Here is a 57,671-nt window from a genome sequence, read left to right as displayed (position 1 = left end):
CAGGGTTTCCGCCGTTTCCGTGGAATAAACGGGGATGCCGTTTTTCAGGCATTCCGCCACACGGTTACGGACCTGTTCCGCGAGAAGCACCTCCGGGGGCGCCGTCAGAAAACCGCGCTCCAGCCTGCCCCATGTCCACCCGCCCCGCCGGGCGTCGGACATCACGAAAGCCTCATCATCATGAATGCCCAGGCCGTTCCAGGAGCTGAACGCCGCCACGCGGGAGCCGTGCACCAGGGAAAGGCCGTCCGCCACGGCAAGCGCCACGCGGATTCCGCCGTAGGCGCCCGGACCAGCCCCCACCGCTATTTCCTTCAAAAGCCGGCCTTCCAGGGAATCCAGAACCTGCCGGACCGCCTCAAAAATGGCGGAGGAATGGTTGCGCTCAGCTCTCCATTCCACGCGGCGCAGCAGTTCCCCTCCGCTCCAAGCCGCGGCGGAAGACTGCGCACAGGAAGTTTCCAGAACCAGCAGAGCATCTTGCATGCGGCGGATTATACAGAAAGTTCCGGCGCGCATAAAACATTTTTTCCTCCGGTTCCCGGAAGGAGCAAATTTGGTTCGCATTTCTCCAAAAGCCCCCTTATGCTGGTCCCGCACCTCCCCACCGCATGCCCAAGGCACCCAAACACACACCGCCGCGCCAGGACTGGCGCCGGTATGCAGAAACCGCCCGGAAGCCGCGCTCCGCGGCAAGCCTGGGCGACATGATGAGGCAATGCAACCGCGACGCCTGGGACAAGACCTACCGCGCCCAGGTTTCCTCCGAATGCTGGGAGGATGAATGCCAGGAATTCACCTTCATGGACCTTCCGCGCAAGACCCGGTTCATCAGGCATGCGGTGGCCACCTTCCTTCTCCTTCCTCTGGCCCTGATTACGGCCATGTCCCTGTGCGACCAGCTGGCCCACGCCTCCGGCAGCCTCAACATCCTGTTCTCCATCCCTGTCTGGTATGCCCTGCTGGGAGCGTCCGTATGGGTGGTGCTTGGCAGCAGCAGGCTGTTCACCTCCTCCCTGCTGTACCTGTATGTGCTGGGCCATGAACTGACGCACGTGCTGGCGGTCCTTTGCAGCCGCGGCTCCGTCCATCACTTCAAGGCGGACCTGGACGGGGGCTACATCCAGACGGATAAAAACAACCTGTTCATCTCCCTTTCCCCGTATTTCCTGCCTCTCTGGGCAATGCTGTGGGGCCTGGCATGGGGGCTGGCGTACATCTTCTGGCCCACGGTTACCTGCCAGGCCCTGCTTTACTCCGGCCTGGGCTTCTGGTGGTGCTTCCACCTGTTCTGGACGGCATGGATCATCCCCAAGGACCAGCCGGACCTGGCGGACAATGGAACCTTCTTCTCCCTTATCCTGGTTTACTTTGCCAACCTGCTTCTGTTCCTGGTGCTGCTGCGCCTGTTCAACGCCGTAAGCCTTCACCGCTTTCTGGCGGACTGCGTCCAGAACGCGGAAAGGCTTTGGGATGCGCTCAGGGACCTGGTCATGCTGGCTGCCGGGCTGTTCCTGTGAAAAATATTCTTTTCCTTACCGGGAATGATGAACGGCAGAAGGTGGAAAGGAATCCAACCTTTCAGCAAAAAGGAGTTCCCATGCACACCGCACATTTGATTACCCTGACCATAGCAGCAATTTCCCTGATGGGCTGCAACCCCAAGGAAACCGTGAACGCTCTAACCTCCGATCAAAACGTCACCCAGCAAATGGCCGTGAGATTTGCGGAGAACATGGTCGGCCTGCCGCGGGCCCTCGTCGTTTCAGACGCCAGAAAAGCGGCCCCGGGGGACAAAGTCACCGTCAAGGGGGCGGTGATTGGCGACGAGCCGGTTTTCTCAAAAAATATTGCCTCCTTCACCATCGGGGATCCGGCCCAGCTCCTGACCAACATGAAGGAGCGGGGAGTTTGGTCCACAGGTACGGTACCGGTGGAAATACGGAAAAACAATACGATGACCGTCCAGTTTGTGGATGACCAGGGACAGCCCATCAAACACTCCGCCAAAGGCGTGAACGGGCTGAAGGAACGTGACGCCGTCATCATTACCGGGACCATTGACCCCCATTCCACCCCGGAAAACCCGGTGCTGAACATTGAAAGCATCGTGGTGGAATAATACCTCTTCTGTGCCAAACCCTGATTCATGTCAAACGGTTCAGGCGTTTTGCGCCTGAACCGTTTTTCATACCAGGATGCGCGCATGGGATTTGATCCAGCATCTTTGGGAATGATAGCGCTGGCCGCCACGTCGGCGGCAGCGGGCGCTGCCTCCGCCTCCGCCCAGAAAAAAAGCGCGGACGCTACCGGAAAAGCAGCGGAGGCCAATGCGGCCACCCTCAGGAATGAGGCGGAACTCCAGAAACAGGCGGGCATGGAAAACGCCAGGCGCATGCAGCAGGACGCCGCCCGGCAGATGGGGGACGCCCGTCTGGACGCCGCCCGGTCTTCCCTGCTGAGGGAGGGATCCGTGCCCGTCACGGAACAGGCACTGGCCACGCGCCTGCAAACCCGGATTCAGGATGAAGCCGCGGAAGCCATGAGAAACGCGCAATCCCTGCACAACCGCGCAAACATGGAGCAGTACCTGGGCCGCGCCAACGCAAGAGCCCAGAAAACCGCGGCGGCAGGCACCCTGCTTTCCGGCTTTGCCCAGGGAGCCAATACCCTGCTGAAATGGTAATGCGGCCCTACCGCAGCCGGAGACAAATCAGCGGGAACTGGAATCCTGCCGGGGTTCCCCCTGCGGAGCCGGAAGGGCCGCGGGCATCACGCCGCCCACCCCTATTTTAATATCCACGGGAACCGGCCTGATGCGGGAAGGCCCCTGATACAGGACAGCCACCTCCATGAACCTGGGCGCTCCCTTGAACAGAAAAGACTTCCCCCTGTCTTCATTATGGGCGTAGTCGCAGGTAAGAAGGGGCTTCACCCTGTTGCCCTTCATATCGTGAAACACAAAATCCTGCGCGCGGAACATATTCTCCGCATACACCTCGGAATAAACCATGAACTTCCATTCCTCCCCCGGTTCGTTCGCCGGGGCATGGCGCTTGCGCCCTTCCAGCCTGGTCACTTTCAGCGTCACCGTCTCCATCTGGGCCATGTCCGCTATCTCCACCCGGTTATTTTCCAGAGCCCTCCGCACGGCAATGGGGTCCGGCGCAGGAATGGACACGCCGCTCTCCTTCAGCTCCACTCTTCCGAAATCCAGGGACTCCAGTCCACGACACAGGGGAAGAAAAAGAGTACCGCTCACCTGAATCCAGCGGGCGCCGCGGGACGGAACGTCCTTTAAATTAATGTGGATGGCCGCCTTCCTCAAGCGCTTGTCCCTGATCCGCTTCTCCTCCAGCCGGACGGAACGGATTCTCAGGCGGACGCCATTGGAATCAGTAACTGTCAATTCCTGTTCAGGCTGCTCCGGCACCAGCATCTCCGGACCGGGAAACACGCAGTACAGGTCAATATGCGTCTTGAGAAAATTAAAAGGCTCCCCCATCACCAGAGACATGGAAGACAACCCGATAATCGGCTCCTTCAAACCGGTTCCGGCATAAGGGACATTCTTCACGGGAATATCCGCCCCCATCAGCACTCCCGCACAGCAGCAGGAGGTTATAACAAACCTTTTCATCAACTTATTCCGGATTAGCAGCCGGGAAAGGCAGAACCTCCCAGGCCGATTTTCATATCCACAGGCACTTTGCGGAACATGCGTTTATTCCAGTAGGAGACCACCACGCGCACGGAACGGCTGCGGGGGGAGACACGGTAGCTCCTCCCCCACAGCCGCATCTTCCTGCCCCGGCGGCTCAACGTGCCCTGGCCCTTCAGGGCCTGTCCGTTTTCATCCCTGACATGGAAGGAATTGAAATAGAAATCACTCCTCCCCTCCACCTGCAACTTCCAAAGTTCATAGGACTTTTTCAGGGTAAGGGCCACCTTGTCCTTACGCGGCTTTTCAAGAGGCAGTTCCACCGTAGCCTCTTTCTCCCGCAACGGAAGAACCACGGGGGACAGCTCCACCAGGTCATCCGCAAAAGCGCACAGCAAAAATCCCCGGATGCGGACCCACTCCGCACCGGGATTGGGACGCTGGATGGCCATAGTGATCCAGACGGGATCACCATGCCCCACGTCAAACGCCCTGTCTGCATCAGCAGAAACCCTGTATATTTTCAGAACCTTTCCCGTTGAATCCGTACAGAAAAGCTCCTTCGGAACCTCTTCATAAAAAACGGGGCCTCCCAACTGATCCTCATACGAGCACGAAAGCCCCACCAGCAACTGGGGAATAACACTGTCCACAGAATCCTCAATCAGGACTCTCAGGAAGGACAAATTCAACACCGCCTCACGGAGCAACGGAACATCCGTTGACGCAGCAACGGGCTGAATGGCTGCACACGCAAGCAGGAAACAGGCAGAAAAACAATTCATGGAGTTAGTTACGGAGAAAATCTAACAAATAATTCCATTCATACAAGAAAAATAATCATGATTGCCATGGAATCTCTTCAATGAATTATTTTATTACGTTTCCATATACACAAAAACCCATATTATTATAAAATAACTTATAGGACACCCCATATGTTCCACCTTGGCGTTTTCAAAAACTCCCGCTCTTTTCCTTGCCTCTCTTCCTGTCTCTCCACTCCCATGGTGAAATGGGATACGGTTCAGCCCATAAGCCCTTTTTTCCGGCTTTGGCTTCTGATTCATAAGCGGCCAGCTTTTTACTGGTTGAATATTTATAACGCCATGCCCACCCTTCCTTCACCATCTCATCATTCACGCGCGATGCTCCACACAGGACCAGCCCCAGGATGCGGCCATACTGGTCAACCCCGGCATATTGGACCGTAACCGTTTCTCCCCAAACAAGCTTTTCCAGATAAGCCTTTGCCTCTTCCCCTCCGGCCTGTCCGTATTCCGGAGCGTCAATCCCTTTAAGCTGCACCCGGTGCGTGCGCTTTCCCTCCGGCCCCTTCTCCAAAAGAATGACCGTGTCACCGTCAACAACATTGATGACAATTCCCCGGAGGGTTTCCGCATACGTGACGCCCATGCCTAGCAGAAAAAGAAGGAGCAATCTCATGAGCATGAATGGTAACATAATAACTTTCGGTCCACAATAACAAAGGAGCATCCACTTTTCCGTAAAATCAAAACTTTCCCTGTTCAGGCGATAAAATCCCACCTTGAGTTTCGAGAAACAGCCTCATTCCAGCGTTCCTGGACTGTTGAATCTTTCAGATAAAGGTCAACATTCCCGATCGCCCTTTTTGGCAGCAACCAAAATCGTTGATATGAGGCATTCTCCATCCAAATGAACTAAAAAATTTATAAAAACTTGCTAATTCCAGACAGTAATCTATTTTCTGTTGCATAGCAGTTATAAGACTCCGGTCATTACAGGCAAATGTAGCTCCGAAACAAAGTTCAGCATAGCCACGGTTGATGCTATGGGTTTGAGTTTCATAATTCACTTACTATCTGAATTTTAGAATATTTAAGCAACAACCAGACGCAAAACCAATGGGAAGGGGAAAATATTTTATATTTATTTTTGCATGCGCCATGATGAATGTCACAGATGCTCATGCGGAGAACAGAATGTTGGAAATCACATCCCAAACAGAAAACCCATCAGCTGATTGTATCATTAAAAAATTAAATAAAAAAAAGGATAAGGCACGAAAAGAAATCGGAATAGGAGAAATCGTAACACTGACATTAACCCGCAAAGGAGGCAAGCCCTTAAATAAAAATACGAAGGTTACCTGGACTAAAAAAGGTAATGGCGCAACGTTAAAGGGCCGAGGAACTACTGCAACCTTGACGGCTGACTTGATCATGGAAAATAATAATGTTACCGTCAAAGCAGAAGCTGATGATTTTCCTCCAGCAGAAATCACTTTTAACATTAAAAAACCTACTCACTTAACAGGAAAAAAGGGAGAAGAATCCGGCAAGCAATCAAATATTGGCTTTGGCATTATTGGAAGCATTATTATTACTGTGCATCCAACTTCGGTCAGTTTTGCCAGGTGTGGCATCATCGAAAAAGATGGCGGTACCGTCATTGATCCGAAAGCTCGTCCACCATTTGACGTTAACGATCATGATCCGGGCAATAACGGCAATCCGCCCAATGCGCGCAACGAAATCTTTGATAAAGTAACTTTGGTTATGTTCTTTAACACCATTTCTAAATTAAACGGAACGTGCAGATGGACATGGTTATGCAATTATGAAGCAACTCAAATCAAGAAACGCATTGAACAAATCCAGCAGACATTTGCCGTCACACGGACAAATGATCCTAAATTCCCAAAACAGAAAAATTGTTCCGGCACCATTACAAAATTCAAAGTTCTTTTTTCGGTAAAAGCTACAGAACAAACATTATAAATTTTTATCATAAGATGATGAAGCTATTAATATCGGTTGGATTCCTCATTTTTTCCATCTATCCCGCCATGGCAAAAATACAATTATTTGACTCCAGCCTCGTCAAACCCGATTATCCCGATGTTTTAAAAAACATTCAAGCACCTGCGTCAACATTAAAAAAACTTCTTGATGACGGTCAATCAGGAAAATTTTTCAAGGAAGCAGCTGTAGAACTCGAACGCATCAGGGAGCTTGCGGCAGAGAATGAATTCCCAAGTGAAGAAACCCGTAAAAACACTCCCTGGATTTTTTATTTCATCGCCAATACTCCTCTTGTTGTCATAGATTCAGCCGAGCAGGCAAGGAGCGCCATCAACAACCATGACGTAGATCTTTATCTTAAGGAGGAAGCCCTGGAAATGCTCACCATTTCAACTTATCGTGACCTTTTTCCCGATGGTAAAGCATCAAGAGAATTGATGGCATCCTACGGAGCTGCCATCATGCGCAGCTTCCTCAACGGCACCAAATCAAAATCCTACTCGGACAAGCCGATATTCGTTTCCGATGAAGAAGTAAAAGCCATGCTGAAGAGAGACATCAAGATCATGGAAAACACATTTTCTGAAATTGCTCAAATCCAAAAAAAAGGAACGGGGGCGGAAACAGACAAAAAGATAAATGACGTCTCTGGAGACATGAACAAACGGATTAACGACAACGGCCAACAATTCCAAGATCACACCGTTATGGTCAACACGCAAACCTCCCGAAACCTTCTGCTAAAGAATATTATTGAACGCTCGGAGAAGAATTTCATGATTCTTCTTACTGATTTATTTCCCGGCAAAAAAACAGAGATTCGAAAATATATTAAGATGGCAGGATATTCGGACCAAGAGATTCGTAAATTTATCGAGCGCACCTTGGAAAAAGATTGAAAGGCCAAATTGCTCAATAGAACACTTGGCACTCGAAACTAAAATCAATCCGGAGTTAGCATCAACTTACTTTCCTAAATCAATTCATTACGAAAGCTTTCGTTTTTCGGATGGGCCACCATTGAGAATAGCGGGTATTCTCTCCGTTTTTACCTGCTGTTCCCTGCAACGTACAACGAGACAAGCCAAGCATGGTTTGTCTTCTTCCACTCAGCCGTCAACGGGCATACCTTGTGAAAAGTACAAAATGTACCCTTGAATGTAGCTCAACCTAGCAGATCATGATGATGCATTAGGGGAATGCAATAAATAGAAAATCCTCACAAGCATTTAACTTGTAAGGCTTTATAAGTGGCGTCCCCGGTAGGAATCGAACCTACATCTAGTCTTTAGGAGAGACCCGTTCTATCCATTGAACTACGGGGACCGGACATTGTCCGTGCAGGACAATAAACGGGAAGATTCCTCCGCTCAAGCAAAAAGCGGGGCGATTGCGCCATGGACCTTGATTTTAAAGCGTTTTTTCCTAGGATGTTTTTTGTGAGATTCTTTCCCGCTGCCTGCCTTCTTTCTCTTCTCCACCCTTCCCTGGCCGCATGCGGCCAGGGAAGGGACAGCCTGCCGGATGCAAGGCCGGCCATACGTGCCATTTACCAGCCCGCTCCTACCCCGGATCAAATAGAATTAGGTCCGGAAAAAGTGAAGTATTACCCACTCCGCCTTTACTGGGAATGGGAACGGCATACTCCCCGGATCCTGTCCCTGCTTTTGCCGGAAGCGGCCCAGAATTATGAAATGGCCGCTGTGGACTGTCCTTCATGGGAGCCGGAACGCGCAGTCGCCCTCATAGGAAACGAACTCCACTGGGCGGTAGCGGCAGAAGGCAACAAAACGGATTATTTTATCAGCAGCACTCCCCTCTGGAAGAGCTGGTGGGCCTCCCTTCTTGAAAAGTATCTTCCGGATTATTTTCCGGAAAATACATTCCCTGCATGGCTGCACCACTCTGCCGCTCTGCTGAATGCATGGAAGGATCAAAAAATCCGCCGTCTGCATTGGCAGGAGTATAGCAGGAATTACGTTCGCCGCGGCGTTGCCATCCTGCCGCATGCTCTGGCGCAGGAACTTAAAACCACCTGGAAGAAGTGCCTGGAAACCGCCGTGCTGGACATTCCTGCGGAGATGTTTGCGTGCTGTGACCAGGGATATTCCTTTTACTCCACAACTCCCGGCCTGATTGCCACGGAATTGCATTATTACCGCGGTCCTTTACCCCTGAAACGCCGAATGTTCCACATTTTCCATCTTCTTGTGGACGCGGCGAGCATGAATGATTTTACGCCCGAAACTCAATTCATGATTAATGAGTTATGTTCCGATACCCGCAGAATAGCCGGAGAAATGAAAATAGTTCCCCCACGCAGTTTTTACTGGCGAGAGTTGAACGCGAAATTTTATTCTTCACTTCCCGACTCGGCAAATAACTTTTGGGAAGGGAAAAAGCCCTCTTTACGCCCGGACAAGTCCGTTGAAGCATACCTTCGGAAAGAATGCATGATGCTGCCCCTTTCAACAAATCCGGTCTGGAAGGATTTGTTCCCCAACGCTCCGGAACACGCCACAGCCTGGATGAACATTTATTCGGACGGCCAGTGCGGGGGCGCCTATATCCACCAGGGATTCCTCCACACGGCCACCACGTATCTGGGACGGCATTCCCGCCTCCTGTACGATTTCAGCCGGATGGACCATCCGCCCGCCATGACGCCCTATGACTTGTGGTGGGACGGGGAAGAGATGAGAGTCCGGCGTTCCTTTTTGAAACTGGAACCTGCCGCGGAACGGGAATTAAAGGAATATCTCCATTTGCTTTCCCGCTTCCGGGGCGGCACGAATCATCAGGAAGCCTTCTCCGGCCTGCTGTTCAGCACGGACCTGGGCCACAAAGACCTGATTTTGCAAGCTCTTAGAGAAGAATTCATGGAAGATGAGGATTCCTGTCCCCCCGTTCAGTCATCCGTGCTCGACCACGTTTATTCGTTCTGGACTTCGGGAGACGTCAACTATCTTCAGGAAGGCTCCGACCAATTGAATCAGCTCCGGAAAGACAGGGAGGAATTGGAACGGTATATGGAAAAACATCCTGCGGAACAGTAAATCCGCTCTTCCGTAAGCGGAACTGGGCGCACAAAAGCCTTGAGCCGGGAACGGAAGGGCCGTAGCGTTAAAGGCACCATCCCCGTCTTCCAGCCATGCTCAATTTCGTTTACGACAACAAGACCACGCTCATTTTCGGAAAAGGCACCCAGCATGAAGCGGGCGCCCTTCTCAAACCGTTCGGCAAAAAAGTCCTGCTCCACTACGGGGGCGGCAGCATCAAGCGTTCCGGCCTTTATGACGCCGTCACAGCTTCCCTGAAAGCCGCCGGGGTGGAGTATGAGGAACTGGGCGGCGTCCAGCCGAACCCCACGCTTCCCCTGGTGTATGAAGGCATCCGCCTCTGCCGGGAACACGGCTTGGGCCTCGTGCTGGCCGTGGGGGGAGGAAGCGTGATTGATTCCGCCAAGGCGATTGCCCTGGGCGTTCCTCATGAAGGAGACGTATGGGATCTTTATCTTTCCAAGAAACAGCCGCAGGCGGACCCACTTCCCGTCGCCACCGTGCTGACCATTCCCGCCGCAGGCAGCGAGAGCAGCCCGAATACCGTCATTACCAATGAAGAGACCAGGCGCAAACTGGGGTACGGCGCCCCCCAGCTGCGCCCCGTATTCAGCATCATCAATCCGGAATTGTTTTTCACGCTCCCGCACCGCCAGATGGCCAACGGCGTCAGCGATATGATGAGCCATATTTTTGAGCGCTATTTCACCAGAACCCTGCATACGGACCTGTCCGACGGCCTGTGTGAAGCCACCCTGCGCACCATCATGAGAAACGCCCGCATCCTGAACGGGAACCTGCATGATTACGACGCCTGGGCGGAGATCGCCTTTTCCGGCAACATCGCCCATAACAACCTGCTGGGCGTGGGCCGTGAACAGGATTGGGGATGCCATGCCATGGAGCACGAATTGAGCGCCCTGTATCATGTGGACCACGGCGCGGGCCTGGCCGTCGTCACCCCGGCATGGATGAAGTATGTTTCCCCCAAGCACCGGGAGATGTTCGTGCAGTTCTCCGTGAATGTGATGGGCGCGGAAGGCTCCTTCCGGGAACCGGATGCCCTCATCCGGGAAGGCATTTCCCGCCTGGAACGTTTTTACCGGGAGCTGGGGCTTCCAACAGCCATGGAAGAGCTGGGCATCCGGCCCGAAGACTTCCCCCTGATGGCGGAACAGGCCATCAGCGTGCGCGGCCCCATCGGCGGGTTGGAAAAGCTGGACGCCCGGGATGTAGAAGCCATTTACCGCCTGGCGTGTAAAGACAGGCTGCCTGAGTGACGGAAGCCCCGTCCATTTACAGGCATTAAGACAATTTCCCGCATTTTGTAACCTACTTGTAACTTGCCAAATATTTTCCGGGGAAGTATTCTGGCTGAATGAACAGAATCTTTTCCGCGCTTTTTCTGGCGGCGGGCATGCTGGCTTCCGGAATGGCTTCCGCAGCATCCTCCGGCACCTCCCCGCAGGAACAGGAGGGACAAGCCGCCAGGGATGCGGACAAGGCTTCCTCCCCTGCCGGACAACAGAGGAAGCAGTCCACGGAGGCGATCGAAAAGCTTTTGGAGAAAAGGCTGTTCAAACAGGCTGCCGAACAGTCCTTAAAACAGCTTAACGAATACGATGACCAGTACAGCGGAGCGGATTTACTTCTCTACTACCAGGCGCTCAAGCGACTGAACGCCCTGGACGATTCCCTGAACCTGGATACCATCCTGCAAGAGCAGATGAAGCGCCACGGGAATAATCCGCAGTTCCTGATGGATGCCGCCCTCCTGTATCAGGACGCCTTCCATACGTTCAAGCTGGTGGACGGGGCCTATATCCGCGGCAGTGAGCCATGGGACGGGGAATATTCCGGAGAGGCGCGGGACCGGGTGCAGGCCCTCCGGTGCCTTTTCAAGGCCATGCAGCTGGCGCAGAAGGGCGGGGATATGAAGCTTCTGGGGCAACTGCGCTTCCTGACGGCGCAGGCTTTATTGATCAGAAGCAGCCGCTACAATTCCCCTTCCCCCTTCCAGGCTTACGCCGCCCTGGGCAACCTGACCAGCCTGAAGGAACTGCCGGATTACGTTTCCAGGGAGGAAGCCTCCCCCTTCCGGAACGTCGGAACGGTGCCCGTCACGGTTAATCCGGAGACGGGAAAACCGGAGGTGGTTTTCTACCATGCCTCTTCCTCCTGGGAGACAGCGAAGAATGACGGGGAGCGCATGCGCTGGCTGCTGGATGCCGCCATTCAGGCAGACCCGGAAATGGCCAACCAGATCAACTGTTATACGGCGTCCTGGTGCCAGCAGCTGTTTTCCTATTCCAATACGGCTCCCGACCAGGAATTCGTGTACGGCCCCGGCAACGCGGGCGCCGTGGCGGGCATCAATCCGGCGGAATTGAAGACGAACCAGACCGTGGTTAAAACGGACCGCACAGGCAAGGGTAAATTCATGCTCGTCACCCTTCCCCCGGATTACGATTTCATCAGGATTGCCTCCACCGTCACGCCCGCCCCCTATCCGAAGTATTACATTACCGCTTCCAATCTGGCCGCCGATGAATTCCTGTCACGCAACCAGAGGCCGCACGCAGCGGAAACACTGGCAACGGCCTTGAAAAACTGGAACGCGCAGTCCTGGGATCAACAGGACAAGGAAGGATTCCTGCGCATGGCTGATAACCTGAAGAAACGCATTGCCGCCATCACGGAACCCAACGGAACTTTTGACGCGGACAAGAGAATCCTGTTATCCGGAGAACCCGTTACGGTTTCCTTCTCCTACCGTAACGCCGCCCGTGCCCGCGTTACGGCCCGTTCCGTGGATATGCGGCGGTGGCAGCAGGAACGGATGAACAAGGTGCAGTCCTCCAGTACGCTGGGCAAGGCGTACAGGAAGAAGTATTCCAGTATGGGGACTCTTCTTTTCAATTTATTGCATGACAAGTCATACGCGGACTACCTGGGGGAAGAAATCAAGGGGCCGGATGCAGCTCTGGACCCGGGAGACCGGCACCTGAACCGGATCGCCCAGATTCCCGTTCCTACGGAGCAGCCCGGCTGGTACCTGCTTACCGTTACGCTGGACAACGGTTACCGCTTCCACCGCTTCCTCACCCTGTCGGACATGGTGCTGGTGCGCCGTTCCGTTCCGGAAGGCAACCTCTGGTTCCTGGCGGACGCCAAAACAGGAACGCCCGTGGAAGGGGCTGACCTGCGCCTGCTGCGCTACCGGGAAGATAAAACGCTTAAAAAGCATCAGGTGAAAGGGACCACGGACAAGGACGGAGCCCTGATTGAAACCATTCTGTCCCCGGACAGGCAAAATCCCTTTTATTCCATGTTCCTGGGCATCGCCTCCAGGGGGAACAGCTACGTGATCGCGGGGCTGGAGGGTTATGGCTGGGAATCCGGCAACCAGCTCATGGGCACTGACAACAAAGCCTCCGATCCCTATTCCTGCTTTTTCCTGGAAAGCCAGCCCGTGTACCGCCCCGGGCAGACGGCCCGCTTTAAGGGCGTTCTCTTCCGTCCGGACATCGCGAATCCCGGAACGCAGGATTGCGCCGGGAAAAAACTGACGCTGACCATCACGGACCCCACGGGAGACAAGAGTGTTTTTCCGCCAAAAACTGTCACTACGGATTCCACGGGCTGCTTTGAACTGGAACTGCTCATCCCGGCAGGAGCCCAGCTGGGACAGTATTCCGCCAGCCTGCAGCTGCAAGATTCCGCCGACCCTGATTTCAGGCTGTACGCCCCGCTTTTCCGGATGGAAGAGTACAAGAAACCGGAATTTTCCGTCAAGATGGACGCGCCCTCCAAGCCCATCCGCCTGGGACAGTCCATCCCCGTCTCCATCCAGGCGGATTATTATGCGGGCGGCCCCGTGAGTGAAGGGAAGGCCACCATCACCATTACCCGGACGCTGGGAGCGGACGTCTGGACGCCTTATTGGAAATGGGGCTGGCTGTATGACCGCTCCTTCAGCCCGTATTACATCCCCTTCTCCCTTGACGCACCCCTCACCGTCCTGGAAAAAACAGTGCCGCTGGACAAGGATGGAAAAGCATCCGTGGAACTTTCCACGGCGCAGGATGCACGGGATTTCGCCTCCCGGAACATCACTTACCGCGTCTCCGCCAGTGTTACGGACGCTTCCCTGCGGGAAATTTCCGCTTCCGGCCAGGTAATCGCCACTTCCCGCCCGTTCAACATCTTCACCTCCCTGAACCGCGGCTACGCGCCTACCGGAACGTCGGTGCAGGCCACCATCACCGCGGCCACGGCGGACGGAGTCAAGATAAACGCCGCCACGGGAACGACGGTGTTGCAGCATATCAAGGCGGACGGCAGCCGCCAGGCTCTGGAAACCTGGAACATCACCACCGGAAAGGAAGGGGAGGCCTCCCTTTCCTTCCAGACCAGGGAATCAGGGCTGTACGCCCTCTCCACCACGCTGGAGGACGGGCAAGGGAACAAGGTGCAGGAATCCTTCCAGTTCCTTTCCTACGGAAAAGGAAAACATAATCCATTTAAAATCAACCCTCTTGACATCACTCCGGATAAGAGGGAATACGCTCCGGGAGATACGGCCAAATTGCTCGTTACGTCGGACTACCCGGACGCCCGCGTCTGGACCTTCCTGCGCAACTCCTGGAAAAACGAGTCCCGCCGCCTGGTTTCCCTGGACAGGCAGACTGCCCTGGTGGAGTGCCCGCTCTCCCGTGAAGACATGCCCAACATAGGCGTGAACGCCTTCACCGTCAGGAACGGGGAACTTCACCAGGCCTCTGCGGAGCTGCTGCTGCCTCCGGACAGCCAGATACTTTCTCCTTCCGTCACGCCGGGCAAACCCCAATACCAGCCCGCGGAACAGGGAAGCGTAACGGTCCAGGTGAAAGGCCCGGACGGCAAGCCCGTGAAAAACGGCATCGTGACCCTGGCCGTTTATGACAAGGCGCTGGAATACATCGCCCGCCCCAACATCACGGATATAGCCAAAACCGTTTGGGGCAGACTGAATGGAACCACCTTCCTCAACCTGAAAAAAATGACGGCCTCGGGAACCTCACAGGACAGGGGGCCGGACCAGCCTTATTTCCAATCCCTGCTGTTTTACGGCAGATATGGATATATGACGCAGACTAGCGCGTTCGCTTGGGGAGGCCCTCCGTCCGGAAATTCTGCCATCCTCAGCAAGTCGAAGAGCCGCGTCCTGGCTGAAGGAGCAGCCCCGGCCGCAGCGCCGGCTCCGGTAATGCAGTCCAAGGCCGCAGACGAAGAAAGCATGGAGAATGATTCCTTTGCCGCCGGACAAGGGAACACGGATGCACCGGAAAACGCCTCCCCTGCCATTCAACTGCGCACCAACTTTGCGGACTGCATCAAGTGGTGCGGCACGCTCAAGACAGATGGGGAGGGGAACGTCACCGTACCCGTGGAAATGCCGGACAACCTGACCACCTGGAAGGCCGCCGCCTGGGTCATCACTTCCAGCCTGCAGGTGGGGCAGGCCTCTGCTGAATTCCTGACGACGAAGGATTTCATGGTCAGCATGCAGGCCCCGCGCTTCTTTGTGGAAAAAGACGTGGTCATGCTCAGCGCCCTGGTCCGCAACCGGACGGACAAAGCCGTCCGCGCCCGTGTTTCCATTTCCCTGAAAGACGGCTGCCTGGAACTTCTCCCGGCTGACGCTCCGGCGGTGAAGGGGCTTGCCGCGGACACGGACAACTCCGCGGTGCGGGAAGTGGATGTGCCCGCCCAGGGCCAGGCAGTCGTCAACTGGTGGACCGCCGCCATCCGGGAGGGAACCGCTACCGTCGCCATGGAAGCGGCGGCGGGTTCCGCCGGGGACGCCATGCAGATGAACTTCCCCGTGCTGGTGCACGGCATGAAGCAGCTCCACGCGGACAGCGCCGTGGTGCTGCCCGGAGAACAGGAACAGCAGCTCTCCATCACCCTGCCGCAGCAGCGGCGCAGGGAAGAAAGCGAACTGGTCGTCAAGGTCTCCCCCAGCATCGCCCTGAGCATGGTGGAGGCCCTGCCCTACCTGGCGGAATATCCCTATGGCTGCGTGGAGCAGACGCTCAACCGCTTCCTGCCCGCCCTCGTGGTGACGAACACGCTCAAGCAGCTGGGGCTGAACCCCGGCGCGGCGCTGGAAAGCCACCGCAACCTGAATCCCCAGACAATCCGGGACAAGGCCTTTTATGACGGCGTCATGAAGAGGCTGGAACGCAACCCCGTGTATGATGAAGCCGCTCTGAAGAAGCTGGCCGCCAAGGGAATTGCCTCCCTCCGGGAGAAACAGCTCTCCAACGGTTCCTGGGGATGGTTTGGAGGAGCCAATGAGGGAGACCCCGTCATGACGGCCCATGTGGCCCATGGCCTCAAGCTGGCCTCAAACACGGTCAAGGTACCGGAGGGCATGCTTTCCGGCGCCGTCCGCTGGCTGGAAAACTACCAAGCGGCCCAGGCAAGCCTTCTGGCGAAGGGAGACGAGTACCGGAAGCTGGAACAACTGCCGGACGGCCCCGGGAAGAAGGAGGCCATCCGCAAACTGGGGGATTACCGCCTGACGGCTTCAGCAACGGACGCCCTGGTTTATTCCGTGCTGGTGGAAGGAGGCGTCATCAACCTTCCCATGGAACGCTACCTCTTCCGTGACAGGCTGGAGCTCCCCGTCATCAGCCAGATCCAACTGGCGGAAATCCTGCTGGACGCCCACCGCATGGACGATTTCAAAAAGGTGATGCCCATCATCTCCCAGTTCCTTCAGCAGGACGACTCCCTGCAAACCGCCTGGCTGCGCCTCCCGAACGAAGGTTACTGGTGGCGCTGGTACGGAAGCGACGTAGCCACGCAGGCGGCCTACCTGAAGCTGATGGCCAAAAGCGACCCCAACAATCCCGTCACGGCGCGCCTGGCCAAATGGCTGCTCAACAACCGCTCCAACGGCTCCTACTGGAACTCCACCAAGGACACGGCGGACTGCCTGGAAGCCCTGTCAGCCTATCTTTTCCAAACCAGGGAAGGCATGGAGGACATGGAAGCGGAAATCCTTTACGACGGCGTCCCGGTCAAAACGATTGCAAGCACTAAGGAAACCCTGTTCACCTTTGACAACGTCTTCCGCATGAGCGGAAAAGACCTGGCGGACGGCAAACACGCCATCACCATCCGCAGGAAGCAAGGCAAGGGCAACATTTACGCCAACTCCACGCTCACCTACTTTTCCCTGGAAGACCCCATCCCCGCCGCCGGGAATGCCGTTACCGTGGAGCGCGCCTACTACCGCATCCAAAAGGAAACCGTGAAGGACGGCGCGGTCAGGGATACCCAGACGGACAGCGGGGAACTCGTCTCCCAGGGGAAGGACGTGACCCGCCGCACCCTGCTGCAACATGGAGACGTCATCGCCAGCGGCGACATCATTGAAGTGGTGATGACCGTGAAGACGAAGAACGACGTGGAATACCTCATGCTCCTGGACCCCAAGCCCGCAGGGTGCGAATCACAGGAAACCGCCAGCGGATACGCCTGGATGGGAACCGTCTCCGGCTACAAGGAAATAGGGGATGAGGAAATACGCATCTTCCTCTCCTCCCTGCCGATGGGGAGCTACCAAATCAGCCACCGCCTCCGCGCGGAACGCCCGGGGCGTTTCAGCGCCCTTCCCGCGGTGATTGAAGCCATGTACGCTCCGGAACTCCGCGGCAACAGCCGGGAACACAAGATAGGCATCTCCATGCCTGCCGAATAGCAATCCCGTCCGTCCCGCCTTTTACCCCGGCGCCCGGAACGAACTGTTCCGGGCGTTTTTTAATTCCTCCGGATTACGGCATTCCCGGGAACCCTTCCTGAAAAATATTCCCTGGCTCCTCATTTCCACCCCCCGTCCGCACATGAAAAACGCTTGCAATCCGTTTGCGGAAGCGGAGAATGCGTTGCCCGCCGCGCAGCGGGCCATGCCATGGAATCCGGAACCTTGAAGGGACATATTGCCATGGGGACGGCGGCCGTCATCTGGGGCCTCATGTCTCCCGTCAGCAAACTGGTGATGCAGCTGGGGGAAGTAAGCTCCGCCTCACTGGCTACATTCCGCCTGCTGGGCGCGGCCATCCTGTTCTGGCTGGCTTCCGCCTTCGTGCCCGCGGAAACCATTGAACGGAAGGACCGGATCACCCTGTTTTACGCCTCCCTGTTCGGCATCATCTTCAACCAAATGGCCTTCACGGTGGGCGTGGGCTTCACCTCCCCGGCGGATGCGGCCATCATCACCACCATCACCCCGGTGCTGACCATGATTCTGGCGGCCTTCGTCCTCCGGGAAATGATCACCGGGAAAAAAATCATCGGCGTCTGCGCCAGCGCCGTCGGAGCCATTCTGCTGATTTCCGGCAGCGGGGCGCGGGCGGCGGCCTTTCCGGGAGACAACAACCTGCTGGGGGACATTCTTTGCCTGGCCTCCCAATGCAGTGTGGCCGTGTACTTCGTCTTCTTTAAAAACCTGATTGGCAAGTACTCTCCCGTCACCCTGATGAAATGGATGTTCACGTATGCCGTGGCCGTCTGCCTCCCTTTCACTTTCCGGGAGGTGGCGTCCATCCATTATTCCGCCCTGCCCGCGCAGACGTGGCTGGGCATCGCCTATGTGGTGGCGCTGGCTACGTTCGTCAGTTACATCTGCCTGTCCTTCGCCCAGCAGCGGCTGAAACCCACCGCCGTCAGCATGTATAACTACTGCCAGCCGGTGATTGCCTCCTCCGTGGCGGTGCTGTGGGGCATGGACCACTTCGGGTGGATGAAGGCCCTCTCCGTCCTGCTCGTATTCACGGGCGTGCTTCTGGTTACCAGAACCGGGAAAAAAGCCGCCGTTCAGGAACCGTAATGATCGGGAAGGCCGGAAAACAGCCTTCCGCAACCGTCCGCCAGCACACAGAAATGAATGCGCTTGTTTTGGGAGGAACGGGATTTCTGGGAACCCGTCTGGTGAACGCCCTGCTGAAAAACGGCCACCGGGTTTCCATCGCCGCACGGGGGATTACCCGTGACGCCTTTGGGAACCGCGTGCACCGTATACGGGTTGACCGGACGGCCCCATGTTCCATGGCTGCGGCACTCCGGGAAACAAGCTATGATGTGGTTTACGACAACTTGGCTTATGGTGCCCGGGACGTTTCCACAGTTCTGGATGCTGTCTCCTGCGGCCTTTACGTGATGGCGTCTTCCGCCGCCGTTTACACGCTCCGCCCCGGTCTCCGGGAAGAGGATTTCCGTGCAGAAACATACTCACCCTCCCGGACCGGGCATGAAAACATCTCTTACGCGGAGGGGAAACGCGCCGCAGAAAGCGTCCTGGCGCGGGAATACGCCTCCCGGAAAACCCTCGCCGTGCGCTTCCCGGTCATCATGGGACCGGAAGACAACACCCGCAGGCTGCAATTTTATGTGGAGCACCTGCTGGCGGAACGTCCCATGATGATTGACAACCCGGACAGCCGAATGAGCTTCATTCCCGTGGAGGAAGCAGCGCGCCTGCTGGCCTTTGCGGCGGAAAACCAGGCGCAGGGAACCCTCAATGCCGCCAGTGAAGGAACCGTTTCCCTGAGGGAAATGCTGGCTTATATGGAGGCGCGGACGGGAAAGGCGCCTGTTCTTGACGAGAGAGGAGACCCGGCGCCCTACAATGGAATAGGAGATTACAGCCTCTGCCTGGACCGTGCAGAAAAATCCGGATTCCGGTTCTCCCACGTCAGGGACTGGATGTTCAGATTGCTGGATTCCGCTCTTTCCGGGAAATAAGTTACAGGCATAAGAGCATGAGGAGAAAGAGCTGTTCCCCGTATGCCGCCGCTTCCATCGTGCTGAATCCGGATGCCGCCATGCCCCATCCCCGGCAGTCATGAAAAAATGTATGGGAAAATCCGTCCCGGTGATGTAGCATGCTCCCGTATTCTCCGCTCTTTCCCCGGTCTCCGGGGAGTTCAGCTTTTATACCATGAACCGACTTTTCTTATCCTGGGACAAACCGGCCTGCCGGAGCGTAGCGGAGCGCCTGCTTTCCCTGGGAGAGCATTTTCACCGGCATCTGGTGCTGGTTCCCACGCGGGAATCCGGCAGGCAGTTGAGGGAATACCTTGCCTCCATTTCCGACGGCCAGGCCGTTTTCTCCCCCCAGGTGATTCCGGCGGACCAGTTTCCCCGGATGGAGGAAAAGGAGGAAACGGCCTCCGGCCTGGAAGAACTGGCCGCGTACCTTCAAGCGCTCGGTACTTCTCCCCACCGCCTTTATCCGCGCCTGTTCCCCCGGAACATGCCGGAGGATTTCTCCAGCATGCTGGAAATGGCCGGCAGCCTGCAATGCCTGAAACACGCCATGGCGAACCAGGGCATTTCCTGCGGCATGGCGCAGGAATCCTGCGCGGGCCGCGACGAACGCTGGACGGACATGGACCGCCTGTCGGAATACTGCGCGGAACAGTTGAAAGGCTGGCAGCTTGCGGACAGAACCGCCGTGGAAGCCCGGGCTCCGGCCCATCTCGTGGCCGCACTGCGTGAAACGGGGGGCCGCATCATCCTGGCATGCGTGGCGGACGTTCCGCGCCCCCTGCGCCAGGCCCTCCAGCACGCGGAACAAAACGGAGTTCCCGTAGAGATATGGATCCACGCGCCGGAGGAGGAAGCCGCCTCCTTTGATTCATGGGGCTCCCCCATTCCGGAATTCTGGAGCCACTGCCCCATTCCCATCCTTGACGCCCAGATCAGAATCACGGCCAATCCCTCCCGGCTGGCCGGAGAAACGTGCCGGATCATCGCCGGCACGGCGGCAGGAGGAACGCCGGACGTGGCCCTGGGCGTGTGCGATCCGGACATGAACGTGGCACTGGACGCCAGCCTGCGGGAGTACGGCTGGGGGCTCCACAATCCGGAAGGAAAGCCCTTCGCCGGAACCGGCGTCATGGACCTGCTCCGCCATCTCCGGCAGGCCCTGGAAGAAAAGGGGGCGGCCCGCCCCGTCTTCAGCCTGGCGCGTTCCTCCCTGCTGTGCGCCTCCCTGGGCATCCATAACCAGCAGTACTGCTGCGCCGCGCTGGATAAAATCCAGCAGAAGTTTCTTCCGGAATCGGAAGAGTACCTGCTTTCCAGGCTGAAGGAATTTTATCCCGCCGCCCTCCCCTCCATCCGGGCTGTTCTGGCATGGAGGGACCGGATGACGGAGCCCGGCATGCTGGGAGAACGGCTGCTGGAATGGTTCCCGGCCCTGGCGGAGGCCTACGGGCCGGAAACGGAGGCCATGGAAATGCTTCATTCCTGCCTTTCCGGCCTCGTGCGGCTGCAGCAGCGCTCAACCGCCTTTTCCAGGCCGGAAACGGCCCTCCAGCTGCTGATGAAGTGCCTTCAGCCCCTGCGCGTCAAAAACAGGAGGAAGGCGCACGCCGTGCTGGATTCCCTGGGGTGGATGGAAGTCCACTTCCGCCCGGAAAAACACCTCATCCTGACGGGCCTGAATGAAGGGACCGTGCCGGAAGGCGGCGTTTCCGACCAGTTCATGCCGGAGGAGCTCCGGGAAGCCCTGGGCATTGATTCCTTCAACCGGAAAAAGGCCAGGGACAGCTTCCTGCTGACCGCCCTGCTCCATTCCCGCAAACGGGAGGGAAGCCTCACCATCGTCCTCTCCCGCACCAGCAGCAGAAATGATCCGCTGACGCCCTCCTCCCTGCTCATGCGCTGCCCGGAGGCGGAACTGCCGCGCCGCGTGGAACAGCTTTTCCGGGAAATCAGCGAGGCCCCCGCGCCGCTCCCCTACCGCCGCGGCAACTGGCACCTCCAGCCCGCGGAAGGGTGGAAAGCCGCCACGGACATAGGCACAATGGCGCCCGGTTACAAAAATCCCTGGAAGGAGAAGGGCCTGCCCTTCTCCCCCTCCGTCCTTAAAAGGTTCCTGGCCTGTCCCATGCGCTTCTGGATGAGGGAAGCCCTGCACATGAATGAGGAGGAGTTCCTGCCGGACAAGGAGGACATGGCCGTCAACGAACTGGGCACCATGCTTCACGACGTGCTGGAATGCTTCTGTCGGGAGCACGCCTCCCTGAAAGACGGCATGAGCGCCGCCGCCCTTCAGGACGCCATCACGGAGGTACTGGAAGAAACCTTCCGGAAGCAATACGGTTCCAATCCCCTCATGCCCCTGCTTCTGCAAAAGCGCTCCATGGAGCAGAGGCTTTCCGTTTACGCGGTCCAGCACCTGCAGGACCTTCAGGACGGCTGGTGCTGCGCCGCCTTTGAACACCAGGTGGAAGACTGGTCCCTGGGCGGCTTCCCCATGAAGTTCCGCATTGACCGCATTGACCGCCACGCGGACGGCCGCGTGCGCGTCATTGACTACAAGACGGGGGCGGCCGCCTCCTGTGAAAGAAAGCATCTGGAAACCATCGGACGCCCGGATGCCCTGTCCCTGCTTTCCCCCGCCCTGCGCCCTTATACCAGACGCCAGAAAAACGGCAGGCTGGTGCACGCGCGCTGGAAGGACCTCCAACTGCCCGTCTACGTGCTGTGGGCCACGGAAGCCTATGGCGGACATCCTTCCGCGGCGTATTACGCCCTTCCCGCCAACCCTCTGGACATCGGCCTTTCCGCCTGGGACACGCTTCACGACCCCATGCCCGGCTATGAAGAATGCGCGCTGGACAGCGCCCGCGCCTGGACGGCGGAGCTGATGAAGCTTCTTCATGAAGGCCGCGGCCTCATCACTGCGGAGGAGCTGGGCTGGAACCCGCCCTCCTATGACGTGTTTAAGGACCTGATGGCCTCCCGGCGGGAAACCCTTCAGGACCTGCTGGGCCTTAACTTCACCCCCCACCTTCCCTTCTGAAATGTCCTCCCTGACCAACATGCTGATCTCCGCATCCGCCGGAACGGGAAAAACCTACCAGCTTTCCCTGCGCTTTCTGGGGCTGCTGGCCCTGAACCACGGGAACCATCCGGAACGGCTCATCGCCATCACCTTCACCCGGAAGGCGGCGGGAGAATTCAAGGACCGCATCCTGACGGACCTGGCGGCGGGCGCCACGGATGAGGCGGGAGCGGCACGGCTGAAAGAACAGCTATGGACGGTCATCAAGGGAACGCCCGGGGAACCCGGCATCTGGCCCGGAGCGCCGGATTCATGGCGGGCAGAGAACCTTCACCGCGAGCGTTTCCGCCACCTGCTCCGCATCCTGGTGCAGAATCTGGCGCGCCTCAACCTCTGCACCATTGACAGCCTGTTCGCCCAGATCGCCTCCGCCAGCACCTTTGAACTGGGCGTCAGCGGATTCAGCATGATTGACCCCACGGCGGAAAAACTGGCGCGCCGCGAAGCCCTGCTCTCCCTGTACCGGGAATGTTCCGGGGACCGGGAACGGAGGCAGAACTTTGAAGACGCCTTCCTCTCCGGAGCGGATTCCGATGCGGAAGCCGCGGATGCGGAGGATTCCATGATGCGGCGTCTCCATACCTACCACGAACTTTTTCTGGATGAACCGGACGCCGGAACCTGGGGAAACCCCGCCGCGCTGGGCTTTACGCCGGAAGAACTGGCCCCCCCCGTTCCCCTGGAACAGTTTGACGCCCTCCTGCATGCCCTGGCCTTCAGGGCGCAGGAAGCCCCCGCGCCGGAAGGAAAAAACGGAGCCAAAAGCAAGGAGATGTTCCTGCGCTTCCTGAACGGCTTCTCCCGGTACGCCAGGCTGGGCCGCGTGCGCTTCCGCACGGAGGGAGGTTCCGCCTGGAACATCACCATGGAAGAGGCGCGTGAGAAATTCCGGGATTTCTGGTCCCCCCCATTGGAAGAGCTCATCCAGAGCTGGCTGCGCATGGAGGTGCTGCAGGCGCTGCACCGCACCCGCGCCACGCACGGGCTGATAAGCCTCTTTGAAGGCAAATATTCCTCCCTGGTCCGCAGCAAGGGGAGATTCCTGTTCCACGACGTCACGCGCATGCTGGGGGACGGAGTCATGACGCCGGAGCTGAAAAGAGACCTGCAATACCGCATGTACTGCCGGTATGACCATTGGATGCTGGATGAATTCCAGGACACGTCCCAGTCCCAGTGGCGCGTCATCAAGCCCTTTCTGGAAGACCTGACGGAATCCAAGGCCGGGAATGAAGGCAGCATCTTTGTGGTGGGGGACATCAAGCAGAGCGTGTACCAGTGGCGCGGCGGGGACCCGGAGCTTTTCCGCTCCGTCTCCATCCAGCTTGACCTGGAAGAACGCGGCATGTCCACCTCCTACCGCTCCGTGCAGCCCGTACTGGACCTGGTAAACGATGTTTGCGACTACGCCCGGACAGCCCCGGACTGCGAACCCGCCGCCCTGGAGCAATGGGGGGAATATCCGGAGCACCAGAGCGCGCCGCACCTGGAGGGGAAGCCGGGAGCCGCCCAAATCTGGCAGACGCCCAAGGCGGAGGCTTCCACGGCCAACGACCTGGTGTGCCAGGCGGCGGCAGACATTCTGGAACGCACGGGAGCCCTGCGCCGCGGCCTGGAGACCGCCATTCTGGTCAGCACGAAAAACCAGGCTCTGGCCATTAAAACCTGGCTGGCGGACCACGGCATTCCCGCGGAGGTATGCGACGACGTTCCCGTGGGCGTGGACTCCCCCCTGGGGAAAAACCTGCTGTACTTTTTCCGTTGGCTGCTCATGCCTGGAGACCCTTTTACCGCGGGGCTGCTCACCCATTCCCCCCTCCAGCCCCTGGTCACGCTGGAACGGCGGGAAGGCATGGGCTGGCAGGGCTGGCGCCTTCTGCTGGAACGGGACGGCTACGCCACCGTCATGGAAGAGGTGGAACGCAGGCTGGCCCTGGGAGGGGCGGTCCTGACGGAATTCCACCGGGACCGCCTGGCCGTCTGGAAGAATGAGGCGGAACAGGTGGATGAAAAGGGCATTTCCCTGGATGAATGGATCAGGCACATGGAAGACCTGACCCGCCGGGAAGACCCCGCCGGCGGCATCGTCCGCATCATGACCATTCACAAATCCAAGGGCCTGGGATTTGACATCGTCATTCTGCCGCAGATCGGCAGGGACGCCCCTTTTGCGGATGGAAGGCACCTGACCCACTTTGTCAAAAAGAACCGGGAAGGAGAAATAGAGGGCATTGTGCTGGCTCCTGCCAGGCACGTTTACACGAACGTTCCGCAGCTTGAGACGCTTTACCGGGAATGGCGCGCCCGGCAGCAGTTTGACGGATTCTGCAAGCTGTACGTGGCGCTCACCCGCGCCAAACGGGCTACTTATGTCATTCTCCCGTACAAGGAAGACAAGGGGGAAACGGTTGCGGACTCCATGTGGAAGGTTGTCCGTTCTGCGGCACGGGCCTGTGAAAAAGGCACGGAGGAAACCCTTCCGGAATCCGGAGCGGAATGCCTGTATTCCTGCGGCCATCCCGAATGGTACGGGGAGTTCACGGAAACGGTACGGGAGCGGACGGAAGAAGAGATGCCCGAATGGCCCATGCAACAGCCGGTTATCAGGGAACGGATATCCCCCTCCGGTCCGGCTGCGTCAGAAAATGCGGCCCATGAAGGGAAGCATGCCGCGGATGTGGAATCCGCCGCGTTCGGTTCAGCCGTTCACGCCGTCTTTGAGCGGATCACCCGCTGGAATGAGGAGAATAAGCCGGAATGGGCCCTTCATCCCGCCACGGAAGCGGAACGCACCGTAGCCGCCTGCCTGGAGGCGCCCTCCATCCGGGAGCTCTTCACCCCCCCTGAAACGGCGTGCATCATGAAGGAACAGCGCATTGAGGCCATTGACGGGAACAGCTGGATTTCCGGCGTGATTGACAGGCTGATCCTTCATGAAGGAAGCGCCTGCATCGTGGACTTCAAAACGGACCACGCGGAATCCCCTGAACAACTGAAGGAACGCCACTCCGGCCAGTTGAACGCCTATGCCCGCATCGTATCCAGAATTACCGGAATACCACCGGAACATATCACGTGCATCATCGTTTCCACTCACTTGAAGGAAACCATCCGCGTTTAAGGACTCCGGCCCCCTCCGCACACTTCCCCTGCCGCTCCGCCTGCGTTCCTGTGTTAATCCGTACGGGAAAAAACCTCGCGCAGCCTGGCGAACCGGAATGGAAAACAGGCACCCCGAAGACATCCTTGCCTGAAAAACCGCCCAACAGGGACAGATGCATTCTCCGCTGAAAGGGGTGCCGGACGTCACGATAAAAGAACCGGAGCAGTTAACGCCAGGGTCAACAAGCCGTGCCGGAAGTTGTCTCCGGGGGAGAAAGGCATGCGCCGCCCGAAACGTTCCGCCGCCCGTTTTCTTCATGGGGCGTTTGAGCCGTGGAATGGCAGCCCTCCGATAAGAAGCCAAGCTTCCGCCGCCACTACGTTACCACAACGAAAAATGAAAATCCGCTCCATACCGTTGTTCCCTGCACCCTGCGTTGCCGCTCATACCGCCTTGCAGCCTGAAGGCTCCGGCATTTATGAGAATCCCTTGGGGCGAATATGCCGCCTTGCGTTTAAAGGATTATTCCATGAACCAAATAGCGTGTATCCGCCATATTTATCTTGATTGGCCGCGGACAGGCAATTACATTGAAGAGCAATTTACATTCGGGATTTATATCAACACCCGGAGGAAGCTCCGTCTTCCGAGTTGATAACAGATATTTGCGTCTCTGTTACAAAAAATGAACATGAAATACTTGAATCAAGAGATAGAACATGAATTAACAAGCCGGGGAGCAAAACTCGTACGCTTTGTCAGCATAGCGCATTTAGACGAAAAGCAAAACAGAAAACTCCCTAACGCCATTGTTTTTGCATTTCCGCTGACCGCGGATTATGTCACGAAGGTAGTTGATACTCCCGATTACGTACAGGCGCGGATAGAGGATCATTATAATTTTGATGATGATGAATATACGCAAACTGAACATAAGGCGGGAGAAGTTGCGGATGAATTAACCAGGTTCATTGCCGGAAGAGGTTATCAAGCCAAATCCCAATCCGATGCAGGATTGGCGGCTGAAGAAGTATTCAATTTTGAGGTAAAAGAATCTGTTTTGCCTCATAAAAAAGTTGCCTTGCTTGGCGGATTAGGGTGGATTGGGAGAAACAACTTGTTGATTACTCCTGAATACGGAGCGGCGCAATGTCTTGGCACGGTTTTAACCGATGCGCCGTTGGAAACCGTACTGCACGAACCTTTTTTACCTAAGTGCGGCAATTGCAATATTTGCAGGAAAATTTGCGAGAAACAGGTTTTGAAAGGGAAAACGTGGAGCCCGGCCATTTCAAGAGATGAAATAGTTGATGTATATGGATGCAGCACCTGTTTGAAGTGCCTGGTACATTGTCCCTGGACTCAAAAGCATACAAGGAAATCCGCTAACAAAATCAATCGTTAAGCAAACGTCCCCGTCAGATAAATTGAATGTTGAGGAACTCCAAAAGCCGGGTTCCTCCCCCCCTCAGTAAAAACAGGATGACCGCCTTCCCCCGGAAAGGGAAAACTCTCCCTGTGGATGCTTTGCCGGCCCTGTCTCAATCTTTCGGGATAGGGATATATTGTTCCATTTCAAGTTGATAAGCACCTTTGCAGCTTCTCTGAACGCGAGTTTTCAATCTGGGGTTATATATCTCAGAAAGAAGGTTAAAAACCGGAATTTCATGGAGATGGATGGGTAAGAAAAACAACGCCGCATTAACAGATATTATATTCGCCTGGAGCTTCCAGGAAAACGGACTTCCCGGGAAAGAATAATCAATGCTCCGAAACAGCTACCCGGATACTTTCAATCCCCAGATAGCGGGCAACGGAACGGTTGATGAATTCATCAGGGTCACCCCTGCCCATGCGCCACATGACGGAGACATAAGGAGCCAGCGGCACGGGCTCATAAGGGGGAACCACAATGTTCTTCTCGCCCTTTTCCAGTTCATGGCGGATGAAGATTATCCGTTCCCCGCACTGGCGGTGGATGCGCGGGAAGGCGTCCAGATACCCGGAGCATACCCACAAGGCCAGACTCCCCGCAGCGGCCAGGAGGCAGGCCGGAATCCAGCGCCGCCGCACGGTATCCAGCCACACTCCGTACAGCCCCAGAATGCCCGTCATCATCAGTACGGTGGCGGAGAACATGGCATGCCAGGCGGGAATGACGCGCACAAAAAAGCTGACCGCCATGGCATGCGCCACCAGCATCAACAGCAGGGAAACGCACATGCGCCGTCCGGAAGCTCCCTTCCACCAGCTCCACCCTCTCCTCCACGTCAGCAGAGCCAGGGCGGCCACCGCCACAACCAGCAGAAATCTAGGCAGCAGCATGAATTCGTAAAAGGCGTTCATCAGCTCCGGGACGGCGCTGAAACGTTCCGCCCAGGAATGAAGAACAGCAGCGCCGCCCGCCGTTTCCGAATGAAGACGCGCCGCGTTGCCGGGGGCCAGCAAAAGACAGGCGCCGCCCAAGGCATGAAAACCCCAGCCAAACAGGAACCAGCGGGGAAGAATCATCCCCCTCCAGCGCGCATACACCCAGTACAGGAACAGCATGCCCAGGGAAGCGGGAACCTGGTTCTCATTAGTCATTCCGGCGGCAAAAGCCACGAGGCTTATCCAGAGCCACGACAGGGGCCTGTCCGGAATCCGGGACGTTCCGGCCAGCAAGCCGCGGTACAGGCACAGGAACCCCAGCCAGACGGCGGCGGACCAGGCATAATTAGTTCCTCCGGACAGCCAGAACATCGTGATGCCGGGCCTGGAGGAAGAAGTGAGCAGAAGAAGGGCCCCCACGGAGAACAGCAGCGCATCCCTCCAGTCCCCGGGATTCACCCTCCTTCCCCGCGCCAGATAAAACATCATCAGCGCCAGGGAAAGAATCACGAAGGGATTGACGGCCAGAAAAAGCCACTTTCCCGCCGTGGCCGTAAAGATAGCCAGGAATTCCCCCAGGCGGGGATTCCAGTTCATGTACGACCACCAGCACCGTTCCAGCACGGGCTGGAAGGCCAGGCGGTGGTCCGCCCCGAAGACGGAATGCATGAAGCTGTCCCCGGTCAAGGGGGTCCACCAGGTAAGCAGCATGGCGTACGCAAGGAGCGCCAGCACCACCGCCCGGAACAGGAAACGCACCGCCAGTGACTGCTTCATGGAATCAAGCCGGAGATGGGGCGTTTAATCCGTCACGGCCTTGAACACCGGGGCGGGCAGCTTATCCGGCTTTTTGCCGAAGAAGTCCCCAACGTCCTTGAATGTCACAAACAGGAAGAAGCCCATCAGCACAAAGACGAAGCCGAACTGGACGAATTCCAGCACCTTCACATTCAGGGGACGCCTGAAGACCAGCTCAATGGTGTTCATCACCACGTGGCCGCCATCCACCACCGGAAGGGGCAGAATGTTCAGGATAGCCAGGTTCACGTTCAGCACCACGGCAAACCACAGGGCCAGCTTCCAGCCTTCCTCCAGGGAGAACATCTTGTAAAACTGGTTGGCAATTCCCACGGGGCCGGAGAGGTGCTCCACGCCCACGCTGCTGCCGGGGGCGACCACCTTCGCCAGGGTATCCCCCATCCATTTCAAGCTCTGCTTGATCTGAGCCCACGGAGTGGGATGCACGGTTACGTCACGCCCCACGGAGCTCAGGTCCCAGGTCACGCCCAGAATGGGCTGTGCGCCCTTGAGCACGGAACCGTCCGAGCCGTTGTGCCAGTTTTCCGGAAGCCTTCCCTGGATGCTCACCTGCCTTGCAGCGCCGTCTCTGGCCGTCACATCCAGCAGGAGCGGTTCATTCTTCTTCAGCAGGACATCCAGCGCCGCGGGGCTCCAGATGCGCACCCCGTTGGCCGCCGTCACCACATCGCCCGGCTTCAGCCCGGCCTGGGCCGCGGGAGAGTTGGGAAGCACTTCCCCCACGACGCAGGGCATGGCCTGCATCAGCCCCACCTGGCGCATGCCGGAGCGCTGCCACCAGGAGGTTTCCGGAATCCGGAAGCCGCAGGAAATATCCATTTCCCCCTCATGGCCCGGCCTCTGCACCGTAAAGACCACCTGGTCATGCTCGCCAAGCATGATCAGTTCACGCACGCCTTCCATATTGCCCGCCCATTTGTCCACCGGGCGGCCGTCCACCTTCACAATCTTGTCACCGGGCAGAATGCCGGACTGCGCCGCAGGACTGTCCGGAGCAACGAAGCCTACCGTCGTCACCCCCATTTCCACATCCGGCTTGCCCACCATCCAGACGGCCACGGCAAAAAACACGGCCAGCAGAAAAGAGGCGATGGGGCCGGCGGCGGCCACAATGATCTTGTCCAGAGGAGTGACGGGCTTCAAATCCTTGGGGAGTTCCACGCTCCCTTCAATGGCCTCCATAGGAGCCATCTGCGGCAGGGAGACAAAGCCCCCGGCGGGGATCCAGCCCAGTCCCCACTGAACGCCGTTAATGGTTTTTTTCCAGATGGGACGCCCAAACCAGATTTGGAACCTGTCCACATACAGGCCGCGCCAGCGGGCGGCGAAAAAATGCCCCAGTTCATGAATGAAAATCATGAAGTTAAACAACATCACCACGCCAAAAATAATGCCGATGGTGGTAAGAACGGAAAGAACGTTATCCATGGTAGTGCTTTGTTGTTAAGCGTATCATGGCACTTCCCGGCGAACAAGCTTCAAGGATGTCCTAATGACAAAGGACGGGTTTGATTCTGAACAGACGGCAGAAACGCCAGAACAGCCGGAGAGGACTGTCTCCAAATTTTCCATGCCGGGCGTTCCGGGCAAATGCTGAAAGGGCTGGCCTGCCGGGAAAAAGACGGCAGGTTCCTTAAAATGGACGGCCAATGGAACGCCAGGTTATTTTATCCTGCACTATTCCGCCAGCCGGTACAGGCCGTGCAGGGCCTCCCTTCCGCACAACATGGAGGTATGCCGGGATAAAACGCATCCCGCAAGAATTTGGAAGTAGTCCTGTGCAAGATGGCCATGCGCGGGAAGGGGGCCTGAAATGGGCCGTTCCTAACAAAATGCCGTAGCCTGTCTCCCTGTCCGGCTGTCTGGACAGCCTCTCCAAGGAAAGCCCCCTGATCCGCAAAAACTATCCCGCTTCCATCCCTTCCCTGGTGCCGGTTGACGCCAACAGGAACAAGAACCGCTTCCGGAACAGGGATGGACTGATACGGAAGAAGGAGGAACTGGCCAGCGCGGCAAAGGAAAAGACACGTCTCCCGAACCCGAATAAACGAAGCATCCCCGCCGGAGTTCCACAGCTTTTTCCCGCACCCGGACATGAAAACGCAAAACAGCCCCGGAAGATAATCTTCCGGGGCTGTTTGTTAATGTTTACTGAACAGATGGACTCTGCTGCGTCTTAGGCGCGGAGAGCGGCACCATCCTTGGCTTCAATGGCCTTCTTTGCTTGCGCGAAGATGGCGTCAAAAGCCTTTTCGTCAGAGACGGCCAAGTCGGCAAGAACCTTGCGGTCCAGATCGACGTTGGCGGCTTTCAGGCCTTCCATAAAGCGGGAATAGGTCAGACCGCGGTCGCGGACGGCAGCGGAGATACGGGCGATCCAGAGACGGCGGAATTGTCCCTTCCGGCGCTTGCGGTCACGGTATTCATACTGCCAAGCCTTGTAAACGGCGTCCTTGGCGTAGCGGAAGAGTTTGCTGCGGAAACCGCGGAAACCCTTGGCACGCAAGAGGATGCGCTTACGGCGCTTGCGAGAGGCCGGTCCATTAGTGGCACGTGGCATAGCTTATTTCTATTTCTATCTTGAACAGACTGTTCTTCCTCACCTCCCTGCAGTCTCGCCTGTTCTTATCTTCTCATTGGAAGAAGGCTGCATGAAGGCCCCCCGTTCAGCGGGGGGAAAGCTCGGCGTTGGTCGAGCGTTTCCGCGGTTTAGGCGAAAGGCAGGTTCTGCTTGACTGCCCAGACTTGCGTTTCGTCCACCAGAGCCACCTTGCCAAGCTGACGCTTGCGCTTGCTGGATTTCTTCTGGAGGATGTGGCGCTTACCCTGTTTACGGCGCAGTACCTTGCCCGTGCCGGTAACCTTGAAACGCTTGGCGACTGCCTTGCGGGTTTTGTTGATACCACCTTTGCGGGTCATGGTGGAAGGAGTATAGGCGCCAATCCGCTCTTGGCAAGCGGAAAATGGGACTGAATCATTTTTCCGGATAAAATCCGCCTGTTCCCTGCCTGCCCAGCTCCGGGGAAGAAGGAAGGGAGATGACGCTTTCCCCTGCCGGGACCGCATGGGCGTTTCCGTTGACGTACAGGGTATAGGGCATCGTGCTCCGCACGGCGATGCTCTTTTTACCGTCAAAGACAATATCCGTGGTTACGGGGCCGAACGCCAGGCGTCGGATTCCATGCCTCCCCTTCTCCGGGCGCAATCTCCACCGGACTTCCCGCCGCGCGGCGCTGACTTCATGAAAGCCCAGCACGTTTTCAATAAACAGGGAAACGGGCCCCAGGGCGGACCACCCGCAGAAATCCGGCCTGACGCGGCGACCGTGCTCAATGGAAGGACGGTTGGCGGAAGGGCTGTAGCACTCCCAGATGGTATGGGGCTCAACTTCATGATAGGTTTTCAGCTGCTGCATGAGAACCTTTTCCGCCAATTCATCCGCCAGGTCCGTATAGCCGTAGCGTTCCAGCGCCTTGGTCGCCATATAGGCGGTAGGCAGCCAGACGGCCCCGCGCCAGTAATTGCCGGTTTCCGCGTCAAAATCCCTGTCGCTCCTTGCCAGCGTGGGCCAGGGGAAATCTCCGCCGAATTCGCCGGCCTTTTTCACATGCTCCACCATGCGGGCGGCCTGCTCCGGCGTAGCTACCCCGGCCAGCAGCGGCCAGAAGGAGGCGATTGTTTTCACGCGGCAGGGCTTTTTGGAGGCAATATCCACATCATAATAAAAACCGTCTTCCTCATCCCAGTACAGTTCATTGATTTTTCCGGCCAGGGCCCGGTACTCCTTTTCCCACGCCAGGGCTTCTTCCTTTTTCCCCAGGGAAGAATACAGTTTCCCGATGCAAAGGGCGGACAGAGCCTGCTGGGAAATGGCGTCCACCCACAGGATCTTGTCATAGCCGCCGGAATCACGCCCGCGCGGCGTATTGTCCATCCCGCTGGCTCCCCCTGTCCATGTGAAGCCCTCCCGGCCAACCACGCCCCGGTGAATGGGATTGCTGCTGTAGGGCACCTTCTCCCCCTTGGGAGCCGTGTTGAACCAGCGGAAGTGGCTCTGGAGAAACTGCTCCCGCAGAAGGATGTCATTCACCCGGTCCGTGTCTCCGGAAAACTGGTAATTCTCCCATTCCAGCCACGCGAACAGGGGCGGATTGTCCCTCAGGTGGATGCGCAGCGGCGTAGACGCTCCCCGGTGCATGGGGTAATAGAAATTGTCCAGGCTTTCCTTGCCGGGAAAGGACTTGGGCGCATATTTGGAAAACAGGGCCATGAAGCAGGTATCCCAAATCCAGATATCCGTTTCATAACAGTTTTCATCCAGATAGGGGGAGGCGGGCAGCCCTTCCGGCCCTTTCCTCACCCGGCCTGCGGCAATCTCCCACGTTTTTCCGTACAAGTCCACCAATTCGGCATTGGGATAAACGGGGAGGGGAATTTCCTCCCTCCATTCCGTGGCGACCGTATCCGCATGAGGAGCAGCCATGGAAAAAGAACCCGGCATGAGAGCCCCGGCCACCAGGGCTGCAAGCAGGCTACAGCAATTTGTGGAGATCATCGTCAACCGCATGAAGGGTATACGCCCGCCGGGCGGCAATTCATTCACGGCCTTTCCTTCTTTTTCCCGCGGGCGCCCTTCACTCCGGCCCAGCACAAAAGCCCTCCGATTCCGGAAGACGACAAATGCGCCCTGCCAGGACGCATTAACGCTCAGGGAAAGGACATCGTTTACCCCCCTCCCGTTCCGGAACACCGGACAATCACGTTCCCGGAGGGGGAACGAGGCATTCCTCAAGAAGTGCCCTGTCCTTTTTTACCGCCTTCACGCATTTGCCTGATTTCATCCCGGATCAGGGCGGCGCGTTCAAACTCCAGATGGGAGGCCGCTTCCTTCATTTCCGCCTCCAGCCTGGCGATGCGTTCTTCCAGCCCGTACCCGGCCTCGTCTTCCGCCACGCGGAAGGACTCTTCATCCTCCTCCGCGTACAGCTTCAACTGCCCCTGCTCGGACCGGCTCACGGTCTGCGGAACAATGCCGTGCTCCCGGTTGTACTTCTCCTGGATGCTCCGGCGGTAGTCCGTCAGCTCAATCAGCCGTTTAATGGAATCCGTCATGACATCCGCAAACAGGACGCACTCCCCGTTCAAATGGCGCGCGGCCCGGCCCGCCGTCTGCACCAGGGACGTTTCATTGCGCAGGAACCCTTCCTTGTCCGCATCCAGGATGCACACCAGGGAGACTTCCGGCAAATCCAGCCCTTCCCTGAGGAGGTTGATGCCCACCAGAACGTCTATCTTCCGCGCGCGCAGGGCACGCAGGATTTCCACGCGCTCAATGGCGTCTACATCCGCATGGATGTAGGAGACTTTCAGCCCCACCCCCTTCAGGTACTCCGTCAGGTCCTCCGCCGTCTTCTTGGTCAGCGTCGTGACCAGCACGCGTTCATTTTTGGCAACGCGCTCGTTGCACAGGGCGATCGTCTCGTCAATCTGCCCTTTCAGCGGGCGGATGGTGATCTTCGGTTCCAGCAGGCCGGTGGGGCGGATAATCTGCTCCACAATCAGGGGGGTGGAACGCTTGGTGGGGTCAAACTTCTCCACCGGTTCCGTGGACGGGCTGGGGGTGACGCGGATGTCCTTGGGGGAGGTGAAGAGAATTCCCTTGAACCCCTCCGGCGCCTTTTCCCCGGACCTGGCGGCGCGGCGCACGGGAATGTAAGTCCTGTTGTCCGCACGGCAGTTCACCAGCTCAAACGGCCCCGGCGTGGCGGAGGCGTACACGATCTGGTTCTGCCTTTCCATGAACTCATGGAATTTCAGCGGCCTGTTGTCCAGGGCGCTGGGCAGGCGGAAGCCGTGCTCCACCAGAATGTTTTTCCGGCTGCGGTCCCCTTCGTACATGCCGCCCAGCTGGGGCACGGCCACATGGCTTTCATCAATCAGGGTCAGGGAATCCTTGGGGAAGAAGTCCAGCAGGGTGGACGGGGAACTGCCCGGCAGGCGCCCGGAAAGATGGCGGGAATAGTTCTCAATCCCCTTGCAGAAGCCCAGTTCCTCAATCAGCTCCAAATCGTAATCCGTACGCAGTTTCAGGCGCTGCGCCTCAATGAGGTTTCCATGCCTTTCAAACCAGCCTACGCGGTCTTCCAGCTCCTCCCGGATGGCTTTCAGCGCCGCGGCGCGCTTTTCCGGAGCGGCCACGTACTGCTTGGCCGGGAAAAAGGTGTAGCTGCCCAGCCGTTCCCGGACGCGCCCGGAATTGGAATCAATCAGGGAAACCCGCTCCACCTCGTCCCCGAAAAACTCCACGCGGATCGCCTCCCCTTCCGAGTAGGCCGGAAACACCTCCACCACCTCCCCGCGCACGCGGAACGTACCGCGGGTAAAATCAAAATCCTGCCGTTCAAACAGGCGCTCCACCAGTTGCCGCAGGAACACGTCCCGGTCCATGATGTCCCCCTCACGGATGCGCAGCGTCAGGTTCCGGTAATCCTCCGGCGTAGACAGGCCGTAAATGCAGGAGACGGACGCCACCACAATCACGTCCCGGCGCGTCATCAGGGAATTCATGGCGTTCAGGCTCAGGCGGTCCAGCTCGTCATTAATGGCGGAATCCTTTTCAATATAAGTGTCGGAGCTGGCGATGTACGCCTCCGGCTGGTAATAGTCGAAATAGGAAACGTAATAATCCACCGCGTTATTTGGGAAAAAGCTTTTCAGCTCCGAATGAAGCTGCGCGGCGAGCGTCTTGTTGTGGGAAATCACCAGCGTGGGCCTGTTCATCCGGGCGATCAGATTCGCCATCGTGAACGTCTTGCCGCTCCCGGTCACCCCCAGCAGGCCCTGGTGCTTGTTGCCCGCCTCCAGAGACTTGAGCAGCTTGCCGATGGCCTGCTCCTGGTCCCCGGAGGGCTTGAAGGAGGAATTTAATTCAAAAGACGACATACGCTGTGCCGCCAGTATAATCCCGCCGCCCCGCCGGGCTAGGACAATGTTTGACAATTCCACCCTGCTGACCCAGTATATGCGGCATGTACATTCCCACGCAGGAAGAACGGTATGCAAAAAAAGGGTTCGTCTCCCTCATCCTGTGCGTCGTGGTCCCCTCCTGCCTGTACGTCTCCCTCCTGTCCAAACAGCTCATGATGGTGCGCGGGCATGAATGGGAAGCCATCATGAAAATCTTCCTGGCGTTCACGTACCCGCTGGCGGCGCTCATCGCCATGGCGGGCATCCCGTTCTTCTGGTGGTCCGTGGGCGTCTCCCTGGCGGTTCACGCGGGAATCATCACCTGGCTGAAGGTGACCCCCCGGCTGTCCCCTAAAAAGGCCATCTGCATTGCCCTGTGCGTAGGGATGCTGGATTTTCTGTTTGTGAAGATATTCCCCTTTCCGGCGCAAATCATGGGCTGAACATGCCCTGCGGAACGCCCGGAATATTCCGCCCTCCGGTTCAGGACTGTTTTTTAGCCAGGGCAATAATCTGCCTCTTGATTTCGCGCGCCGCTTTTTTGGAATCCGCCTGGTAGGCCTCATACGTAAAGCACTGCGCCCCGGAACCGTCGCTGGCGGTCAGCACCAGCTTGGGATAAAACTTGCCTTTCTTCAGGGCTTCCTTCACGGGAGCGGCCACCGCGGACTTTCCTTCCTTCACCGGAAGATAAACCAGCACGCACCGCTTCCCCACGGCTTCAAGAAACCCTTCCGTCACGCCGGCGGCCAGCGGGCAGGTGGTGGCCGTGTTGGTATAAAGATAGGCCACGGGCTTCTTTTGCTCCTGCGCCGTTTTCAGCGCCTCTTCCATCCGGTCCGGGGTAAACGCGCTTTTGGGCAGCCTGACATCCGCCCGTGAATGGGGGAATGCGGCCAGAAGACAGACGCTCAACAGGGTAATTAACATTTTCATAGGCAGCCACCATACGGGCTGCCCCGGGGCATGTCAAAGACAAAGCCCCCTCCTGTTTAATCTTGAACGCCAGGGCGCGGTATGGCAGAGTGCGCCCAAGCATTCGTCGCGCCTGTGGCGAAATTGGTAGACGCGCCAGACTTAGGATCTGGTGTTGAAAAACGTGCAGGTTCGATTCCTGTCGGGCGCACCATTTTCATCTTGCTCATTACCGGGAGGGGAAGACTTATGCCCAAACAGCATCCTCCCTTGCCCCGGTTTTTTATCTGAATTTAATTACTAAAAGCTCTGTAATGGTTACAGGTGCAGCGCTTGCAGAGAAAACACCATATTCCTGGCCTCCTTCACGTTCAGAATTGGGAACATTAACGTACTTCTTCTTGATCCTGATGCAGTTAAAAGACCTGCGCGAGGAAAAATTCAAGCAGGAAAACTTCATACCCCATGTACTGTTGAAGGTATATTCAATGAATTCATGCAGCTGTCCGGTAGTTCCAATCCCTTCTTCACTTGCTCCCTGCCGGGCTGCCATTAAATTAATATCTGAGGGATAGGATACGCCAGGATCAGGAAGCAGGCCACCAGCCGTATTATTTATTTGAATGGGTTGTGTTTGATTCTGTTTCAGTCCCCGATACAAGATGATTTCATCATCATTATCCGGTTGAACAGGATTAGCATTCCTTCTCCGAAGATAGGAAAGAAGATCCAGATACTGTCAGGGTTACAGCCACAAGGAAGTATTTTCTGATTAGGCGGCGCAGCACCGTTACAAGGGCTGTGCCGTCTTTTCACGATTCTCAGTTTCTTTCTGTTCCGGCTGCGGGTCCGTATGCGGACAGGGTTACCGTTGGTATCTGCTTCATCTTTTCTTTAATCAATTCCCGTTCTTCCTCTGTTACCCTCACAATGATTTACACCTTGCGCTTTCGGGTTTCCATTTGTTCACCCTCTTTGTGTAATATAGCGTTTTGGGCAGATTTTCTAGCCGCTTTGAGATAATTTCCCCTCACTACCTACAACACTGCACAAGCCGATTTTTCCAACTTTTTAAACAGTTTTTTCATTTCTTAATACGGGGAATTTCTTAAAATTCCAAATGAAAAACTGATTTTAAGCAAAAAATATTGCAGCACATAACGGCTGCAATTCATCATTCATTTTATGCGTTAATAAAATACATAGCACAATAAAACAGGACCTGCTTCCTTCTTGAAATCCATTGCCCCTGACAGGCTGAAAGGATATAATGGATTCCGAACAATCATTTGCAAAAAAATCATAAAAACATGTCACACAACAACCGCTTTACAGTCTAAATAGATAGAGAGAAGAAAACAAAGGCGAATACTTGGGGGTAAAATGCAGGAAAACAAGGAAGAACTAAACGCTCATATTCAAAGTGCCGTTTCCGGTGACAAGCAATCCATTGAAACCTTGTTGACAGGTGTGCAGGATACCATTTTCAATTTGTCATTAAGAATGCTGGGAACAATACCCGACGCGGAGGACGCAACACAGGACATACTCATACGAATTATGACGAACCTCTCTACATTCAGATTCGAGAGTAAGTTTTCAACATGGGTATACCGTCTTGCGAGCAATTATCTGATTGACTATAAAAAATCAATGCTTGCCCGCCATCCGTTAGATTTTGATTACTATTCATACGACCTGAAAGCAAGCTATACGGAAAATACGGACGAGTTGATAATGGGTGTAACTAACGAAGCAATGGCGCAAGAGTTAAAATTATCCTGTACGAACGTAATGCTGCAATGTTTTGACCCACAAACGCGCTGCATATTCATTCTAGGAGCTATGTTCAAAATTGACAGCCGTCTTGCGGGAGAAATTCTTGGTATTACGCCGGAAAACTATCGGCAAAAATTATCACGCGCCCGAAAGAAAATGGCGGAATTTCTTTCTTATCACTGCGGATTGACTGATACCGGTTTTTGCTCCTGCAAGAAACGGATTGGTTATGCAATGCAGCACAACCGTATCAATCCCCGGAAATTGGAATATGCACACTTAGAGCATTGCAACGAAAATGCGCTGTTAAGCTGTATGGAACATATGGAAGCCCTTGAAGAAATGGCTGATGTATTCGCGGATTTACCGAACTACCGTTCTCCCGTATCAGCGAAAACGATTTTATGCAAGCTGTTGAAATCCCCGAGGATGAAAGCGATACAGGATTACTAAAAAGAGGAGGTATTTATGGAACTGCAAAAAACATTCATTTTTCTAAAAGACTTGGAAAAAAATAATTCATTGGAATGGATGAAAAGCCATAGGGAACAGTATTTAGAAGCAAAAAATGAATTTGCTTTGTTCATTCAAGACTTAATTCATCGGATTGCAAAGTTTGACCCGTCTGTTGCCTGTTTACGCGCAGAAGATTTGACCTACCGGCTCAATAAGGACACCCGGTTTAGCAAGAATAAAACGCCTTATCACACAGCATTCAGAGCACACATATCTACTGCCGGAAAAAAGCCGATTCCCGCAGGCTATTATATTTGTATCAGCCCGTCAGCCTCTTTTTTAGGCGGCGGCGTGTTTGCAACACAGTTTCCACAGGCCACCACATTAGTACGTGATTATATTCTCCAAAATGCAGAAGAATTTCAACGCATTATAAATACGCATGAATTTGCTGCCAACTTTTCCATTGAGGGGGATAAGCTGAAAAATGTGCCGCGCGGATACGATAAGGAACACCCCTTATCCGAATATATGAAGCATAAGTCTTGGGATATTGAGTATCATGTGAGCTATCAGCAGCTTCTTGAAAATGATATTTCGTTTATTGCTCAAAAATTTCAACTGATGAAACCGTTTAACGACTTTCTTAACGAAGCATTGAAAGAATTTACTTTGCCGCGTCCCCAACGCTAACATCATAGAAATAGAAGAATTGCCTACCGGTAACTTTGGAATAGATCATGAGGCTTTATAGGGTGTGTGTTATGCCCCCCCGCATGCCCACGCTCATTTCCTGAATTTTTTCAAGAAGGGGGCGACGAACGCCGTTCCCAGCCCGACCAGGGCAATCAGGGAGAAGGACCACCTCAGTGAGGAAGCATGGGCAATGTGGCCGATGACCGGAGGCCCCAGCAGGAAGCCCAGAAAGCCGATGGTGGAGACGGAGGCCAGAGCCACGCTGGGAATCATTTTTTTGGATTTTCCCGCCAGGCTGTAGCACAGGGGAACGATGGAGGAGGTACCGAACCCCACCAGCAGGAAGCCCAGCGTAGCGGACCACAGCACGGGGAACAGGACGGAAACCAGCAGCCCGGCTGCAATGAGAATGCCGCTGGCGCGGAGCACCCGCACGGGGCCGAAGCGCATCACCATGCGGTCCGCCGTAAAGCGCCCCAGGGCCATGGTGCTCATGAAGGCCACGTACCCCACCTGGACCAGTCCCGGTCCGGGCTGCACCACGCTTTCAAAGTATACGCCGCTCCAGTCAAACATGGTCCCCTCACTCACCATGCTCCCGAAGGCGATCAGGCCGATGACCAGCACATATGCGTCCATGCTCCGGAACATGCCGCCGCCCTGGGTGGAGGAACGCCGCGCGTCCCGCGGCAGGAGAGTACGGGAAAATACGGCCAGAATGACCATGCACATCAGGAAAATGGCGATGAAGTGCGTTTCCGTGGATACCTTCCAGTCCACCATCAGCGCTCCCAGCAGAGCGCCGAAGAATCCCGCCAGGCTCCACAAGCCATGGAACCGCGCCATGATGCTGCACTGGTACAGCCGCTCCACCCCCACGCCCTGCGTATTAACGGATATGTTGGTTAAATTCGCGGCCACCCCAAAGAAAAACAGCCCCGCCGCCAGTTCCCAGAAGGAGGCCGCCATGCCCAGATAGACAAGCACGGCGGGATAAAAGACGGAAGCCGCCATCAGTATCCTGCGGCTGCCGTAGCGGCCCACCAGGTAGCCGGACAGCGCCATGGCGGACATTTGCCCCACCGGAACGGCAAAGAGCACGGAGCCAAGGTCGGCGTCATTCAGCCCCAGCGCATTCTTGATGTCCGGAATACGGCACGCCCAGCTGGCGAATACCAGGCCCTGTAGAAAATAAAAGGTGCTGACCGACAGGCGGTATACGCCTTGCGTCGTTTTGGGAAGAGGCAGATTCATGCTGGATTTCCTGGTCACGCAAACGCTATCCCCATTCCCTTTCCCTGGCAAGAGAAATCATCTTTCATACAATAAGAATTCATCCGCAAAAGTGATATACAGGCAAGGAATAAGCCTTAAGGAGATTTCCCCGCCATGGAATTTTTCAAGGCCTTTTCCTTTCTTCCACATAAAAAACGCCGCGTTCCCCACGGAGCACGGCGTTTGATGAAATGGAATAAGGAAAGATCAGCGGGGATCGTGGTGCCAGTTCAGGGCACCCTTGCCCAGCGCGTACAGGTAGGCCACCAGCAGAATGCCGATAAAGATGCACATGGCCGTGAAGGATTCCGGATTCATCATCACGTAGTCCCGGAAGTTGACGGCCCAGGGATAGAGGAATACCACTTCCAGGTCAAAGATGACGAAGAGCATGGCCACCATGTAGAATTTCACGGAGAACATCGGAGCGCCTTCCCCCATGGGAATCATCCCGCATTCATATGGAACATCCGCAGGTTTGCGCACGGAAGAACGCTTGCCCATCAAGATACTGAGCAACAAGATAATGCCGGCCAGCCCCAGGGCTGCCACCACCTGCACAAGCACTGAAAAGAATTCCTGATTCATGACGTCTGGCACGGGTATACCACATCAACCCGGAAAAGCAAAACTAAAAAGGGCAACGGCGCTTCCCGCTGACAGGGGCTCCCCTTTCTTCCCGGAACCGGAAACGGCATGACGGTTCATCATTCCCATGCCCCTGCGTTCTTTGATCCCGCCAAGGTTCAGCCGCCGTGCGGAACGTGGGAGTCCAATACCTTTCCAAGCACCTGCATGACTCCGTTTTCCTCATTGGACGGAGCTTCAAACGCAGCCATGGCGCGGATTTCCGGCACGGCGTTCGCCACGGCATAACTGAACCGGGCCTGGCGCATCATTTCCGCATCATTCATCTGGTCGCCAAAGACCATGGTTTCCTCCGGGGAAATGCCCAATTTACGCTGGATCAGCTCCAGCGCGCTTCCCTTGTCCGCCCCTTTCCGGCTGATGTCCATCCACTTTTCTCCGGAGACGGCCACCTGGAAGCCATGTTCCAGATGCTTCAAGCGCGGATAGCTGTTTTTCTTTGCTCCCCGGAAATCATACACGGCAATTTTCAGCAGCCTGTCCCCCCGCACGTCCAGCAGGTTCTCCACCTCCCTGCACCGGGTGTAGTACCTGCGGGCCTCCCGGACGAATTCCGGCTGCTTGTCTTCAATATACGCGGAATCCCGGCCTGCGAGGACGATGCACGTGCCCTCAATGTTCCTGACCATTCCTATTATCTGCGCCACCGTTTCCGGGGCCATGTCCAGCACCAGCCATTCCTCCCCTCCGGATGCCGCATAGGCACCGTTCTCTGCGATGAACAGCATCCGGTCAGCCACGGGAGCAAAGGTCCGGCGCAGTCCGTCATACTGGCGCCCGCTGGCCGCGGCAAAGCGGATGCCGCGGCGTTCAAGCTTTTCAAACAGGCTGAAAAACGCAGGGTCCAGTTCCCCCTTTCCATTGAGCAGCGTGCCGTCCATATCGGACGCAATGAGTTTGACGGAATCCATAACGTTGAATGGATCATCGTTCCCCGGTTCTTCCAAGGCAAGACCGGCTTCAGACAGCGCACAGCCGTGGAGGAAAAGACCTCCGCGGCAATAAATTCCCTTCCTCCACTCCGTCCATGGAAAACTGGTGATTCCTGCATTTTCCATTCCGTGGCCGGAAACATGCAAATGAGGACAATTTAAAGTCAGCCGCACACCCGCAATGCCTAACGCGTCATACCGGATTGTGAATCCGGCGGAAGATTTTTTTCCACCCGGTAGGGAAAAGAAGCCCATGGATAAAGACAACTACGGGGATGAGGGGAAATATGGTGTCATGCCTTAACCGCCCTGGCCTGCATGGGGCAGTACTATGTGATTTATTAAAATTCAATTGATTGGATTATGTCCGGATTCACAATCCGCCATTCAAATTCCTGCCCGGTCCGCTCCGGGCCTTACTTGCGCATACCATTTTTTCATTGCCCGAAGTTACGGATTCCTGCATCATAGCTTCTCGCAGTTGACCTGCTTATGATACACATGACATTAAGAAAAAAGACCCTCTGGTTTTTTGGAGCTTTGAGCGTTTTTGCCGCCCTTGTCGCGGGATCCACTATTTTCTGGTTCCTCAGGAATGACCCCACTCCCGCGGAGTGGAAATTCAACCCCCTGTGGACAAAAGCGGAAAAAGAACAGATTCTTGCCGTAGCGGACTTCACGGAGCATCGCAGTCCGGAGCGCTTCATCTTCCGAGGGCTTTGTCCCAATTCCCGCCATATTGACTGGCACATGTTTTCCGAGGTTTCCATGCGCCAGTACATGCAGGAGGAAATCAGGGAGAGGCTCCAGATGATCCGGAATACGGTGGAGCGGGCGGACGGACGCTGCCGCACTTCCTCCCATGAAACCCTCCTGCACCTGGCTGCCGGGCTGGGACAGGTGCAGCTGCTGAACCGCCTCCTGCAACGCAATGCGGACCCGAACCTCCAGATCATCCTGCCGCAACATGCCATTCCATCCATACCGGGTTCCGAGCAGGGGGATACTCCCCTGACCGACGCGTGCCATCCCGGAATGGATGACACCCATCCCCTCCCGGTGCACAACAGGCTTTCCTGCCTCAACCTGCTGGTTCAGTACGGCGCGGATGTGGACAAACCGGGCCCGATGGGATGGCCTCCGCTGGTCATGACCTGCGTGGCCGGCATCGGAGGGGCGCCGTATGAGGAGGCGGCTCTTTTTCTTCTCAAATGCGGGGCGGATATTTCCCTCCAGCCGGAATTGAGGGGTAAAAAAACCAGTCTGCTGACCTGGGCCGCCGCCGCCGGATACCCCCTTCTGGTCCGCAAGCTTTGCGAGGCCGGGTATGATCCCAATTTCCGCGGGGAGATGACCCCACCCCTCCTTTCCCTGAACCTGAACAGGCCGAAAACCGCGCTGCAAATAGCCCATACCCTGCTGGAATACGGGGCGGACGTCAACACGGCCATGCCCATGACCACAGCCCCGCCGGATTCCGCGGGAGACACGGCCCTGCTGAACCTGTGCCGCCAACTGGCTTTTATTGATGTATCCCACCTCCCTCAAATCAGGGAACTGGTCAACCTCTTTATCAGCGAGGGGGCGGACGTCAACCATCAAAACGCAGCCGGGGAAACGCCCCTGATGCTGTGCTGCCGGGACATGCTGCTGGGGGACGATACCCTGGACCGGCTGAAGCTGGGCATTGCACGGCTTCTGCTGGACCACCAGGCAGACCCTGCCCTGCGGGACAAGTACGGCCGCACGGCCCTCCAGCAGATCGGCAACCGGTCAAACGACCACCTGCACCAGGTTCTGAAACACCTGCCGGAGTTAAGCACCTCCCCGCTTCCGCAGAGCGGAAGCCGCTAGGCCCGGCTTCCCCCCTGCGCGGGCGCCTCTCATTTCACCCGGGCGTTCACCGTATCCAGCAGAACGCCCGCGTCCGGCTTGGTCCCGGTGCTGATGAAATGGATGTAACTGGCCCCGTTGGGAGACTGGTTCACCATTTTCAGCGTGCCCGCCTTTTTCCCGTCCAGGGAAACCACAGCCTGGGAGCCCTGCCAGAGAATGGAGACCTCATGCCACGCTCCGGGCGTAAAAGGCACTTTTTTCATGCCAAGCAGCAGATGGGGGGCGGGCTTCAGCTTGATGGGGAAGGTAAACAGGGCGTAGTCCTTCGTGGTGGTGTCACAGGCATTGAACAAGCGGTCCGTCAGGGAAACCTGAAGGCCGGAATCGTCCGCCTGGTCCCCGTCCGCCACCCGGAAACGGAATTTGACCAGCCCCGTGGTCCCGTTCGGGAAGTTCCAGGTAGCGCCCCCGTTCTGGTAATCCACCTTGGATTTCTCATTAACCAGTTCGGGATCATTCAGGCGCCTGATTTGCAGCACTTTCTTTTCCCCGCCGGAGGGGTCCGGAACCAGTTCCGCGGAGGGCTTCCGGTTGTAGCTGCAATGGCCTTTTTTCTGCGGAATATAGGTATGGATAGTCCACTGGGCGTCCAAATCCCTGCCCGTCTGCGTGGCGCGCGTTTTGGCGGCCACCCAGCGGCGGTCCACAATGACCAGGCGGCGGTGGTTTTTGTGCTGCCCCAGGGAAATGAGAATGCGGTTTTTGTCCAGCTGCACCATTTCACTCTGGTGCTTGCCGCGGTCTTCCGGACCGTCCAGCGTGGCGTAGCCGGGATGGTTGCGGTGTTCATCCAGAATGATTTCACGGAATCCGTACCAGGTCTTGCCCTCGTCATCGGAGAGGGCGATGTGGTGGGAATCACGGTTGGTAAACACATCCTCCCACGTTCCGTTGCCTGCCGTGGCGTTTTCCGGCAGGGCCATCGTGTTGGTCCACAGGGAGACGATGGTTCCGTCATCCAGGCGTCCCAGCGTGTTCATGGTCAGGGTGCCGAAGAAGCGGGACGGCTCCGGCTTGCTCCACGTCTCCCCGTAATCCCTGGAGAACGCCTGCCACGCCTGGTCCTGGGAGGTGCGGGCCAGCGCCCACAGGGTGCCGTCCTTCATTTCCAGCACCGTGGCTTCCACGGCATTGTTGAACCATCTGACGCCCTGGTGGGGCGGCTTGGCTTCATGCCTGGGAGAGGTAACGCCATTTTTGGACACGCGCCAGGTGAGCCCGCCGTCATCGGAAATGTGGAACTTGGTGCCGCCACCCATGTTGTGGAACGGCACAATCACCCTCTTGCCCTTGTTGACAAAAGTGGGCGTGCGCATGATGCCGCCCAGTTTTTTCAGATTTTTCTGCTTCTCCGGATTCTTCCAGTCCTCCTCCAGCTTGCCGTCATTCGTGACCGCAAACCACTTGCCGTCCAGGCCTCCCTTGGAAAGGAAGATAAACCCTCCGATGGGCTGCACGCGGATGAATTCCCTGGTGAGGGGATTGCGCGCAATCGCCGGGGATTCCTTGGGAATGCCTCCATAGTTGGGCGGGTAGCCGGCAGGGGCCTCCTTCATTTCCCAGGTTTTCCCGTTATCCTTGCTGACCAGGTAATCCGGCTCCTTGCGGGTGCCGGAGTAATGGCGGATTTCACGGGAATTCACGCGGATGAGGCCTCGTCCGGCATCGGACGGCGGCGTGGCTACAACTTCAGGCTCCGGAGCGGGAACGGCGGCCTGCTGGGCATAACAGCAGCAGACAGAACCGGCAAGCAAGGCAAACAACAGGCTTTTCATAAAACGGATACTCAGACTAAAGGCGGTATATTCTTACGGAACGGGCTATCCCTTCAAGCCCAAATCCCTCCTTATTCAAAAAGACCACTGTCAGGCCTGCTTCCCGGCGGGTTTTCCACCGCGGTACTTCGCATCCATCTTTTTCAGCAGTGCGGCCAGCTCCTTTTCCAGCGCCTCGTACCCCCTGGCATTGGGGTGCACCACGTCTTTCATGAATTCATTTTTGGGAGAAACGCCGTCCGCGGAAAGGAACGCCTTCCCCGGATCGGCAAAGAAGACGTTTTTCCCATTGTGAAGCTTCGCCAGCAGCTTGTTCGTCTCCCTCACCGGGTCCGCCAGGTCTTTCTCTTTCCTGGGCAGAATGCCCAGCAGCAGGATTTTGGAAGAAGGGCACTTCCGGCGCACCAGGAGCACGAACGCCTTGATATTGTCCGCACACGCCTGCGGCGTATCCTTCCGGTGGCCCAGATTATTGGTTCCCAGCAGCACGATGACGACCCGCGGGGAGATGCCATCCAGTTCCCCGTTCTGCACGCGGTAATAGGCATTGTCCACATAATCAAAACCAAAGCCCATGTTGGTCACCGCATGAGGGCCGAACAGCTGATCCCAGGATGCCCCTCCCGCCTTCCTGCCGTCTCCGGAGGGCTCCCCGCCCCAATGATGGGTGATGCTGTCCCCGATCATCACATACTCCGGCTTGACGGACCGGTTCCGCTTTTTGACGGCCTCATGACGGGCATTCCAGTCATACGGATCCCGCTGGTGGGGTTCCGGCTTCAGGGTGGAAGGCAGAGCGGGCGCCGGAGCGGAAGTTGCAGGAAACGCCAGAAGGGCGCCCAGCATCACGGTAAGCGTATACAACTGGAAATTCATGACGGAACGGCTGAATTGGAATCCAGTGTAGGGAAATCCTCCCACACATCAAGGCTGCATGCGGCGGCATCCCTTCCCGGATGGAAAATACCACTGTTTTAACGGTTGGCCCCGCCGCGCCGGCATACCGGGAAGCTCACTGTTCCATTCCCCTTTTACCGGACTACGGAGCTTCCCTTGTACTTGCCGTCCATTTTTTTCAGAAGCAAACTCAGTTCCTTTCCCAGCACATCGTATCCCTTGGCACCGGGATGCAAGCCATCCACCAGCAGGCCGCGCTTTGGAGACACGCCATCTTTTGCCAGAAACCCTGTGCCCGGATTGGCAAAAAACACCGTGCTTCCATCAGCCAGACCAGATATTATTTGATTAGTTTCCATAATCAGGGGCGCCAGTTCCTTTTCCTTCCTGGGCAAAATGCCCAGGAGCAGGATTTTGGAAGAGGGGCACTTCTCGCGCACCAGGCTCACGAAAGCCTTAAGGTTATCCGCACATGCCCGGGGAGTATCCTTCCTGCCGCCAATATTGTTGGTTCCCAAAAGCACGATGATCACGCGCGGAGAGATTCCGTCCAATTCACCAAGCTGCACACGGTAGTAGGCATTGTCCACATAATCAGAGCCAAAACCCATATTGGTCACCGTATGCGGAGAAAAAAGATTCTCCCACGCCGCTTTTCCCGCCCCCAGGGCCCTTTTATCCCCGGAAGGCTCCCCCCCCCAGCGGTGGGTAATGCTGTCACCAAAGATGACATATTCCGGCTTAACCGTCCGGTTCCGCTGCATTACGGCCTGATGGCGTGCATTCCAGCCATAGACGGCGCGCTCGTTTACTTGAGGCTTCAGCGTAGAAGGCAGCTCATCCGCGCAGACTCCGGAAAATAAGGCCATCCAGGAAACGCCAGCCAGCAATAAACATCTTAATAAATGGGAACCCGGCATTGTTAAAATATTGTGGCCGCGCCCCGGAAAGTAAAGAAAAACTATTTCCCCCGCTTCCGCGCTCCCGTTTTTTCCTCATTCCCATTCCGGAACGGCTGGATTCTTGAAACAGGCCAGGCTCCCCGCCCCGGTAACCGGACCCGGAAGAATTGGCCTTGTTGCCCCCGCAAATTCCCGGTATAGTCAAGCGGCGCGGAGTTTCGCCGTTTCCGGCCCTTTCAAAGGCCGGGGCCGTCCTCTCCGTTTTTCCACACCATATCCTATTTATGATCAGCATGGCAAAAGACTTGAAGGCATCCCCCGCCCTCCCCCAGGAATGGCAGGGATTCAAGCCCGGAGCATGGACGGAGTCCATCGACGTACGGGATTTCATCCAGAACAATTACACGCCTTATTCCGGCAATGAAGATTTTCTTTCCGGGCCATCCCGGCGCACGCTTCAACTCTGGGAGGAACTGAAAGTCCTGCTGAAACAGGAAACGGACAACGGCGGCGTGCTGGATGCGGACGAGGAAGTGGTTTCCTCCATCGTCTCCCACAAGCCCGGCTACATTGACAAGGAGCTGGAGGTGGTGGTGGGCCTGCAGACGGACGCCCCCCTGAAACGCGCCCTGATGCCCTTCGGCGGCCTGCGCATGGCCCAGCAGGCCCTGGAAGCCTACGGGTTCAAGATGTGCGAAAAGACTGCGGACATTTTCAACAAGATACGCAAGACGCACAACGAGGGCGTTTTTGACGCCTACACCTCAGACATCCGCGCGGCCCGTTCCGCCGGCATCATCACCGGGCTTCCGGACGCCTACGGCCGCGGGCGCATCATCGGGGACTACCGCCGCGTGGCCCTGTACGGCACGGACAAACTGGCCGCCGAACGCCGCAAGGACCTCAAACGCCATGAGAATATCCCCCTCACGGACGAGGTCATCCGCCTGCGCGAGGAAATGAGCGAGCAAATCCGCGCCCTGGAGGAACTCGCCCGGATGGGCGCCTCCTACGGCTGCGATCTGGCCCGCCCCGCCGCAAATGCCCGTGAAGCCGTCCAGTGGACCTACCTGGGCTACCTGGCTGCCGTGAAAGAACAGAACGGAGCCGCCATGTCCCTGGGCCGCGTCTCCACCTTCTTTGACATCTACTTCACCCGGGACCTGGAGCAGGGCCTCCTTACGGAGGAGGAGGCGCAGGAAATCATGGACCAGTTCGTGATGAAACTGCGCATCGTCCGCTTCATCCGCACGCCCGACTACAACAACCTTTTCTCCGGGGACCCCACCTGGGTAACGGAATCCATCGGCGGCATGGGGGAAGACGGCCGCACCCTGGTCACCCGCAGCTCCTTCCGCATGCTCCAGACCCTGTACAACCTGGGTCCCGCTCCGGAACCGAACCTGACCGTGCTGTGGGCCGGGAACCTGCCGGAAGCCTTCAAGAGCTTCTGCGCCAGGGTCTCCATTGAGACGTCCTCCGTCCAGTATGAGAACGATGACCTGATGCGCCCGCACTGGGGTGACGACTACGGCATCGCGTGCTGCGTATCCGCCATGCGCATCGGCAAGCAGATGCAGTTCTTCGGCGCGCGCGCCAACCTGGCCAAATGCCTGCTGTATGCCCTGAACGGCGGCATGGATGAACTCAAGGGCAAACAGGTGGCCCCGCCCTCCCCGCGCTATACGGAGGAGATTCTGAAGTATGATGAAGTGATGGCCCTGTACGACAAGATGCAGGACTGGCTTGCCAAGACCTATATTGACGCCCTGAACATCATCCACTACATGCACGACAAGTACTGCTATGAACGCATTGAAATGGCGCTGCATGATCCTGAAATCCTGCGAACGATGGCTACGGGCATCGCCGGGCTCTCCGTGGCCGCGGACTCCCTGTCCGCCATTAAATACGCCACGGTGAAGGCCATCCGCAATGAAGACGGCCTTATTGTGGATTTCAGGACGGAAGGTGAATTCCCGTGCTACGGGAACAATGATCCGCGCGTGGACGAGATCGCATGCGGCCTGGTCACCGGGTTCATGGAAAAACTGCGCAAGCTCCACACCTACCGCGGCTCCCTGCCCACCCAGTCCATCCTGACCATTACCTCCAACGTGGTTTACGGCAAGAAGACGGGCAATACGCCGGACGGCCGCCGCGCCGGGGAACCCTTCGCGCCCGGGGCCAACCCGATGCACGGCAGGGATAAAAACGGAGCCGTGGCCTCCATGCTTTCCGTCGCCAAGCTGTCCTATGACGACTCCCTGGACGGCATTTCCTACACCTTCTCCATCGTGCCGCAGGCCCTGGGCAAGGAAGAAGGGGAACGCCGCGCCAAGCTCGTCTCCCTGCTGGACGCCTACTTTGCCGCCACAGGGCACCACATTAACGTGAACGTGCTGGAACGGGAAACCCTGCTGGACGCCATGGACCACCCGGAAAAATACCCGCAGCTGACCATCCGCGTTTCCGGCTATGCCGTGAACTTCATCAAGCTCACCCGCGAACAGCAGGAGGAGGTTCTCAACCGAACCTTCCACACCCGTTAACCCAGCCAGGAAGCGGATGCCCCAGGCTTTTCCCCAGAACCCGGTTCCGGGCGGTGAATCCGCCGCCGCGGGACTGGTCCATTCCGTGGAATCCTGCGGCACCGTGGACGGTCCCGGCATCCGCTTCGTCCTCTTCCTGTCCGGGTGCAGCCTGCGCTGCCGCTACTGCCACAATCCGGATACCTCCTGTGTGCGCCGGGGCCGGAACAGAAGCGCGGCGGACGTTCTGGAAGAAATAGCCCGTTACCGGGATTTCCTGCTGGCGGCGGGCGGGGGCGTCACCCTGTCCGGAGGCGATCCCCTCTTTCAGCCGGATTTTTCCAAAGCCGTGCTGAAGGGATGCAAAGGCCTGGGGCTGCACACCTGCCTGGACACCTCCGGCCATCTGGGCCGGAATGCGGATGAAGACATGCTGGCGAACACGGACCTGGTCCTGCTGGACATCAAGGCATGGAACCCGGAACGGTACAAGGCCCTGACAGGCGGGGAACTGCGCCCTACCCTGCAATTCGCGGAGCGCCTGGCCGCCCTCCGCAAACCCGCCTGGCTCCGGTACGTGCTGGTTCCGGGCCTCACGGACAACATGGAAGACATCGCGGAGCTCTCCCGCTATGCGGCGCGCCTGGGCAACGTGGAGCGCGTGGACGTGCTCCCCTTCCACCAGATGGGACGCTTCAAGTGGGATGAACTGAATCTGGAATATACCTTGAAGGACGTCCCGGAACCGTCCGCGGAACTGACGGAACAGGCCCGCCATATTTTCCGCCGGGAAGAAAATTTAAGAAATATAGTATATTAGAAATACAAAAAATCTACTCAATCCTTAGAATTATTCAGAACATTCATTGCACCTTTGACCATCTCAAGTAAAATTTCTACTTTACTTTCAGCTCTTAAAGCTCGTTCACGCCATATTCTGACGTCTAGAGCCAAACCTTCTTCCCTGGCGCTCAAAAGAATGGAAACCACAGATTCCCTGATATGTGGAGGTACTTTTTCTCCCTATTCCAAACGGACTATAGTGGCCACATTATATCCGGATAATTCTGCAAGACGACCCAATGTCAAATGGGTATCATTCCTCAATTTTTTTAAATTAATACCTTTAGTCATAATTTAATTTTTAAGGAAAACCTATCTTCATTATAGACAGAGGAATAAGTCTTTTTCTATAAATATCCTTAAATGCTAGACGTATTTATCCCGTGCAAGGCCTCCAACACCTCCTGCACGGAGATATGGCGGTTGCAGGGAACGTCACGGTCGCATTCCCTCAGGAAGCAGGGGGAACAGCACTGGTGGCTGTACAGGGAACGGTTGAAAAGGCCCATGGGCCGGCAAATATCCGGAAGACGGGTGGAAAACAAGGTCACCACCGGAAGACCGCGGAAGGAGCAGAGGGCCGGAATATCTCCATCCACCGCCACGGCCGCAGCCGCGTTATCCATGACGGGGAACAACGCTTCCGGCATTCCTGCCGCCAGTTCCACATTCAGGCGCTCCGCCAGGGCGGCGGCGCGATCACGGTCTTCCTCCAGGGCTGCCAGTACGGCCCTGCGCGGCAGGAGGGGGACAAGTTCCGCCCACTGCTCTTCGCTCCATTCATTGGCCGGCCCCAGGCTGGAGAACGGAGCAATCAGAATGGGAGCGTCTTCTGGAGCCTGCTCCTTTTTCACCGGGAACACGGCAGGCTGCCACGCGTCCAGCCCGTGCCGGCTGCCGAGCTCCAGATAAGTCTGCACCCGGTGCATGGGGGGAGCGGCGCGCAGCACGGGAGCCGTTACCCGGAATTTGTATTTCCGGGCTCCGGGGTGCGTATCCAACCCGGAGAACATCATGGGACCGTATGGCTCCAGCGCCTTCAGGGTCTCCATGTCCTGGTCCAGCATGATGCCCATGTCCAGCGGGCCGTCATTGTAGAATTCATCCGCATCCAGCGCCTGCCGGAGCTGCTCCAGGGAATCGTGCGGCAGCACATGGCTGACTTCCGGCATGGTCTTCCATACCCCTGCCTGGGCGGACGTGCAGATGACGCTCACCTGCACGTCGCACCGGGCGGCTTTCAGCGCCCGGATCAGCGGAACAGTCACCAGGGCTTCATCCAGGGCCTTCGGCACGGCCACCAGGATGCGGTACGGCTTCAGTTCCATGTTTTCCAGAAGCCGGGACGTTTTTTCATCCCGGGGAGGAAAGCGGTCAATGGATTTCCAGCGGTGGTGCATCCAGAATACGTCCAGCACGGACTTGCCGATCAAGGTTTCCAGGGCCCGGTTCACTTCCATGGTGTCTCCCGCCAGGGAGCCGTCGGAACGGGAAAAATCAACCACGTTCCCCATATCGGATATCCAGTGCCCCGGAGAATCCGTGCGCACCGCTATCGCCACCATGCCTGCCCCGGTCCTTTTTTTCAGCAGGGCCGGCAGCGGAGTGGTACCGGTCACCTTCCCGAAGAACGGGACGTGCACCCCCTCCCAGACAAACTGGTCGCTCAGCACTCCAAGGGCCGCGCCTTCCTTCAGCAGCTTCATGGGAGCCTTGATTCCTCCCTCCTTGGAAAACATCTGCGTCCCCCTCTCCGTGCGGCGCCTATACATGTATTCCTCCATCAGCGGATTGTCAAACTGGCGGTACATGGACCCGTAACGCTCCACCTCCGGGAAAAACACGCGTATCCGTGCCAGGGCTTCCCAATTGCCGGAATGGGCTATGGCGCATACCTGCCCCCGCCCTTCCAGCACGGGAGCTGCAAATTCCTCATGCCCCCTGATGGCAACGCATTTTTTCAACTGCTCATCCGTCAGGGTGGCCGTCTTCGCGGAGCACAGGAAATTGGCGATCGTCCTTTTGAAATTTTCCCGGCTCAATTGATGCAGCTTCTTCCCGCGCAACGCCGGGTCCAGCACAATGCGCAGGTTCCTCTCCACGATTTTCCGCCGCTGCGGCAGCAGATACCACGCCGCGCCGCCCGCCACGCGTCCCAGACGGTAAAGCGTTTTCATGCCGATGAGCTTCAGCAGCCCCTCCATCAGCAGAAATCCTTTCATCCCCAGATGATGGGAAAACGTATTCCGGGGAGCCGGAGAGGAATCGGATGCGGAGGAACTAGTCATAAGAAAACCGGAACGGATTTTATACGAATCCCTTCCGGTCCACAAACCCTTTATTCTTCCGTCTGCGCCTTCATTCCCCATTCAGGAGCTTATCATCCGGGGAAGTTCCTGCCTTCGGTTTATTCCTTGGCCGCCAGCAGCCCCAGGAGACCTCAACAGCCATTTAATCAGGAACCAGCCCCCGGAGAGACCATGAAAAACCGGGCAGGACCCCCTGTTCAATCCATGCCGGGTTCTCCTATTCCTCTGCATTCCGTTTCATTTCCACTTTCAGGCGCACAAACCTTCTGGAAGCTCCGGCGGACGCCCGCGGGTCTTTCACCGTTACGGGCGTGGGCGTTTGCTCCGCTTCCTCCGGGAGTTCCACGGGAAGGTCTTCCCAGTTCTCCAAATCGTCGGAAAACTGGGCGGTATAGGCCACCACGCCTGCGGCGTCAGGGTTGGGGGTAAAAGTCATGGTCAGCACAGGTCCTTCTTCCATTCCGTGCGTAATCAGGGCTTTCTCCCCTTTTCTTCCGTTCAGCCGGTCCGGTTTCAGCATGTCTCCGCCCAGGGCAAACTCCATCAGGTTGGCAATTCCGTCTCCGTCCGGGTCCGCCGTTTGCGCCGCCAGGGTTTCATCATCGGCATCGTCCCCTCCCAGATTGGAGGCAATCCAGGCATCCCACGCCGTGCCGGGGGAAATTCTGTCCGCCCCCGTATCAAAGACGATGACTTCATACGGCTGCATCGTCACCGTCACCGCAGTATCCGGAGAAAGGGATTTGCCCGTAAGTTCCGGATGAGACGCCTGGTCCGCATGAACGGCGCGTAAAGACACCGGATCGTTATTGGCCGCCGGAATGTCCAGGACCTGGCGCAGCGTGAACGTATAGGAGTGAGGCGCCTTGGAGGAATTGCGCAGGGCCAGCGTGGCCTTGTCCCGGTTCCAGGACGCCCAGCCGTAGATGCCTCCCCGGTCTTCCTCCGCCCGGCTGGCGTCCCAGGGGTCGCGCCCTACCCAGTGAACGTCCGGCAGCACATCCCGGTTGCTGCGGAACCAGGCGATGCACCGGGCCAGCTCCGCCCAATGCTCCGCCGTCATCAGATCCTTGTCCAGATAAAGCTCCTGGAGGGAGGAGCCGCACGCGGCGGAGAGGCGCATTTCCCATTTTACGCTTTCCAGCTCCTTGGACATCGCATCCGGCCCGCCGTGGGAGGAATGGATAACGCCGTGGAACATCAGGGAGTTGAGGGTACAAAGGGGAGATTTGGAGACAAAGGTGGCATAAATCTGATCGTCCCGGTAGGTCAGCCATTTGTTCCGGTTCCCGTTGCCGTCCGCGTCTCCGTCTCCCCGTTCCTGGTAGTCGTTCCCGTCACGCCAGGTGGAATCCGCGTACATGAACCAGAAGGGGGAGGCCCAGGTTCCCACCGTACAGTTGAAGTAGAGGTCCTGCCGTTCCGTGCGCAGTTCCCGGATCACATTGATGATGCCTTCCGCATCGGAACCGATCCCGTCAAATTTGAAGTACCTCATATCATAATTCCGCACCATGAATTTGCAGCGGTCCGTAAACCCTTCAAAATAAATGGAATTGGACAGGTTGAAGGCCGGCGCCTCCGGATGCTGGGCTTTCCATGCCTTCAGGCGGGAGCCCTGGGCCGGGGCATAACCGCCCGTCGGCCCCAGCCATGCGCCGATGCCCGCCCCCTGTTTCAGGCACTCCGCGTTCAGGGTGCTGAAACCGTCCGGAAAGCCGGGATGGAAGTTCCAAAGGGAGTCAAAGTCATCCCAGCCGTCGTCCCAGACGAAGGCGTCCACGGAAATCCCATGGGCATCAAACAGGTTTTTCTTCCATGCCTCCACGACGGGCAGGCACTGGGATTCCTGCATCCTGTTCTGCCAGCTTCCGCCATTGCGGTTGATGTTAAGCTCATACCAGGAATTGTAATGCACCATGGAACGGTAGGGCACGGCGCGCTGGCGTTCCGTGTAAACCAGTACGGAGCGGCGCTCCTGGCCCGGAGCCAGCACGCCGATGACGGAGGATATTTCCCACACGCGCAATGTTTCGGAGGCGTCCGGCTCCAGAGTAGCGGAACAGGGCCAGCGGCCCTGAACCAGCCAGGGATCATTGGCGGCCTCCTCCTCTACCAGCGAAGGGGAAAGGGAATGCCCCACCGTGCCGGAGCTGGTGATGGTCTCCGTTTTCGTTTCCACCCAGTAACGGAGACGGTACGTTCCGGCCGCAGGAACCTGAAGCGTATAGGAATTGCCGGAGGAGGCCGATCCGGTGTAACCGGGATGAATGTCCTGGGAGACCACGGCGCCTCCTTCATCCAGAAGCTGGACGCCCACCATGTTCAGCCGGTGGGTTCCGGAGGCGTACCTGAAGGTAACGGTATCCGTTCCGGCGGACGCATAGCTGACCGCGCCTTCACAGGTAGTCAGGCGGTCCATGCCCGGAGCCGTGCCGTCCAGAGCGGTCATGCCCTCCGGAATGATGGAGGAATCCGCAAGCTCCGTCCAGGAAGCGGGCGTCCAGGCAAAAGGATTCCAATCCACGCCGGAACCGGAAGGGAGGGTTACGGAATTGATGCCCGTAGGCGTTTCCAGGCCGCAGAATATATCCGGGCTGGTTACCGGATTACCGCTTTTGGCCGTCCCCCGGACCACGACGGCCCCGCCATTGGGCAGCACGGGGTAGCGCATGGCAATCACGCTGTTCGCTTCCAGCGCCTCCGTGGAGGAGATATTCATTTCCGTGCGCAGGTAATGGGAACCATCGTGCAGCACGGCACGCCAGCGCACCGTGACGGCATCCCTGACGAACGTGGCGTCCAGATAGCGGGAAGGAAGCCTGTCAGCCGCTTTTACCGCCTTTTTGTCCCCCGGATCATATCCGGTGGAAATGGATTGAAGCGTCATATCCTCGGAACGCAGGGAAGCCCCGTCTTTCAGATTGATGATGAAGAGCGTGCCTTCAGAAGCCGCTACGGCTTTTCCCTGAACGGATATGCCGCCCAGGGACAGAAGCCCCGCCTTCCGGTCATGCACATAGCTGGCGCGGAGCAGCGCATTGGACAAGGCATAGGCCGTCTGACCGCCGGAAGATGCTTCCGAGAGAGCGGCCCGGCCCGGAGCGGTACCGGGATAAACCGGGACGGCGTCAATACGGCATGCCAGCACCGCCAGCAGGAACAGGGAGAAAATAGTCTTCATCTTATGAAAGGGGAGAACTGAACGGCCGGTAGCAAAAAGCGGACACTCCCTCCGGAATGTCCGCCTCATTCAATCTCTAATCCATGGTTCCGGAAGATCAGCTCCGGCGGCGGCGCATCATTAATGCAGCCAGCCCCACCAGCCCCAAAGAGACCGTGGCCGGTTCCGGAACGGGCCGGGTCTGCTCCAGGATGGATTTGATGGAGCCGGCATCCAGAACCGCATCATCCACAGTCAGGCCGGAAACCGTACCGGAAAGGCCGGAAGAACCCAGGATCAACTCGGAGAAAGCATTGCCATTCAAACCAAATCCGGAGGCGGTCAGGACTTCCTCTCCGTTGATATACAAGGTGAAATTGCCGGAATTGCGGCCACCTGCCGTACTAATGGCAATATGAAATGCTTCCCCTGCTCCAATGCTGGCAGACGTGGTACCCTTGGAACTGGCGGAAGTCACGGAGTTGGAAGCGTTGACGGTCTGCTGGCAAATTTGCAGCCGGCCATCCGTGCCCACCATCACGCCCCAGCCATTCAAAGACCCGGAATGTCCGCCATTGGATTTTTTAGTTTCAACAGATATCAGGGAAGAAAGGCTTGACGGCAGGGAATCCAAAGTTACCCACATCATGATGGTCCCCGTACCGGGGCTGGTATTGCTGGAGGGACTTTCAATCAAGCCGCTCAGAGCTGAATTATTAATGGACGGGCCAGAGCCCAGGGAATACTCCTCCTGGCTGGTGAAAACAGTTGCGGCGGAAGCGGCTGTTCCCAATCCAAGAGAGAGGATGGAGATGAATAATGTTTTCTTCATGACACGTGAATGTGATATGGATTTTCCGTAATGCTGAAAACGCCCGGCGTTGGCTCGGCATTGCCAAATTCAATATCGGATTTGGAATCCGTTACATGGGCCGGAGATGGAAAAATAACCCTCCGCTCCGCTTCCCCAGACGTTTCAGGCA

General features: G+C 57.0%; 40 protein-coding genes and 2 tRNA genes (1 of these 42 running past the window's edge). 20 read left to right on the top strand and 22 right to left on the bottom strand.

What is annotated here, in order from left to right; all coding sequences use genetic code 11:
- A protein-coding gene (gene tsaB, locus ABGM91_RS08540; protein ID WP_354831431.1) for a tRNA (adenosine(37)-N6)-threonylcarbamoyltransferase complex dimerization subunit type 1 TsaB crosses the window boundary here: on the bottom strand, positions 1-486 show its 5' portion. 183 nt of this gene lie to the left of the window's left edge; the window shows 486 of its 669 coding nt (coding positions 1-486); the start codon lies at positions 484-486; its stop codon lies off the left edge, out of view.
- A gap of 125 nt (positions 487-611) precedes the next feature.
- Between tsaB and ABGM91_RS08535 the strand changes: the two genes are divergently transcribed.
- From ABGM91_RS08535 to ABGM91_RS08525, 3 genes are all read left to right on the top strand, one after another.
- Positions 612-1,520, top strand: a complete 909-nt coding sequence (locus ABGM91_RS08535) for a hypothetical protein (RefSeq protein WP_215429292.1) — start codon at positions 612-614, stop codon at positions 1,518-1,520.
- Between the two features lie 80 nt (positions 1,521-1,600).
- Entirely contained in the window at positions 1,601-2,122 is a 522-nt protein-coding gene (locus ABGM91_RS08530; RefSeq protein ID WP_215429294.1) for a hypothetical protein, read from the top strand.
- Between the two features lie 111 nt (positions 2,123-2,233).
- Positions 2,234-2,686 carry a hypothetical protein gene (locus ABGM91_RS08525; RefSeq protein WP_354831428.1) on the top strand — a complete coding sequence of 151 codons (453 nt, stop codon included), beginning with the start codon at positions 2,234-2,236 and terminating at the stop codon, positions 2,684-2,686.
- A gap of 27 nt (positions 2,687-2,713) precedes the next feature.
- Here the strand turns inward: ABGM91_RS08525 and ABGM91_RS08520 are convergent, their stop codons facing one another.
- The 3 genes from ABGM91_RS08520 to ABGM91_RS08510 all read right to left on the bottom strand — a co-directional run bounded on the left by ABGM91_RS08520 (position 2,714) and on the right by ABGM91_RS08510 (position 5,107).
- Complete coding sequence (locus ABGM91_RS08520; protein WP_354831426.1) at positions 2,714-3,640, bottom strand: hypothetical protein; 927 nt, start codon at positions 3,638-3,640, stop codon at positions 2,714-2,716.
- Positions 3,641-3,654: 14 nt separating this feature from the next.
- The gene (locus ABGM91_RS08515) at positions 3,655-4,314 is read right to left on the bottom strand and encodes a hypothetical protein (RefSeq protein ID WP_354831423.1); all 660 of its coding nucleotides are present in this window, start codon (positions 4,312-4,314) and stop codon (positions 3,655-3,657) included.
- 304 nt (positions 4,315-4,618) lie between these two features.
- Positions 4,619-5,107: a thermonuclease family protein gene (locus ABGM91_RS08510; RefSeq protein ID WP_354831420.1), complete on the bottom strand. Its 489-nt coding sequence runs from the start codon at positions 5,105-5,107 to the stop codon at positions 4,619-4,621.
- A gap of 482 nt (positions 5,108-5,589) precedes the next feature.
- Between ABGM91_RS08510 and ABGM91_RS08505 the strand changes: the two genes are divergently transcribed.
- Positions 5,590-6,423 carry a hypothetical protein gene (locus ABGM91_RS08505; protein WP_354831417.1) on the top strand — a complete coding sequence of 278 codons (834 nt, stop codon included), beginning with the start codon at positions 5,590-5,592 and terminating at the stop codon, positions 6,421-6,423.
- A gap of 14 nt (positions 6,424-6,437) precedes the next feature.
- A complete protein-coding gene (locus ABGM91_RS08500) occupies positions 6,438-7,346 on the top strand; it encodes a hypothetical protein (protein WP_354831415.1) in 909 nt (302 codons plus the stop codon).
- A 352-nt stretch (positions 7,347-7,698) separates the two neighbouring features.
- Here the strand turns inward: ABGM91_RS08500 and ABGM91_RS08495 are convergent.
- Positions 7,699-7,773 (bottom strand) — tRNA-Arg (locus ABGM91_RS08495).
- A 272-nt stretch (positions 7,774-8,045) separates the two neighbouring features.
- Here ABGM91_RS08495 and ABGM91_RS08490 point away from each other — a divergent pair.
- From ABGM91_RS08490 to ABGM91_RS08455, 8 genes are all read left to right on the top strand, one after another.
- Positions 8,046-9,503 carry a hypothetical protein gene (locus ABGM91_RS08490; protein WP_354831412.1) on the top strand — a complete coding sequence of 486 codons (1,458 nt, stop codon included), beginning with the start codon at positions 8,046-8,048 and terminating at the stop codon, positions 9,501-9,503.
- 95 nt (positions 9,504-9,598) lie between these two features.
- A complete protein-coding gene (locus tag ABGM91_RS08485; RefSeq protein ID WP_354831409.1) occupies positions 9,599-10,786 on the top strand; it encodes an iron-containing alcohol dehydrogenase in 1,188 nt (395 codons plus the stop codon).
- A gap of 98 nt (positions 10,787-10,884) precedes the next feature.
- Entirely contained in the window at positions 10,885-17,259 is a 6,375-nt protein-coding gene (locus ABGM91_RS08480; protein ID WP_354831406.1) for an alpha-2-macroglobulin family protein, read from the top strand.
- A gap of 225 nt (positions 17,260-17,484) precedes the next feature.
- The gene (locus tag ABGM91_RS08475) at positions 17,485-18,387 is read left to right on the top strand and encodes a DMT family transporter (protein ID WP_354831403.1); all 903 of its coding nucleotides are present in this window, start codon (positions 17,485-17,487) and stop codon (positions 18,385-18,387) included.
- Positions 18,388-18,440: 53 nt separating this feature from the next.
- Complete coding sequence (locus ABGM91_RS08470) at positions 18,441-19,301, top strand: NAD-dependent epimerase/dehydratase family protein (protein ID WP_354831401.1); 861 nt, start codon at positions 18,441-18,443, stop codon at positions 19,299-19,301.
- A gap of 196 nt (positions 19,302-19,497) precedes the next feature.
- Complete coding sequence (locus ABGM91_RS08465) at positions 19,498-22,371, top strand: PD-(D/E)XK nuclease family protein (protein ID WP_354831398.1); 2,874 nt, start codon at positions 19,498-19,500, stop codon at positions 22,369-22,371.
- 1 nt (position 22,372) lies between these two features.
- Positions 22,373-25,534, top strand: a complete 3,162-nt coding sequence (locus ABGM91_RS08460; protein ID WP_354831395.1) for a UvrD-helicase domain-containing protein — start codon at positions 22,373-22,375, stop codon at positions 25,532-25,534.
- A gap of 673 nt (positions 25,535-26,207) precedes the next feature.
- Positions 26,208-26,921 (top strand): epoxyqueuosine reductase, encoded by a 714-nt coding sequence (locus ABGM91_RS08455; protein ID WP_354831392.1) that lies wholly within the window; start codon positions 26,208-26,210, stop codon positions 26,919-26,921.
- A gap of 356 nt (positions 26,922-27,277) precedes the next feature.
- Here the strand turns inward: ABGM91_RS08455 and ABGM91_RS08450 are convergent, their stop codons facing one another.
- From ABGM91_RS08450 to ABGM91_RS08425, 6 genes are all read right to left on the bottom strand, one after another.
- Positions 27,278-28,663: a DUF6056 family protein gene (locus ABGM91_RS08450; RefSeq protein WP_354831389.1), complete on the bottom strand. Its 1,386-nt coding sequence runs from the start codon at positions 28,661-28,663 to the stop codon at positions 27,278-27,280.
- A 24-nt stretch (positions 28,664-28,687) separates the two neighbouring features.
- Positions 28,688-30,133 carry an RIP metalloprotease RseP gene (gene rseP / locus ABGM91_RS08445; protein ID WP_215429324.1) on the bottom strand — a complete coding sequence of 482 codons (1,446 nt, stop codon included), beginning with the start codon at positions 30,131-30,133 and terminating at the stop codon, positions 28,688-28,690.
- A gap of 748 nt (positions 30,134-30,881) precedes the next feature.
- On the bottom strand, positions 30,882-31,265 hold the full coding sequence (gene rplT / locus ABGM91_RS08440; RefSeq protein WP_022396602.1) for a 50S ribosomal protein L20: 384 nt from the start codon (positions 31,263-31,265) through the stop codon (positions 30,882-30,884).
- A gap of 149 nt (positions 31,266-31,414) precedes the next feature.
- A complete protein-coding gene (gene rpmI, locus ABGM91_RS08435; RefSeq protein WP_012420592.1) occupies positions 31,415-31,624 on the bottom strand; it encodes a 50S ribosomal protein L35 in 210 nt (69 codons plus the stop codon).
- Positions 31,625-31,679: 55 nt separating this feature from the next.
- Positions 31,680-33,260: a trehalase family glycosidase gene (locus tag ABGM91_RS08430; RefSeq protein WP_354831381.1), complete on the bottom strand. Its 1,581-nt coding sequence runs from the start codon at positions 33,258-33,260 to the stop codon at positions 31,680-31,682.
- A 233-nt stretch (positions 33,261-33,493) separates the two neighbouring features.
- Positions 33,494-35,647 carry an excinuclease ABC subunit UvrB gene (locus ABGM91_RS08425; protein WP_215429329.1) on the bottom strand — a complete coding sequence of 718 codons (2,154 nt, stop codon included), beginning with the start codon at positions 35,645-35,647 and terminating at the stop codon, positions 33,494-33,496.
- Between the two features lie 86 nt (positions 35,648-35,733).
- Between ABGM91_RS08425 and ABGM91_RS08420 the strand changes: the two genes are divergently transcribed.
- Positions 35,734-36,114, top strand: a complete 381-nt coding sequence (locus ABGM91_RS08420) for a hypothetical protein (RefSeq protein WP_290566299.1) — start codon at positions 35,734-35,736, stop codon at positions 36,112-36,114.
- A gap of 40 nt (positions 36,115-36,154) precedes the next feature.
- Here the strand turns inward: ABGM91_RS08420 and ABGM91_RS08415 are convergent, their stop codons facing one another.
- Entirely contained in the window at positions 36,155-36,607 is a 453-nt protein-coding gene (locus ABGM91_RS08415; protein ID WP_290566298.1) for a hypothetical protein, read from the bottom strand.
- Positions 36,608-36,715: 108 nt separating this feature from the next.
- Here ABGM91_RS08415 and ABGM91_RS08410 point away from each other — a divergent pair.
- Positions 36,716-36,800 (top strand) — tRNA-Leu (locus tag ABGM91_RS08410).
- A gap of 69 nt (positions 36,801-36,869) precedes the next feature.
- Here ABGM91_RS08410 and ABGM91_RS08405 read toward each other — a convergent pair.
- A complete protein-coding gene (locus ABGM91_RS08405; protein ID WP_354831376.1) occupies positions 36,870-37,247 on the bottom strand; it encodes a hypothetical protein in 378 nt (125 codons plus the stop codon).
- Positions 37,248-37,969: 722 nt separating this feature from the next.
- On the opposite strand from ABGM91_RS08405, the gene ABGM91_RS08400 reads away from it, so the two are divergent.
- On the top strand, positions 37,970-38,818 hold the full coding sequence (locus ABGM91_RS08400; protein ID WP_354831374.1) for an RNA polymerase sigma factor: 849 nt from the start codon (positions 37,970-37,972) through the stop codon (positions 38,816-38,818).
- 15 nt (positions 38,819-38,833) lie between these two features.
- A complete protein-coding gene (locus ABGM91_RS08395) occupies positions 38,834-39,514 on the top strand; it encodes a DUF2461 domain-containing protein (RefSeq protein ID WP_354831371.1) in 681 nt (226 codons plus the stop codon).
- Between the two features lie 93 nt (positions 39,515-39,607).
- Here ABGM91_RS08395 and ABGM91_RS08390 read toward each other — a convergent pair whose 3' ends face one another.
- The 3 genes from ABGM91_RS08390 to ABGM91_RS08380 form a co-directional block, all read right to left on the bottom strand.
- Entirely contained in the window at positions 39,608-40,771 is a 1,164-nt protein-coding gene (locus ABGM91_RS08390) for an MFS transporter (RefSeq protein ID WP_290566294.1), read from the bottom strand.
- 228 nt (positions 40,772-40,999) lie between these two features.
- A complete protein-coding gene (locus tag ABGM91_RS08385) occupies positions 41,000-41,380 on the bottom strand; it encodes an NADH-quinone oxidoreductase subunit A (protein WP_215429339.1) in 381 nt (126 codons plus the stop codon).
- Between the two features lie 158 nt (positions 41,381-41,538).
- Positions 41,539-42,351: a Cof-type HAD-IIB family hydrolase gene (locus tag ABGM91_RS08380; protein WP_354831367.1), complete on the bottom strand. Its 813-nt coding sequence runs from the start codon at positions 42,349-42,351 to the stop codon at positions 41,539-41,541.
- Positions 42,352-42,873: 522 nt separating this feature from the next.
- Here ABGM91_RS08380 and ABGM91_RS08375 point away from each other — a divergent pair.
- Complete coding sequence (locus tag ABGM91_RS08375; protein WP_354831364.1) at positions 42,874-44,226, top strand: ankyrin repeat domain-containing protein; 1,353 nt, start codon at positions 42,874-42,876, stop codon at positions 44,224-44,226.
- Positions 44,227-44,255: 29 nt separating this feature from the next.
- On the opposite strand, the gene ABGM91_RS08370 is transcribed toward ABGM91_RS08375, so the two are convergent.
- The 3 genes from ABGM91_RS08370 to ABGM91_RS08360 form a co-directional block, all read right to left on the bottom strand.
- Positions 44,256-46,043, bottom strand: coding sequence for a sialidase family protein (locus ABGM91_RS08370; protein WP_354831361.1), 1,788 nt, complete (start codon positions 46,041-46,043; stop codon positions 44,256-44,258).
- 90 nt (positions 46,044-46,133) lie between these two features.
- Positions 46,134-46,919, bottom strand: coding sequence for a GDSL-type esterase/lipase family protein (locus tag ABGM91_RS08365; protein WP_354831358.1), 786 nt, complete (start codon positions 46,917-46,919; stop codon positions 46,134-46,136).
- 155 nt (positions 46,920-47,074) lie between these two features.
- On the bottom strand, positions 47,075-47,809 hold the full coding sequence (locus ABGM91_RS08360) for a GDSL-type esterase/lipase family protein (RefSeq protein WP_354831356.1): 735 nt from the start codon (positions 47,807-47,809) through the stop codon (positions 47,075-47,077).
- Positions 47,810-48,126: 317 nt separating this feature from the next.
- On the opposite strand from ABGM91_RS08360, the gene pflB reads away from it, so the two are divergent.
- The gene (gene pflB / locus ABGM91_RS08355) at positions 48,127-50,394 is read left to right on the top strand and encodes a formate C-acetyltransferase (protein WP_215429887.1); all 2,268 of its coding nucleotides are present in this window, start codon (positions 48,127-48,129) and stop codon (positions 50,392-50,394) included.
- Between the two features lie 16 nt (positions 50,395-50,410).
- Positions 50,411-51,193 (top strand): pyruvate formate-lyase-activating protein, encoded by a 783-nt coding sequence (gene pflA / locus ABGM91_RS08350; RefSeq protein ID WP_354831353.1) that lies wholly within the window; start codon positions 50,411-50,413, stop codon positions 51,191-51,193.
- Between the two features lie 382 nt (positions 51,194-51,575).
- Here pflA and ABGM91_RS08345 read toward each other — a convergent pair whose 3' ends face one another.
- The 3 genes from ABGM91_RS08345 to ABGM91_RS08335 all read right to left on the bottom strand — a co-directional run bounded on the left by ABGM91_RS08345 (position 51,576) and on the right by ABGM91_RS08335 (position 57,520).
- The gene (locus ABGM91_RS08345; protein WP_354831351.1) at positions 51,576-53,438 is read right to left on the bottom strand and encodes a glycosyltransferase family 9 protein; all 1,863 of its coding nucleotides are present in this window, start codon (positions 53,436-53,438) and stop codon (positions 51,576-51,578) included.
- Between the two features lie 304 nt (positions 53,439-53,742).
- A complete protein-coding gene (locus ABGM91_RS08340) occupies positions 53,743-56,709 on the bottom strand; it encodes a hypothetical protein (protein ID WP_354831348.1) in 2,967 nt (988 codons plus the stop codon).
- Between the two features lie 97 nt (positions 56,710-56,806).
- A complete protein-coding gene (locus ABGM91_RS08335) occupies positions 56,807-57,520 on the bottom strand; it encodes a LamG-like jellyroll fold domain-containing protein (protein WP_354831346.1) in 714 nt (237 codons plus the stop codon).
- Positions 57,521-57,671: the final 151 nt, after the last annotated feature.

Origin of the sequence: Akkermansia muciniphila (assembly GCF_040616545.1) — a bacterium.
GTDB classification, from domain to species: Bacteria; Verrucomicrobiota; Verrucomicrobiia; order Verrucomicrobiales; family Akkermansiaceae; genus Akkermansia; species Akkermansia muciniphila_E.
This window is presented reverse-complemented; position numbering and strand designations above follow the sequence as displayed.

Excerpts from the sequence above, each read along its gene's own strand:
- ABGM91_RS08465 (WP_354831398.1), top strand. The coding sequence starts at position 19,498 with ATGAACCGACTTTTCTTATCCTGGGACAAACCGGCCTGCCGGAGCGTA.
- ABGM91_RS08360 (WP_354831356.1), bottom strand. The coding sequence starts at position 47,809 with ATGGCCTTATTTTCCGGAGTCTGCGCGGATGAGCTGCCTTCTACGCTG.
- ABGM91_RS08470 (WP_354831401.1), top strand. The coding sequence starts at position 18,441 with ATGAATGCGCTTGTTTTGGGAGGAACGGGATTTCTGGGAACCCGTCTG.
- ABGM91_RS08455 (WP_354831392.1), top strand. The coding sequence starts at position 26,208 with ATGAAATACTTGAATCAAGAGATAGAACATGAATTAACAAGCCGGGGA.
- ABGM91_RS08340 (WP_354831348.1), bottom strand. The coding sequence starts at position 56,709 with ATGAAGACTATTTTCTCCCTGTTCCTGCTGGCGGTGCTGGCATGCCGT.
- ABGM91_RS08505 (WP_354831417.1), top strand. The coding sequence starts at position 5,590 with ATGATGAATGTCACAGATGCTCATGCGGAGAACAGAATGTTGGAAATC.
- ABGM91_RS08395 (WP_354831371.1), top strand. The coding sequence starts at position 38,834 with ATGGAACTGCAAAAAACATTCATTTTTCTAAAAGACTTGGAAAAAAAT.
- ABGM91_RS08370 (WP_354831361.1), bottom strand. The coding sequence starts at position 46,043 with ATGAAAAGCCTGTTGTTTGCCTTGCTTGCCGGTTCTGTCTGCTGCTGT.
- pflB (WP_215429887.1), top strand. The coding sequence starts at position 48,127 with ATGATCAGCATGGCAAAAGACTTGAAGGCATCCCCCGCCCTCCCCCAG.
- ABGM91_RS08400 (WP_354831374.1), top strand. The coding sequence starts at position 37,970 with ATGCAGGAAAACAAGGAAGAACTAAACGCTCATATTCAAAGTGCCGTT.
- ABGM91_RS08425 (WP_215429329.1), bottom strand. The coding sequence starts at position 35,647 with ATGTCGTCTTTTGAATTAAATTCCTCCTTCAAGCCCTCCGGGGACCAG.
- ABGM91_RS08380 (WP_354831367.1), bottom strand. The coding sequence starts at position 42,351 with ATGGATTCCGTCAAACTCATTGCGTCCGATATGGACGGCACGCTGCTC.
- ABGM91_RS08535 (WP_215429292.1), top strand. The coding sequence starts at position 612 with ATGCCCAAGGCACCCAAACACACACCGCCGCGCCAGGACTGGCGCCGG.
- ABGM91_RS08460 (WP_354831395.1), top strand. The coding sequence starts at position 22,373 with ATGTCCTCCCTGACCAACATGCTGATCTCCGCATCCGCCGGAACGGGA.
- rpmI (WP_012420592.1), bottom strand. The coding sequence starts at position 31,624 with ATGACCCGCAAAGGTGGTATCAACAAAACCCGCAAGGCAGTCGCCAAG.
- ABGM91_RS08500 (WP_354831415.1), top strand. The coding sequence starts at position 6,438 with ATGATGAAGCTATTAATATCGGTTGGATTCCTCATTTTTTCCATCTAT.
- ABGM91_RS08335 (WP_354831346.1), bottom strand. The coding sequence starts at position 57,520 with ATGAAGAAAACATTATTCATCTCCATCCTCTCTCTTGGATTGGGAACA.
- ABGM91_RS08530 (WP_215429294.1), top strand. The coding sequence starts at position 1,601 with ATGCACACCGCACATTTGATTACCCTGACCATAGCAGCAATTTCCCTG.
- ABGM91_RS08430 (WP_354831381.1), bottom strand. The coding sequence starts at position 33,260 with ATGATCTCCACAAATTGCTGTAGCCTGCTTGCAGCCCTGGTGGCCGGG.
- ABGM91_RS08450 (WP_354831389.1), bottom strand. The coding sequence starts at position 28,663 with ATGAAGCAGTCACTGGCGGTGCGTTTCCTGTTCCGGGCGGTGGTGCTG.
- ABGM91_RS08365 (WP_354831358.1), bottom strand. The coding sequence starts at position 46,919 with ATGAATTTCCAGTTGTATACGCTTACCGTGATGCTGGGCGCCCTTCTG.
- ABGM91_RS08385 (WP_215429339.1), bottom strand. The coding sequence starts at position 41,380 with ATGAATCAGGAATTCTTTTCAGTGCTTGTGCAGGTGGTGGCAGCCCTG.
- ABGM91_RS08480 (WP_354831406.1), top strand. The coding sequence starts at position 10,885 with ATGAACAGAATCTTTTCCGCGCTTTTTCTGGCGGCGGGCATGCTGGCT.
- ABGM91_RS08525 (WP_354831428.1), top strand. The coding sequence starts at position 2,234 with ATGATAGCGCTGGCCGCCACGTCGGCGGCAGCGGGCGCTGCCTCCGCC.
- ABGM91_RS08390 (WP_290566294.1), bottom strand. The coding sequence starts at position 40,771 with ATGAATCTGCCTCTTCCCAAAACGACGCAAGGCGTATACCGCCTGTCG.
- ABGM91_RS08415 (WP_290566298.1), bottom strand. The coding sequence starts at position 36,607 with ATGAAAATGTTAATTACCCTGTTGAGCGTCTGTCTTCTGGCCGCATTC.
- ABGM91_RS08375 (WP_354831364.1), top strand. The coding sequence starts at position 42,874 with ATGACATTAAGAAAAAAGACCCTCTGGTTTTTTGGAGCTTTGAGCGTT.
- ABGM91_RS08510 (WP_354831420.1), bottom strand. The coding sequence starts at position 5,107 with ATGAGATTGCTCCTTCTTTTTCTGCTAGGCATGGGCGTCACGTATGCG.
- ABGM91_RS08485 (WP_354831409.1), top strand. The coding sequence starts at position 9,599 with ATGCTCAATTTCGTTTACGACAACAAGACCACGCTCATTTTCGGAAAA.
- rseP (WP_215429324.1), bottom strand. The coding sequence starts at position 30,133 with ATGGATAACGTTCTTTCCGTTCTTACCACCATCGGCATTATTTTTGGC.
- pflA (WP_354831353.1), top strand. The coding sequence starts at position 50,411 with ATGCCCCAGGCTTTTCCCCAGAACCCGGTTCCGGGCGGTGAATCCGCC.
- ABGM91_RS08420 (WP_290566299.1), top strand. The coding sequence starts at position 35,734 with ATGTACATTCCCACGCAGGAAGAACGGTATGCAAAAAAAGGGTTCGTC.
- rplT (WP_022396602.1), bottom strand. The coding sequence starts at position 31,265 with ATGCCACGTGCCACTAATGGACCGGCCTCTCGCAAGCGCCGTAAGCGC.
- ABGM91_RS08345 (WP_354831351.1), bottom strand. The coding sequence starts at position 53,438 with ATGAAAGGATTTCTGCTGATGGAGGGGCTGCTGAAGCTCATCGGCATG.
- ABGM91_RS08520 (WP_354831426.1), bottom strand. The coding sequence starts at position 3,640 with ATGAAAAGGTTTGTTATAACCTCCTGCTGCTGTGCGGGAGTGCTGATG.